Genomic DNA, 57,671 nt, shown 5'->3' with positions numbered 1-57,671 from the left:
GTATAGGTGAACACCGCTGTTCCCCTGAATGACCTCCACGAAGACCGCGGCAATTTCATCAGACAATACTGCCTTTTCAAAATCTTGAACACTCTTAGGAATGAACCGAACGTCGGGAAGTAGCGGTTCAAAGGGTTTCCGAAGCCTTTCGCTATGAGTTAGCGACAACGCGCCCATCGTTCTTCCGTGGAAGTTCCCCTCGAACGAAATCAGCTTGCCCTTTTTTAGCCTTCTTACAGCTTTTATAGCGGCCTCTGTGGCTTCCGTCCCGGAATTAGCGAAGTAAACTTCGCCTTCGGAATTTGAGAAGTCGAGGATAAATTTGCTGAGGGAAATCGCGTCTTCGTCGAGGAAGTAATTCGAAGTGTGGGAGAACCGCTGAACCTTTGAAGTAACGGCATCGACGGTCTTTCTATCCGTGTGCCCGAAAGCAAGAACCCCTATTCCGGCAAAGGTATCGAGAAACTCACCATTATCCGTCTCGATTCTGATACCGTGGGCACTGCGGATCTTCAATGGAAATGGCGAATAAACGTTTGACAGCATCTCATCATCTCACAGTTCGAATTCGTCGAGCAGGGCCTTCAAGGCCTTGCTTGCCTGAGATTTTGGAACTAACACAGAGATCTTTATTTCGGAGGTTGTCGTTGCTATTATTTTCGCGCCGGCCTTCTGAAGGGCTAAAAAGAACCGAGCAGCGACTCCTGCACTCGACCTCATGCCTACTCCCACGGTGGAAATCTTCGCAACGTCCTCATCTATAGTAAGTTCCCAGTTGTCTACATCGACCAGGACGCTTTCTATCGTCTTCTTTATTGCAGCGGGACTTGCTGAAAGCACAGTGAAGGCCAGATGAATATACCCATTATCGTTTACTATCGAGATCATGTCTACGTTGAAACTCGATCCAGCAACCGCCTGGAAGATCTTGCTTACGATGTCCGTATTTCCGGGAAGTTTGTTGATCGCGATCTTCAACTGGTTTGTGTCAATAGTCGCTCCAGTTACTACAGGCTGTTCAAGCCATTCCGGTAGCCTGTTCACCACTCTCGTACCTCCTTCTTCGCTGAATGAAGACAAACACAGGATTTCAACGTCATATTTCTTTGCTATTTCCACAGACCTTGAATGGAGGACTTTAGCCCCAAGGGCTGCCAGTTCAAGCATTTCGTCATATGTTATGTAGTCCAGTTTTTTCGCATCCTTGTGAAACTTCGGATCACAGGTGAAAATACCTGGGACATCGCTGAGTATTTCACATTGAACACCGGCTTTGGCCGCAATTGCAACTGCCGAAGTGTCTGAGCCGCCTCGCCCAAGCGTTGTTAAATTCCCTTCCGGATCTACACCCTGAAAACCAGTGACAACAATCACATCGTGCTTCTCAAGCTCGGCGTATATCTTATCGAGATTAAGATCGGCGATTCTCGCGTTATCGAAATCGCCAAACGTTGAGATCTCCAGCTGCATGGCGTTTTGCGAGATAGATCTAACTCCCATCTCTATTAGAGTCATCGAGAGTAGAGCAGCCGAAACCTGTTCCCCGGTAGAAAGAAGCATCGCCAGTTCTCTGCGATCGGGATTTTCGGTTACCGATTCGGCTAGAGATATTAGCTCATTTGTCGTCTTTCCCATCGCAGAGACGACAACGATCACTTTTTCTCCTGCGTCGACCTTCTTCTTTATTCTTCTTGCAACGTTTCTTATTCTTTCGGCATCGGCTACAGATGAACCTCCGTATTTTTGTACGATCATCTAGCTCTCCTGTATCTCACGCAGCTCTTTGACGAGATTCGTCTTGCTCGCCGTCTTCTCGTCGAACCGCTTCACTACCTTTGCAGGCATTCCCACCGCAACGGAATAGGGTGGAATATCCTTTGTGACAACGGCACCGGCAGCTATTACGGAATGATCGCCGACTCTTACGCCTTCAAGAATAACCGCGTTGGCACCGACAAGCACGTTGTCTTCAATAACAACGGGAGTGGCACTGGGCGGTTCGACCACTCCGGCAACAACGGCTCCAGCCCCTATATGGCAGTTGGCTCCGATAATCGCCCTTCCTCCGATTACGACGTTCATATCTATCATGGTGGCCTCACCGATTACAGCTCCGACATTCAGAACTGCGCCCATCATAATCACCGCGTTGTCGCCAATCTCTACGAGATCACGTATAATCGCTCCCGGTTCTATCCTTGCGTGGTATTTAGTCAGATCGGCCAGGGGAAGAGCGGAGTTCCGCGCTTTTACTTCGATGTAATGAGCCGAAATTCTCTCTGAATGTAACTCGAGGATAGCTTCTATCTCTTTCAGATCGCCGAAGAGAATCCCGAAATCCTTTCCGCCGACAAATCGGACATTCTCATGTTTCAGCCCTCTCAAATCGCCGGATAAGTAGCAGACCGCAGGGGTCTTCTTCTTCGCGTCTCTAATCATCTTTATGATCATTTCTGAGTCCATTTTATTACCTCCTCAAAGGAGTAAAAACCCTTCTCATGCTCCAGGCAGAATCGAGCCGCGGTCAGTGCGCCAATGGCGAAAACTTTTCTCGAGATCGCTCTGTGAGTTATCTCAATTACCTCACCTTCGTTTGCAAATACTATGGAATGATCCCCCGGAACTCCACCCACTCTCAGCGAATGAATGGGAAGATCCCTCCCGGTAGCGTCTTTCAGCATCAAGGCCGTTCCCGAAGGCGCGTCCTTCTTCCCGCTGTGGTGGGTTTCAATTACCTCTGCCTCAAAGCCTTCCAGAAGTGGCGAGAACTCTCTGAGAATCATCTTCAGTATATTAATCCCTGTGGAGAAGTTATAGCTCTGGACCACAGGCACCTTCTGCGAAAGTGTCTTGAGAGTTGCAAAGTCTGACTGACTAAGAGCGGTGGTACCGATCACCATACCTGCCCCGAACTGCGCGGCCAGTTCGATCGTAGTCTTAAGTACTTCGCGATTTGAAAAATCCACGATCACTTCCGGTTCGCCGTGCCGGAAGATCCCTGTATCATTAACTTCGAGAACAAGATCATGTCCTTTAAAGACCTCGATAATCTCTTTTCCCATACGGCCCGTGGAACCGATCAATCCGTATCTCACAAGACACCACTCTCCTGCAAAGCCTTCCGGACAACTTTTTGGTTTCCTCCTGAAAGCTCGTAAAGTGGCAGACGAAGTTCGTTTTGGCAGTAGTTCATAAGGCTGAGCGCGTATTTTACAGGAATAGGATTAGACTCCACGAACAGTGCCTTCATCAAAGGCAGAAGCTCCAGATGGAGCCCTCTAGCTATATGAAGATCGCCCTTTAGGATCGAATGAATCATGGCGGATGTCTTCATCGGCGCAACGTTGGAGATTACCGAGATCACTCCGTCACCCCCGCTGCAACAGAGATGGAAGGCCTGGTCGTCGTTTCCGGACCAGACTCTGAAGTCAGATTCCTTTGATCGCAAGGCGGAGATGAGGTAATCGACCTGATACTGGTCCCCGCTCGCCTCCTTTACACCAACGATGTTATTGAACTCTAGACATCTGATTACCGTGTCCGGCAGGATGTTTGCCCCTGTCCTCCCCGGTACGTTGTAGATGATAACTGGTCCCTGTACTCGCGTCGCTATCTCTCCAAAGTGTCTGTAAAGGCCCTCTTGTGTTGGTTTGTTGTAATAGGGTACAACTACAAGCACGCCGTCGGCACCTTCGTCAAAAGCCTTCAGCGAGCTCTTTATTGTCTTCTCCGTCGAATTCGTCCCGGTACCCACTATTACGGGCACTTTCCCGCCTGCCTCGTCCACTGCAATTCTTATCAGTTTGGTTCGTTCAGATTCATTTATAGTCGGTGATTCGCCGGTCGTGCCGAGAACTATCAATGCCTCTATTCCGTTCTCAAGCTGGAAACGAAGGAATCGCCTGAATGCGTCGAAATCAACGGCTCCGTCTTTAAAGGGCGTTATAACTGCAGTTCCAGTTCCTCTGAACATTTCTCCACACCTCCTCCAAGATAGGCGGATCCATCTCTGAATGACACGGTAAGGTCCCCGCCATTTGCCTGTAGAATGACTTTTTCACAGCCAGTTCTCCGCGAGTAGACCCAAGCTACCGAGGTGGCACCACTTCCGCAGGCACCGGTTTCGCCTTCAACACCCCGTTCGAATGTCCGTATCCTGAGACTTCCTTCTTTCTTAACGGTGAATACGTTTATATTTGCATCGTAAAGATGTCTCAGAGGCAAAAGAGCGTTCCAATCTACTTTATCTGTGTCTCCTTCGATAACTAGATGCGGGACGCCTACGACGACTATCTCTCCAGAATAATCTTCCTCTTCAAAGGTACCGAGAAACCTGGGAGACGGCATTCGTACGCTGACTAGATCGTCCACTTTACCCAAAACGTTGCCCGCGTGAGAGGAGAATTCTACCAAATTGCGCTTCTCTTTCTCGTGAATGAAATAAACGTAGGTCCTCGCCCCATTCCCGCAAAAAGCGGCTCTGTTTCCATCGCAGTTGTAGTAGTCCATGAAATCTCTTTCGACGAAGATAGCTCCGTCTCTTCCGTCTACATACTTCAGCACAAGAAGGCGTTTCTCCATATCGCTCAGTTTTCTCTCTCTAGAGTCGACTACAAGAAAGGTGTTTCCCGTTGCGGTGTAGTATGCTCCTTTCATCATTAAGCACCTCCCATATGGGCTTTCATAATTCTGACCGCGTTTGTTGCGGCACCAACGCGGATGTTGTCCGCTATGTTCCAGAAAAGGAATCTGCTGGAATCGAAGGTCCTGAGTCGTGATACATAGACGAGATCAGAACCGGCAACTTCGAGGGGGGTCAAATGATCTTCGCTGTAAACAACGTTCTGAGAGTGCTCAATTTCGCTTTTCAGGCCGTCAAGCGTAAAGGGCTCGATCGTTTCGACGAATATGGATTCCGAGTGGCCGTGCGCAACGGGAACCCGGACAGTCGTAGGCCAGACGGAAATTGAATCGTCGCCGAAAATCTTTCGCGTTTCATTGACCATCTTCATCTCTTCGGTTGAAAAACCGGTCTCAAGTAAATCGCCTATTACAGGTACGACGTTTCTATATATCTGTCTGATGAAGACGGTTGGGACAATCTCGCCGGCCTCCTGCTTTTCGAGTTCGGCGACTCCTTTGTTGCCTGCACCCGATACCGCCTGATAAGTAGAGACGACTATCGTCTTGACTCCGTATCTCCTGTATATGCCACTTAAAGAAAGGACCATTTGTATAGTAGAGCAGTTCGGGTTTGCAATGATTCCTTTGTATCCCTTAACGAGAAAACCGTTGATTTCAGGCACAACGAGAGGAATCTCCGCATCGCTTCTGAAAGCCGACGAATTGTCGATCACCAGAGCCCCTTTTTCTGCAGCTATTGGCGAATAATGCCTCGAGATCGACGCCCCTGCCGAGAAGAGCACGTAGTCGTAGCCTTTGTCAAAAGAGTCTTCGCGAAGCTCGGCGACCTCTAAAGTTTTGTCTTTGAAGGTGAACTTCTTCCCCACACTTCTGCTGGAAGCGTAGAGATCGATCACTTCTGCTGGAATGTTCTCTTCTTCGAGTTTTTTTAACATCATTCGGCCAACTTCCCCGGTTGCGCCGACTATTGCAATTCTCACTAAACCACCTCCTGAATAACGAAAAAGTGTTCCCGAAGAAAACGGGAACACTTCAATGGTTTGAAATAATCTCTTATTCCAACCCACCGGCTCTCCACGCATTCTTCGTGACAGTCATACAGGTATTTCCCGTATGCCCAGAAGTCGGTCGCTGGGGCTTCCGCCTTCTTCGGCACCCTCGCCTTTCGATCCGTCCCGATTCCCTGATGGACGTCTACTCATCTCGGATGCTCCTCCGTTGGGTAGCTTTCGATTGATTATATCACGCTGGTCTGGTGCTCAACTCCCGTAATGAAAACATATCGTTAAGTGATCGTCTCATTTAAGTGCGATGCGGCATCAAAAATCGCAATATGCTTAGCCTTGATCTCAAGAAGCGGAGACTGCTAGAAGCCTCCAGTACCGCCTCCGCCTCCGCCACCGCCGGAGCCTCCACCACTGAATCCTCCACCGCCTCCGGAGCCTTTGCTCGAGGCGGAATAGGCTGCTCTGGTAACACCCGTAAAAGAGCTTACAGCATAGGCAGTAACGGGATAATACATGTATGGATGTCTGCTCTGCTCGTTCCAGACATCTTCCGGAACAATCTTGTTCAGGTTCTTTCTAACGGTGTCCGCTATTCCAAGAGCGGTTGCATAGACGAGATACTCCTCCCAGAGGATGATCGACTCAGGCGGCTTTTCATTGAGCAGAGAGTAGTCTTCGAGATAGTTCTTAAGCCCGAGCCACTTCAGATAGAAGAGCCTTCCCTCCCTTGTCCATCGACCAAATACATCCTTCGGCAGGACCATCATTATCCAGCTGAGGACCCAGATTGCACCGAAGAAGATAAGAGAGAAGATTCTCAAAGGCGCAAGATCGGCGCCTGAATAGAAGGCGAGGAGGATCACACAGACTACGAACATAACGATGGAATAACCTTTGACGATTGCGTTTCCCTTCAGATCAATAAGATGCATCCCCTTGACTGTGTCTTGTACTTTGTTCTTGTACTTTGAGAAATCGCTTGTGAAGATCCTTGCTTCCGATTGCTTCTTAGTAACCGTCTTCTTCACTGCAGAGAAATCAAATACGTTTCCTGTGTCATACTTATCTAGAAACTCTAGGAATGCAGCTTCTGTAGGCCTAAGCTTTGAAACGTCGCGGCTCTTTATCACAATTCCCTCAACCTTGTCGCCTTTGCCCTTCTCGAAATCGATGTACTCCCTCCGATAAAGCTCCATTATTGTAGATCCTATCCCGTCGTTGTCTACCATACCGGCAAGGTTCTTGACCGCTGCGTTTATGACATCGGGCGCGTGTTGTGTAGGCAGGTCTCGTTCATATTCCGCGTAATATCCAACGTCCATTTCCCTGCCAAGCTTTCTGTGAGCAAAAATGAGAACAAAGGGTGTCAGCAAACCGATCGCGATCGGGATTATCCATTTTCCAAAGAGGATCTTTCGCCTGACTTCGCTCTCGACCCCGTCTATGTAATTCTTGTCAAAGGCTCCGCCCAAAGCAACATTTCTCATATTCATGGCCATCGCTTGATCTTTAGGAATCACTGCTCTAAACTCGACATATGTCAGTGGAGGCACATTTGTGGCTTCTAGCTCATATGTATTTCCTTCTCTATCCACTTCAACAACGGGATGGGTATAGAATTCAAGGATCTCAAGATTCTCAGGAAAGACGATTGTAGCTGTGATTTCTTTGACCCAGCTTGCAGTATCTTCGCCCCATATCTTCCTGAAAATCTGCGCTATATCTGTACCGACTTCTACAGCCCTTCTTACCGTGTATTTGTAAGTAATGCTTACTCTTTCTTCTCCCTTCACAGGAGAGACGGCACCCGTGTTATACGGGACAAACCAAATCCTTACAGATCGAGCGTCCTGAGAACCAAACGACTCGATGTATTTGATCTCTTTTCCAACTGCAGTTACTTCTATCTCGCTGTATTGACTTCCGGCCCTGTCGGCAGGCAGCTCTCTATAAATACCTCTATATGGTTTCTTGAAAACGTAGTCGATCGTCTCCGTGACCGTCAGAAGACCATTTTCATCTATTTCCATGAGCACATCTGCCTTCTCTATTGAAGTGATTGATGAGAAAGTATCTGAAATACCACCGCTGAAAACGATGACAACGATCCCCCACGTGATCAACCCAATAATTAAACCAATAATCACTCTTGTAACAATCTTCTTCACGAAAGGCCACCTCCCTTGGTTGGATTGTACACTATCACACAGAAAATCATGTGCAAGTTATGTAGACTCCGTCAGGAAGTTAGGAAAAAAAGATGTAAGAGGCAAGAGGGAAGAGGTAGTAAGAGCGATAAGATAGTGAGAGGACTAGATGAACAAGATGCGAGACGCGAAAATCGAGGACAGGCGTCAGGAGCCCGTCAGTCACCATTTTCGCCAGAACGGGATGCCCTACGTGAACTCTACGGGATAACGGCGCGGGAATATCGCGAGATGATACAACACTTTTCTGGGCAGACACTCTTTCTTCAGGTCATCCTGACAATGCTCCTGGTCAGGACCCCTGTCCCTCGCGAAAACGGGACTGCATTTTTCACGAAAGAGCGAGAAGAGGAGAGAGAAGAAGAGTGAAAGAGAGAGAAAGAAAGGGAGAGAAGAGAGAGAAAGAGAGGACGAGACTGAAGAGACGAGATCCCGTATAGGAGCACTACGGGATGACAGTGTGGCGAAATTAGGGAATGACCCTGAACAGAAAACCACAAGCAGGAGCCCTGAACAGGAGCGCTTCAGAGCAGGCTCATTGGAGCATGCTTTTCCTTCACGTCATCCTGACAATACTCCTGGTCAGGATCTCGCTTTTCCGCGAGGCATTTTCACGCAATAATGCTGATAAAGTTATCCAGCTAACGCCTTCAGCAGCTTCCACACACTGTCATCCCGAACTCGTTTCGGGATCCGGTTTTGATCCTGTCGGAGGACGGTGGACCGTTGACGGACAACCTAGCCCTCTGCAGCGATCAGCGTTTTTTAGCAAGCGTCCAGCGGTTCGTAGATCGGGATGCTGAAACAAGTTCAGACGCGAAGGGCAGGGTATCGATTAAGGGGTATGGGGTCTCGTGAACAGAACCGGCAATCAATTCAGTTTTCAGTGCAACTGAGAAAGTTGTCCCGACATCGGCTTTTGGAATTCCCTCACTCTGTCATCCCGAACTTGTTTCGGGATCTTTGTTTTGCTCCTCTCGGAAAACGGTGGACCGTCGACGGACAACGAAGCCTTCGGCAGCGTTCAGCGGGTTTTCGTTTTTTAGCGTATAGCGGTTCTTAGTGCGAGATCCCGTACAGGAGCACTACGGGATGACAATTTCAGACGATTATGCAGTTCTCTTGTAGGGGCGAACGGCCGTTCGCCCGAAGGAGGTCTTGGTTGGAATCTCTGCCTTTTACGCGAAAAAGGGACAGACCATAGGAGCCGGTCAGTCCCTATTTTCGCTCTCGTCTTCTCGTGAGCGCAGCGAACGTCTCAAATGTGTTCTTTCTCAGCTTTTCCAAGCGTCCAGCGGTTCTTCCTTAGGTTAGACAATGACTGACAAGGACCTTCCAGAGTCTTCAAAGAAAAATGAGCGGATCATTTCGAACATGAGGTAAAATACAGAGTATAGGCTAGGGGTGAGGTATTTGGAATTTAGAAAGATGAGGAGATCGGAGAAGGAGGTTCCCGAAAACGAGGCTCGAGAAATGCTCAAAAAGGGTTCGTTTGGGGTTCTTTCGACTGCCGATATGAATGGAATGCCTTACGGGGTGCCGGTAAATTATGTGTACGAAGACGGTAGGATTTTCATTCACTGTGCTTCTTCCGGGCACAAACTCGATAACATTTTTCAAAACAGCCATGTTTCCTTTTGTGTGGTCGAATACGCGAAGGTGATTCCTGAGCGTTTCTCTACGAACTTCCGCAGCGCAATTGCTTTCGGAAAGGCTTCAATTGTTGTTAATGATGAAGAGAAGATCGAAGCCCTGCTGAAGCTGGTTTCAAAGTACTCGTCCGACTATGTACATGAAGCAATCAACGAAATTAATAACTCTCTGGAAGCCACTTCCATTATCAGAATAGATGTTCTTCATTTGACGGGAAAGTCCGCAAATGGATAGTTTTTCTATTAAGGATTAGCAAGATAGCTTCTGGATGAAATTATGTTCGGTAAATTCGAGAACTGCTAGTTGGGGATTTGATCGGATTACGCAGTTTCGAGTATTTCGATTCTTCTGACTAAAGAAGCCATCTTCTTGTTATAATTCCGATGAATGATCTCTCTGGAGGCGATGGATGATGAACAGGGACACAATTATTAGAATAATAATTGGGGCAATAATGGTTCTTCTCGGTATTCTCACAATATTCGTAAAATCCTTCACTTTGAATCTCTGGCTTTTACTCATATGGATTCCCGCAGTATTCATGGAGTACAGAGCCTTCTCTGGAAGGGACAGGAATCTCTTCGTCCCTGCGGGAGTACTGATTACGATAGCGGTAATTCTAAGTCTAAATGTTATCTTCCCGGGTTTCATTACCGAAGGCGGTTGGGCACTGTTTATCGCCGCACCTGCTGTGGGTCTTTTTCAATCTTACTTCGGAACAGAAGAGAAAGACAAAGGTGTTCTGACGGCAGCTTCTTTCTTGTCTGCTTTGTCAATACTGTTCCTGCTTATATCGGTTGCACCCACAGTGCTGGGAATTTTCATTGGGATAGTGTTGCTCGGAGTCGGAGGTTTGGTAGTTTATAAGAATCTGAGAACAATCAAAAGATAGGAGGAACATACATGAAGGCCATGATTTTAGCAGCCGGGGCCGGAACGAGATTGAGACCGTTGACAAACAGGCTACCGAAACCGATGCTCCCGATCATTGAGAAACCGGTTATCGAATTCATATTAGAACTCCTTTCGAAGTATGACGTAAAGGAGATCATGATAAATGTCTCGCACCTTGCAAGCGTTCTTCAGAATTACGTGAGGAGTGGATATAGATTCGGGGTGAGGGTCGGCTATTCCTTCGAAGGTTACTTTGAAAAGGGACTGCTCGTCCCTGAGCCGGTAGGATCTGCAGGTGGGCTGAAAAAGATCCAGGAAGAGTCGGGTTTTTTCGATGAGACGTTCGTGGTACTCTGCGGTGACGCGATAGTCGACTTCGATCTGGCCGAAGCCTTCGAGTTTCATAAGGCCAGCAGATCAGTTGCCACAATTATCTCTAAAGAGGTTCAGATAGACAAGGTTTCTAACTACGGGATAATCGTATCTGACTCTTCTGGCCGAGTCGAGTCCTTTCAGGAGAAACCACCCGCAGAGAAAGCAAAATCCAACCTTGCAAATACGGGGATATATATCTTTGAGCCTGAGGTTTTAGCGTACATTCCAAAGAATCAGTTCTTCGACATAGGGGGAGAGTTGCTGCCACTTCTCGTCCAGAAAAAGGAAAGGGTTTTCTCTCTCCATACAAAGATAGACTGGTACGATATCGGGCGCAATTCAGATTATCTCGAAATACTCGCGAAGGCGCTTGGGGGAGAAATCAAGGGATTCAAACCGTCTGGAAAAGAAGTGACCGAGGGCCTGTGGAGAGGTACAGGATCGCTCCTCGAAAAAACGACGAAGATAATAACTCCGGTTTATATTGGGCCGGGATCTGTAGTAGAAAAGAACGTGAAACTGGAAGGTCCGGTAATGATCGGCGCAAATTGCAGGATCCATGAGGATGTTGAACTAAGCAATGTCTTCCTTGGGGATTACGTCAGGATAAAGCCGGGTTTCAAGGCGAAAAATCTTCTTATTACACCGGAGTATTATGTTGGGTCCGATGGAAAGGGTGGAATGATTGCCGACTCCAATCTGAAGCGCTATGTCTCTGACGTTAGAACTATGGAGGCCAGTCCCGCTGACAAGTAGAGAGGTTTCTCATGCTACAATTGTCCATACGTTTTTTTGAGGAGTAGCCACATGTTGAAGATTGTCAGAGTCACTAGCCGGCAGGATAGGAAAGAATTCACTGATCTGCCAGAGAGATTGTACAGAGATTATCCGCTCTGGGTCCCGCCTTTTAGCCATGAAATCAAGGCCATACTGAGAAGCAGGGGTTCACAGCTTCTCGCAAATGGTCCTCATGATTTTTTCATCGCGAAGAATGATAACGAAGTTAAGGGAAGAATCGCCGTTGGTATAGAACAAGTAATGAACAACGAAAAGTCAGTAAAACATGCTTACTTCACATTATTCGAATCGGTAGACGACAGGGAGGTTGCCGAGGCGCTTTTGAGGACTGCCGAAAGTTGGGCGAGGAACAAAGGAATGAACTTTCTCAAGGGACCCGTTTCTCCAACGAACGGAGATGACTACAGGGGACTCTTGGTAGACAACTTCGATGACCCTCCTGCCGTATTGATGCCATACAATCCTCCTTATTACGCAAGCTTCTTCGACAGTTTCGAGATCTATCTGAAGTATCTTGCCTTCAAGTATGACCTCGCAAACGTTATCTCAGAGCGAGAGATAAAGTTCACAGAGATCGCCATGGATCGCTATAAGTATCGAGTGGAAGAGGCAAATTTCAGTAGAATAAGAGAAGTTTCAGCCGATCTTCAGAAGATTATGAAGGAATCGATTCCAAACTGGGAGGAAGACATACTGCCCCCTACATACGACGAGCTATATGACATGGCAAAGACGCTTAAGCTGGTGGCCGATCGAAGAATGGTGGTTATTGCAAGGTCAGGAGAGAGACCGATCGGCTTCTTCGTTGCGCTTCCAGATTTCAGCCCGATTATTAGAGAGATCGAAGGAAGACTCCTCCCATTTGGCTGGTACAAATTTCTCAGGCTGCGGAAGTCACTGGAACGAGCGAGGGCAGCCATCCTCTTCGTAGTTCCCGATTTCAGAAACAAGGGAGTACCTTCGGCGATGTTTTTGAGGGCTTATAGAAACATACAGAACATGGGTTTCAAGGAGATAGAAGGTTCTTCAATCAGTTCAATGAATTCCACCATGATTGCCAATGCGAGGCGCGCCGGCGGAAAGGAATACAAGCATTACATCGTTTACGGAAAGAGTCTGTTGAAGAGACCCCTTTCTCTCAGTGAGATATATGGCCCCGCGGCGAGTAGGTATGTTCCAAAAGGCCAACGGAACTCTGAAAGAGTTCTTGAAAGGATCTGAACTCAGCGGAACTCTGCGCTTCAAAAGGCTTCTGCCAATGAAGATACTCAAGGAAAACGAGAAGCCTCTTGTAAATAGTGAGGTAGTTCAGATCTCGCTCATCTCGAAAGTCACCGGCTCTGTATGCTGCCAGGACCGCCCCCAGAAGACCCGAAGGCGAGTAGGCGATCAGTCTTTCGACTTCGAGAAAGTCAGCCATCTCTTCGAGAACCGATGAGACTAGCTCGCTTGTTCTCATGTATGGCCTTTTCAACGTACTCTCCAGCCAGGGAATGAATTGTCGGTAGTAATGGTACTCGGCGCACTCGCCTTTTACTCCGTCAAGTCCCAGTAGTTTCAGGGCTTCGATTCGAGACTCACTGTCAAGGGACAGGAAATGGTCCCGCAACGGATCGTCATCCCCGAATATGAAGTATTTTTCGCCCCGTAAGACTTCATAAGCCTTCATCGTATCGAGATAACCACAAATAAGATAATTCTTCGAGACTTCGGAATCGAACGTCATGACTGTTCCAAACTGTTCGGAAGGTTGAATGAGCGTCACATCCATTCCGTCGGTAAACATATTTACGTAAGCTAGAGAGTCTCCGAAGTACATGCCAATAAGGTCAACGGCTACGACATTCCTGTGACCCCTTTCTTTCGCCATGAAGAGCGGAAAATTCGAGTAAACACCGCCGTCTATGAAGACCTCTCCATCTATCTCTTCTCTTGTGAAGGCAGGGAAGTTTGCGCTTGCCAGAACAAAGTCAACAAGCTTTCCTTCTGGTATGGAGGCTTTGTAAAGAGCATAGGACTTCATTTCACTCAGTGAGTAGAGGACTATTCCAAGTTCAATCTCGCTCTCTCTTACCTCTTCCTCAGCAATGAGCTCCTTCATCTTGTTTCTCAACGGTTCTATATCAATGCCATTGTTCGAAGTAAGAGCCCTCATTGCAGATGCCAGTTCAAGAGTGTCAAGCTGCGCAATATTCCCCTGAATCAGTTCATATAGTTGCGGAGAGGCATTCATGAGCTCCAAGTAATCCATACTGCACCACAAGTCCCTGGCCGCCTCAAATCCTTCGCTTATCAATCCGGCGGCATTCAAGGCCCCGACAGAGGCCCCATAGATCCCCTCGATATCCTGTCCTAGGTCCAGCAGAGCTCCATAAACCCCGACCTCGTACGCCCCTCTACCTCCGCCACCTGAAAAGACGACTGCAACGGGCATGGCAGTACTTGCAACGGCAAACAAGAGCATAATGGCAACAATCTTTCTCATAATCCTTCTCCGGTGTTGGTTTGGATTCGGAAAAGCTGAATTGATGATATTATTATACATTGGAGAGGAAAGACTCTTGAAATGCTTTTCGGAAATTCATCGCACTTTCCCCTGAAATGTTGTATGATATTAAGTTAGTTTAGCGGACTAGAGAGGCGATTGTTTTGATAAGAGACTTCTTGAAACACAACTGGCCAAGGTACCTCTATGGTTCAATCTTTCTTATTCTTGTCGATCTGCTCATGTTGGTTACTCCAAGAGTGATAGGAATGATTGTAGATGAGATCAGGGGTGGCGCCCAAGATCTTAACCTCGTCGGGCTATTGATACTGGCCGTGATAGGCGTAGCTTTTGGGCTGTTCATAACTAGATTGCTCTGGCGCATATTCATAATGGGAGCGGCTCGGAGATTCGAATACTATACTCGGAAGACCCTTTTCGAGAAACTTCTTACGCTTTCACCGACGTTCTACGACAAGACTAGAGTAGGCGACCTGATGGCCAGGTTCACGAACGATGTCAACGCCGTTCGAATGGCTATGGGCCCGGCCATTGTAATGATCATAGATGCTGTCTTTCTAGTTACAGTCACAATCATCGCCATGGGACTATTTACGAACTGGAGTTTGACATGGATCTCGATTGCCCCTCTCCCAGCTCTCGCAGTTGTTTCTACGTTTTTCGGAAAGATGATCCATAAAAGATTCAAATTGGTTCAAGCTTCCTTTTCCGATCTAACCGATACGATAGAGGAATCGATTTCGGGTGTTCGCCTGATAAAGAGCTACGGTATAGAAGACCTGAGAAACGAGACTCTCACGGAAAAGTCGAATCTCTACGTAGACAAGAATATGAATCTAGTCAAAGTCTGGGGAATGTTCTTCCCTTTGACTCAGACCCTCTCGATGCTGGGCTCTGTACTGGCCACGCTGTTTGGTGGACGAATGGTAATACTCGGGCAGATAACTCTGGGAGAGTACATAACATTCACATCATATCTTGGAATGCTTGTCTGGCCTATGACCGCGTTTGGATGGGTTATAAACATTATCCAGAGAGGAAGGGCCTCCTACAGAAGGCTTATGGAAGTCCTTGAAGAAGAGAACAATATTACTACGAACGATCCAATCGAAGTCGTGAGCTTTGAGGGCCACGTCGTGATGAAGAACCTGACCTTCACCTATCCCACTGGTACAAGACCGGCGCTGGAAAACATTGATTTCGAAGTTAAACCGGACTCCAAGATAGCCATAGTAGGAACGACGGGATCCGGCAAATCGACAATGGCAAAGCTTATAGCCAGGCTGTATCCCGTTGAAGAGGGGATGCTTTTTATCGACGGTGTAGATATCAACAATCTTAGACCCGAAGCGATTAGAGACAACGTTGCGTATGTTCCACAGGAGACATTCCTCTTTTCAGAGACAGTAGGAAACAACATTCGATTCGGAAATATGGAGATCTCGGATGAAGAGGTCGAAAGGTACGCTAAGGTTGCCTCGATTCATGAAGATATTGAAGGTTTTAGCAAGGGATACAAAACCATTGTCGGAGAGAGAGGCGTAACGCTTTCCGGAGGTCAAAAACAGAGAATCTCTATAGCAAGAGCACTGATTAAGGAGGCGCCTCTAGTAATTCTTGACGACTGTCTTTCCGCCGTAGATACCGAGACAGAGGCTGAGATTCTGAAGTCCCTTAAAGAATCCGAAATCAACAGGTCGATAATCGTTATTTCCCACAGGCTGAAGGCTGTTGTGGATTCCGACGAGATATATGTTCTCCATGACGGAAGAATCGTGGAAAAGGGAGCCCACGCGGATCTCGTAGAGGCCGGAGGGTTGTATCAGAGGATGTACGAGAGACAGATGCTCGAAGAAAAGCTCGAGGAGGAATAGTCGTGGCAGAAAACGTTTATAGCGAAATAGAAGAAAAACTCAAAGTTGAAGACTGGCGGGTAGTCTTTAGACTTTGGAAGTACACAAAGCCATACGTTCCTATTCTTATTCTCGCATTGGTTTTGATCGCTGCCTCGACGGCTCTCGACCTACTGCCTCCACTGCTTATGAGAAAGGCAATAGACGATTACATGGACAATCAGTATTCTCTCGTCGTTGTCGAGGAGGGCGATTCATACAGTTTTGTCCAGTCGGAAGAGGGTACCTTTTATCTTCAACAGGACGAGTCCGGAATGTATAGCGTTACCGATGGGACGACCACTTATCCAATTACCGAAAAGCAGCTGACCGAACTAAGAGTTGAGGATCTCAATGGGATAGGACAGATCGCAATTTTCATGAGTCTCATTCTCTTTTCGCTTTTCTTCGTCAATTATGGACAGGTCTACGCGACATCTTACATGGGGCAGAAGATCACACACGGAATTAGAGTCGATCTCTTTCGACACCTGATCAGAGTCCCTATGAGATTCTTCGATACCAACCCCAGCGGAAGGCTTGCCACAAGGGTGGCAAACGATACAGAGAACCTTGCCGAGTTCTTTACCAGTGTTATAACATCTATGGTGAAGGATGTTCTTTTACTCGGCGGAATAATCATAATAATGCTCAACCTCTCGACGTATCTCGGCTTGATAACGGTGGCAATTCTCCCGGTGATTGCCGGCGCGATCTTTATCTTCAGATACTTCGATAGGGTAGCGTATAGAAAGGTGAGAACCCGGCTCGCAATAATCAATGCATTCCTCGCCGAACACATCTCCGGGATGTCCATAACGCAGCTTTTCAATCAAGAAGAGAGGAAGAAGAAGGAGTTCGACACCGTCAATAAGAGCCATTTCAAGAGCCTGATGGAGCAGCTATGGGTCTTCGCCATTTTCAGACCGCTGCTTGACCTCCTCTACTACGTAACGATAGCGATTGTTATTTGGTTCGGGGTGAAGAGCATTATTGGAAATACTCTCGCCTTCGGAGTACTGGTAGCCTTCATCTCATATATCGACATGTTCTTTCGGCCACTTCAAGACATCGCAGAGAAGTACGACATCGTGCAGAATGCAATGGCCTCTGCAGAGAAGATCTTCAAGTTGATGGACGAAGAGGAAGAGAAATATAATTCGAACGAGTCAGGAGTCAAATCACTCGAAGGCGCGGTAGAGTTTGAAAATGTAACTTTCGCATACGACGGGGAGCACAAAGTTTTGAAGGATATAAGCTTTTCGGTTCGTCCAAAAGAAAAGATCGCCTTCGTCGGAGAAACCGGCGCAGGAAAGACTTCAATAATAAGTATCCTCACAGGGCTTTACAAGATTCAGTCGGGGAAGATAAAGATAGATGGCAGGAACATCTACGATTACAACCTTCAGAGTTTTCGAAAGAAAGTCGGCGTTGTTCTCCAGGATGTGTTCCTCTTTTCCGGGAGTATTCTCGACAACATACGCCTCTTCGATAAGACCGTCAGCAGGGAAAAAGTGATCGAAGCGGCGAAGTACGTTTATGCACACCATTTCATAGAGCGTTTGCAAGACAAGTACGACACAGTTATTCTGGAGAGAGGCGGAACGCTCTCCGCTGGCGAAAGACAGCTGATAGCCCTTGCAAGGGCTGTAGTTTTCAATGCTGATATTCTTGTTCTCGATGAAGCCACTGCAAACGTCGACACGGAAACCGAGGCGCTCATTCAGAAGGCTATGGAGAGGATATCAAAGGAAAAGACAATGATCACGATTGCCCACAGACTTTCGACGATCAGAAATGCGGACAGAATCATGGTGATTCACAAGGGCATGCTTGTAGAGTCGGGAACACACGAGGAGCTGCTTTCAAAGGGCGGAATATACTCGGATCTTTACAGGCTTCAGTATGAGCTGGGTGATATCGCCTAGGAGTCAGAGCGTTCTTCGTGATCGCTGTCATCTGTTGTCTTTTCAGGTTCTATCCCTTCAATATCGCTGAGGTCAATCATTGAGCTGGGCAGGTCGAGTCTCAAAGGCTCGGCTTCTTCTCTCTTCTTCCTCGATCTCAGTTGAAGGACCGGGAACTCGTAGGGCCTGGTGGCCATTCTTCTGCCTACCGTAGACATCGAGTTGAAGAAGACCTGAGTAACGGTCTTGATCTTAGGTGTCTGTACACGCCTAAGAAGAAGAAAAGACAAGAACCTAAACGATGCACCGACCAAAAAGATAACCTGGATACCAAAGAACTCCATTCCAAAAATCGTAATGCTCTTGCCCTTAAGATAAGAGGCTATGAATCCTCCCAGCAGGGAACCACCGAGAGCACCTATGCCGTTGAGAAAAGCCTGTACTGCAACGTACGACTCAACGGAGTAACCTCTAATCATTCCCATCATCATCGTGAAGAGACAGAGGTTTATTGCGCTCCAGACAACTCCAGTTACGATGGCATCTACCGGTAAGAGAAAGACCGCTGTTTGTGGAGTCACAAACACCCACATCAGTGCTAGACAAGTCGCCCCGAGAATCCCAAATTCCGCTACCGACTGATGACCTATTTGATCGGATATCTTTCCCCACAATACGTACATCAGCATGGAAGTGAGAGAGGCGACTATGCTCAAAATGCTCAGATACGAGTAACTGACTTTAAGATTGACCAACTGATGGTATGCGTAGAATGGGCCAGAAATAGTTATCGCAAAATTCCAGACAAAGGCAAATTTGAGGTACTGCCTGAACTTGAGATTCGAAAATACCTCCTTGAACATTCGTCCACGGCCAAAGGTCTTTACGGGCGGTGCGTAGTGCATTTTCAAAAGGAATATTGTTGTTATCGCAAAGGCAGTAGCCATAGACGTCACAATAATGAATCCGAGAGAGCCTTCGTAACGGTCGAGGATCAATGAATACACAGGTGTGATCAGCATTGTGCTGAGTGAGAGAATCAGGTTCCTCCTACCGTAATACTTTCCCGTCGTTTCCGGATCAATCACGTCGCCCATTATAGATGCCCAGAACGTCCCCACGAGTGAGTTGCCAAAGGCAACTAAGCCAAGAAGAACAAGGAGTAGTGACTGAGCTCTTATCCCTAAAGCAAGGGTAACTGGAATAAATGCAATAGGGATTCTACCGAGGAGCGCACTGAAAAGCAAAGCCTTCTTTCTGTCTTTAAACAGCTTCAAGACAAGAGGCGCGGCCAGCTGAACAAGCTGCGCCAGCGTTGGCAGAACGCCGATTATCGCTATTAGCATCTCCGACGCGCCGTATTCGAGAGCAAGTCCGGTAACGATGAAGCCCTGAGTTACAAGAAATGCGAGATTGAAGAAGGAGCCTTCAATAATCGCGAGTTTTCTTGTTCTTCTGTATTCGTGTTTGTTGTAGCCCAGGTAGTCGTCCATTATTGCTCCCGTCGAAAACAAAATGAAGTAGATTCATTTGAGAGTTTAACACCGAAAGAATCGTCCGTGTCGCTTTATCGAAACTGTTGCGTTTCATTTTTTAGAAGTGTCCAAAAAACCTCGAAGCAACTGCGTTCAAGAAATGAAGCTATTACGAAAGGAAGAGCAGGGTAACGATTATAGGGTCTCGTGTTCGGTGAGATGATGATCTGCTAAGCAGAGGAAAGCGAGGTTAGTACCAAGAGGTCAGAAATACGAAGATCGAGATGCTGAACCAAGTTCAGATGACGTGAAGAGCGAGGTATCGATAACAGGGTATGGGGTCTCGTGAAGAGAACCGGCAATCAGCTCAGGGTTTCAATGCAACTGAGAAAGTCATCCCGACATCGGCTTTTGGAAGTTCCTCACTCTGTCATCCCGAACTTGTTTCGGGATCTTTGTTTTGATCCTCTCAGAGGACGGTGGACCGTTGACGGACAACGCAGCCTTCAGCAGCGATCAGCGTATTTAAGCAAGCGTCCAGCGGTTCTTAGATCGGGATGCTGAAACAAGTTCAGCATGACTGAATGCGGCGTTTCCGAAATGACCACACATTGTCATCCCGAACTCGTTTCGGGATCTAGGTGTTGATCTTATCCAAGGACGGGTCCTTGATCTTGGACGGGCGACGAAGGACGGGTCTTGTCAGCGCTCAGCGGTTCTTAGATCGAGATTCTGAACCAAGTTCGGCATGACGCGAAGGGTAGGGTATCGATTACAGGGTATGGGGTCTGGGGTGGTGAAAAGAACGATCGACTCTGCAATTATCCTTTGCAGCCTGCGCTTATGAGCATCTCTTAGGTCATCCCGTTGAGCCTGCCCTGAAAAGACTCTGTTCAGGCAAAATGCACGGGATCTCGCATCTCTAAGAACCGCTCTTCGCTGGTCGCTGAACGCTAGGAAGAGCCATTACTGGCCGTGACTGAGCAAAAATAGGGACTGACGATCCTCTTTACGTCTTGCCCGGTTTCGCGTGTTATGCGTCTGCCCCTCTCCTCTTCTTGCTCTTCCGAAGGACGGGTTCATGGTCTTGGACGAAGGACCAAGGACGGCTCTTCCGCTCCTTAACTAACCAAGAGTCTGGACGCAAAGCGTCGGAACGAATAACCGTTCTTTTCTCACGGTCTTGCTTTTGAAGGACTAGGAACGTTTTTCATGGGGCGTGCTATATGATCATGATCCATGGTCTGTGGACCCTGAAGCTTTCGAGTCTGACTTTTACTTTCGGGAAGTCTTCTCCAAGCGTTAGAAATTCCGCCGTTCCGTCTGAATTGAGCAAAACGGTATCTTCGCTTAAAAGGCCCCCAATAAGTGGGTTCAGTACATAAGTGGCGGGATGTTTCATCGTGATCTGTGAATCGGGAGCGAAAAGAAAGGTGTTCTTTGTGTAACCGTTTGTGCCTCCCGGACTGTAATACGCTACCTCATCGGCAGCATTGAGAGAAGCATAAGCGTTTTTTATCTCCTCAAAGACCTCACCCATAGTTCTTGCTCTCATTATCGCTACAGCTCCTTTTGCCGCAATTCCAGAAGCCCTCTCGTGTCCTTGTTCAAGCTCTTGTGGGACTGCTCCGAAGTGGAAATATCTGCTCAAAGAAACTGAAAGCCCCTGCTTCCTGATCGTTGCTCTCAGCATGAGATATCTACTGATCTTCTTTGCAGTGGAGACTGGATAAGGCGATTTGGAGATTCTTTCGTCCGATGCTATGCAAAGAGTCGGTACTTCAAGTCCCGACTCGATAAATATCGCTCTAAGGACTTTCTCGACTTCCAGTTCGGTCATTCCCGGCTGGAGTTCAGGAGCAAATTCGCAGATGATGTTTTCAGTAAGTTTCCCTGTGACTCGCAGGCGCAGGATCTCTCTTTCACTAAGAAGTTGGGTTTTCTCATAGAAGCTCCTGCCAATTGGAACATAGTTCGAAGAGGAGAAGAAGAGATCACTATCGACGGCAACTTTCGAGAACTTACTGCAGATACTCCCAACAGATTCTACGGAATTAGAAAATCCATCAAAGCCCATAATCTCCACGTCTTTGGGAAGGACTTCGTCTCTGATTCTATCTATATCATATCTTGGGCACAGAGCAATTACCATTGAGTTTGTCACCAAAAGCCAGAAAGCAGCGAGTTCAGTGGAGATGTCAACTCTTGGGTCTACCTCACCTTCGAAGAACCACTGTATATTGGAATTTCTCGTGAACAATACTGCTTCAGCAGAGGCTTCATCGATATATGCTTTGACTATGTCATGTCTCGCCAAACAAACCCCTCCAGCGTTCTCTAAACCTATTCTATCAGAGGTAATGGGAAATCTATAGAAGAAGTCAAATTTCGCAGGCATTTTTGAGGTAAGGATAAACATTACTCCTAGAGGTTTTGGAAAGATTACGAAAGACTTCAATTATTAGCGATATGGTATAATTACTGTAATTTCTGTACGTGTTGTTCAGAGCAGCTCTGCAGTGATTGTTCTTTTTGTGTTCAGCTTTAGATAAAGGAGGGGATTTAATGGCAATTGGCGAGTATGTGAAGAGTGCTGACTGGAAAAGCGAGAAACATGTGCCGGTAATTGAGATTCCCGATTTGGTCAAGCCTGGAGAGGCATTTAATGTACAGATAACGGTTGGTAAGGAGATTTCACACCCAAATACTATCGAGCATCACATCAAGTGGTTTGATCTGTACGTAATGTACGATGATGGCCAGTTCTTGACTCATCTTGGCCACATCGAGTTCACTCCAGTTGCAACGCAGCCCACGGCAGTATTCAATGTGAAACTGGAGAAGTCAGGTTCGTTGATCGCTACCTCTTACTGCAACATTCACGGTCTCTGGGAAAGCAGTAAGAGAGTTGAGTTCTGATTAAGGAGGGGCGGCAAGATGAAGTACAGATGCACTATATGTGGCTATATTTATGATCCGGAAGTTGGAGACCCTGACAACGGTGTAGATCCCGGGACCACCTTTGAGGATGTCCCAGAGGATTGGGTTTGTCCCCTATGTGGAGCTAGTAAAGACGATTTCGAACCAATCGACTGAAATGAGGCGGGAGAATCACTCCCGCCTTTCTTTACCTCGACGGAGGTGTTAATGTGGGAGATTATGTAATAGCCCTTTCCGGTGAAGCCGGTCAAGGCCTGAATACTATTGGGGATATGCTTGCGCTAAGTCTCTTCAGAAATGGGTATTGTATCTTCACCGACAAGAGTTATCATTCAAGGATCAGAGGCGGCGAGTATGTGTACCGAATTCGAATTTCTGACTCTCCTCTGTATTCGATGAGACAAGAGTTCGATCTTATCGTCTCTCTAAGTAAAAGTACTACTATCTCACAGCTTCAGTACTTTCACGATGGGACGACATTGATATACGATTCCGATTCCGACCACGTGAATTCTAAGGACTTTGATTTCGAAGTCAAAGCAATGGGATTTCCTTTCAAGTCGATAGCCAAAGAAGCGGGAGAGCCGAGAGCCCAGAACGTCGTAGCCCTGGGTGGGATTCTCGGTCTTTTCAATGTCAAGAGGGAGATACCCTCGATGATGATAGAACAGACCTTTTCCGGAAAAGAGGAGATAATTAAGGCCAATCTCGAAGCTCTGAAGAGAGGTTACGATCTTTCATTGCCAATCGAGACTCCCCGGCTCGATGCACAGGAACATAATTACTACCTAATGAATGGAACAGAGGGAACCGGCCTCGGCGCAATCGCCGCGGGATGTAAATTTCTGGCAGCCTATCCGATGACCCCCGGAACCGGTGTTATGACCTTCCTTGCGTCTAACTCCGAAAAACATGGAATAGTAGTTGAACAGGCAGAAGACGAGATCGCCGCAGTGAATATGGTTATAGGAGGAGCTTTTGCAGGTGTACGTTCTCTTGTAACAACATCTGGAGGCGGTTTCGCATTGATGCAGGAGGGTGTATCTCTCGCCGCAATGACCGAGACTCCCCTGGTCATGGTAGACGGTCAGCGTCCCGCACCGGCGACCGGCCTTCCCACGAGAACGGCGCAGGAAGATCTTCTTTTTGTAGTAAATGCAGGTCATGGAGAGTTTCCAAAATATGTGGTCTCGCCGCGGACACCTAAAGAGGCATTCGAGCTTACGGAAAAGGCTTTCTATATTGCCGATAAATATCAGATTCCTTCGATTATTCTTCTCACTGAATCGCTAGTAGATTCCTCGGCCACAATAGAGGCTCCCATTCACAAAGAGGAGTTCCTCCAGAGATTTATCACAGAAGGAAATGAGGAGTACCGCAGATACGAAATTACGGAGAACGGCGTTTCTCCAAGAGCAATACCCGGAGGGAAGGCAACTGCAAGAGTCGATTCCGACGAACACGATGAGGCGGGATACATAACTGAAGATCTAGAGATCAGAAGGAAAATGGTCGATAAGAGGATGAAAAAGATGGAGGGATTGCTCGGCGAGTTGTCCGCACCCGCGAAGTTCAACCTGGATGCTCCTCTGATTCTAGTTGGCTGGGGAGACAGCTGGGGCGCAATAGACGAGTTCGCCATGTCCAGAAAGGATATCGGATACGTACATTACTCCGAGGTCTTTCCTATCGACCCCTCAATAAAAGAAGAACTGGCAGGCAAAAATCTCTGCTCGATCGAAGGAAATTTTACAGGCCAGTTTGCGACTCTACTCAGATCGGTGACCGGTCTGCAGATCGAGCATGTAGGTCGATACGACGGTCGTCCTATAAGCGCAAACTGGATAGAGAGATCTTTGAAGAAGGAGGGGATGATATGAGTTATCTAAGAGAAGTTGAACCTGCATGGTGTCCAGGATGCGGGAACTTTCCCCTCAGAATGAATCTCGCCAGTACCCTGGAGGAGATGGGAGTCGAAAAATCTCACTTCATTATGGTAACCGGCATCGGGCAGGCGGCTAAGATGCCTCACTATCTGGAGATCAACTTTTTCAACGGTCTCCATGGTAGAAGTCTTCCGGCCGCTTTCGCGATAAAGGCTGTCAATCCCGAACTCACTGTTATTGCGGAATCCGGTGATGGTGACATGTACGGAGAGGGTGGAAATCATTTTATCCACGGCATTAGAAGGAATTTTGATGTTACCGTTTTGATTCACGATAATCAGATTTATGGGCTTACTAAAGGCCAGGGATCTCCTACAACGAGAAAGGGTCAGAAGACGAGTTCTCAGCTGCAGGGAGTGATAAACGAACCGCTGAATCCCCTTGCGCTGGCTATTGCTATGGATGCTGCCTTCGTTGGAAGGACCTTCATTGGAGACAAGGAGCACTTTCGAAAGGTTGTTTCGGCTGCGATAAAACACAAAGGCTTCTCAGTCGTCGATATAATGCAGCCATGCGTTACATTCAACAAGGTGAACACTTTCAAGTACTACAAAGACAGGCTCTACGATGTCCATGAAAAAGACGCCAGCTATGATCCTACGAACAAAGTCAAGGCCTTCGAAAAGGCGCTTGAATGGGACGACAAGATCCCCATGGGGATCCTGTACATTAACGAGAAGCCAACATATCATGAGCTTCATCCCGTATTGAAGAAGGGAGTTATCCTTTCAAAAGATAGATCGTCTATCGATGTTCCTACTGAGCTAGAGGCCTTCAGGTAAAGAGAAGAGAGACCCAGGTTAGAACAGGTGAGAGGATCAGGGCCGGGAGAAAGTTGCCGACCCTGATTTCTTTTATCTCAAGTAGTCTGATTCCCAGTGCTAGAAGCATGAGACCGCCGACTCCGGAGAAGTCTCCTAGATACAACGGATCCTGGAGGAAGGAAAGTACTCCCGCAAGAGAGACTAGACCTCCCTGCACGAGATACACGGCTGCCGCCGAAAGAAGTACGCCCTTACCTAGAGCTGCCGATAGCATCATAGAAGAGATTCCGTCCATCAACGACTTTATGAATATAAGTTCATTTTCACCGGAAAGGCCGGCCTTTAGAGATCCAATTACGGTCATGGGTCCCGCTACGAAGAGGACGGATGCCGTGATGAAGCCCTTTACGAAATTCTCGTCATCGTGCTTGTTTCCGGCAAGCCTGCCGATCTTTTCCTCTATATCCAGAGCTTCTCCCAATGCCCCGCCGATAATCAGACTCCCAAGAACGACGAGAACACTGTTAGTATCTAGAAACATCTCTATTCCTAGACCCATTGTGAGAATTCCAATCACGTTGAAGAAGACCTTTCTATAACGGTCCTTCAGAAGTCTTCCTCCGAGCAATCCAAGTATCGAACCTATGATTACAGCAACCGTGTTTACAATGACAGATATATTCAGCATTTCTTTTCTCTCCTGACGAATTCGATCAGCTCTTCATCATTCTCGGGAAAAGCCTTGAAGCGTTTGTAGTAGTCTATCAGATACTTCTCCTTCTCTTCAAGCTGCCTATTATGAAGATTACTGTTGACATAGTCTTCTACTGTAACTAAATATTCAAGGCTGCCGTCTCTCAGATTCATTACATGAGTCGCCATATCCATGAACTCTGCCGGCCAGTGTGTAGAGACAACTATTGTCTTTCCTAACCGGTACTCGGACAGAAGAAGGTTTCTTACTCTTTGAACGGCTCTGTCATCCAGCCCCGATGTCGGTTCATCGAGGAGAAGAATCGCTTTGTCAAGCACGACCATCGATGCAATGGCAAGAAGCCTCTGCTCGCCCCCTGAAAGTGAAAAGGGAGTTCTAGAACTGAATTTCTCAAGGTCGAAGCCAATCACTTCGGTAATCGCCTTCAGTTTCTCAGAACCTTTCTTTCCGGCAGTCTTAAGGCCGAACTCCAACTCTTCCATAACCGTGGGATTGAAGAAACAATCCTCGGGGTATTGGAAGATCATTGAGCTCTTCGAAAAGAGATCTCCGTCTTCGCAGTGAATCTCGCCACCGTCGGGTTCAATCAATCCGCAAAGAAGCTGAAGGAGGGTAGATTTACCGGACCCGGTCCTTCCCGTCAATATGACAAAGGAACCATCTGCAATATCAAAAGTGACCCTCTTCAAGGCGGAAACGTGAGTCCCCTTTCCATGACCTTTGTAGGTGAAGGAAACTTCTCTAACAGTCAGCATGAGACAGCAATCTCGAAGGGGATCGACATCCCCGACTCCTCGAACACGGTAAAGGAATTCCTGAGCTCTCCATAACTCCCATCGAAGAGTTTTCCCTTTCTTCCCAGAATTATGAATCTTTCACAGTTCAGCACTTCGGAAAACCTGTTAGTCGCAAAGAGCATCGATGTCCTCTGCGGAATAACCTCTTCAAGAGTCCGTAGAATCATGTCTCTATCATGCCTGTCGAGCATCGATAACGGTTCATCCAGCAGGAGAAGAGACGGCTCAGATATGAGAGCGGCCGCAAGCGAAACCATTTGACGCTGTCCTCCGGAGAGCGTCAGTATGTCCCTATCTACGATATTTGAGAAGCCAAATTCAGTGACGAAGAGCTCTATCCTTCTACGCGACTCTTCCATAGAAATTGAAAGAGAGCGAAGAGGAAAGAAGAGATTTTCCCGAACAGTAGTACCGAAGAGCACGGTGTCGGGATTCTGAAAGACCATTCCAATTCTTCCGTTTATCATTCTTCTTCCCGATTCAAGTTTTTTCAAACCGGCTACAACCCTTAGCAAAGTAGTCTTTCCGGAGCCGTTCTTGCCGAGCAGAGCTATGCGTTCGCCCGGCCCAACCTCGAGGCTGAACCTCGAGAGTATCTCGTCGTCGCCCACTTTGACAGTTAAGTTTTCCAGAAGGAGAATGGCATCAGAGCTTTCTGGAGACATAGACCCTAACACCGCCAGATTTTGTCGTGGTTATAACGTTTCCAAATGTCTCTCTCATAATTCCTTCAAGTCTTGAACCACCCTTGTTGTGGTACGCCACTATCTGAAGTGAGCCTCCTTCATTTAGAAACTCAGGAGCCTCTCTTATCATCCTTTGCCATACTGCCTTACCGGCAGCTATCGGGGGATTTGAAAGAATGGAATCAAAGCTTGTCCCTTCCCACGGAGAGAAGAGGTCGCCTTTGCGAATGTCCGCTAGGATATTGTGATCTCTCGCATTGATTTTTGAAAAGGTCAAGGCTCTGGTATTGACATCGCTCATGTGGAGGTTCAGATCTGGCTGTTCCAGCTTGAGTGTGATGCCTACCACGCCGTAACCGCAACCCAGATCGAGAATGCTCTCCTGACCTTCAAGAATGCAGTTCTCTATTAGCAGGAGTGAGGCCCTATCTGCCTTACCAAAAGCAAATACTCCCTCGGGACTCCTGAATGTATAAGAATGGCCGTTTCTAAGGCGAAGATAAACGGGCCGGATGCTCTTCGGCGGCTCGGTCTGATCTGTGTAGTAGTGTTGAAAGTCTTCCTTCATCCAAGCCTTCCCAGCTTTCTTCCTCCGAGTATGTGGAAGTGAAGATGTTCTACTTCCTGTCCGGAATCACTGCCCTGGTTAACGATCAACCTGTAGCCACTTGATTTTATGCCCTTCAGTTCAACTATCTGTTCTACGAGTTCAAAAAAGCTTTTCATGCAATCAATATCATACTGTGCCAGCTCTTCAAGGCTCTTCACATGTTTGCGAGGCACTACCAGAACATGAGTGGGAGCAACGGGATTAATGTCGTCAAAGGCAACGAACCAGTCATTTTCCCCCACGAAATTACTCTTGATTTCTCCACTGGCAATCTTGCAGAATATGCAGTCCACCTTTCTCACTCCCTGTCTATATAGTGATTCTTCATTATTTCGACGAGTAGTTCAGATGACCTTCCCGCAAGTTCAGGGAAATGCCTGTCGAAATCCCTCTTCGAATTCTCATCTGCCATATCTAGAATTGTTTTTATTACAAGATAATTACATTTATTCTCGTAAGCGGTCTTTGCAAACGGCGCAGAATCCATATCGAGGGCTACTCCTCCGTACGAAGAGCGTATTTCATCTCTCGCCGAGGTATTGGCGACCACCGCATCACCCGAAAGGATCTTACCGAATTTTCCTGCCTTGAAGTAGATCTTGAGGAACCTCATGAGAAGCGTGTCGGGAGCTTTCATAACCATTTTGCCTTCACTAAGAGGGAAGATTGTGTCGTATTCCTCGAACTCGGTACCTACAACAACATCGCCTATCTGCACTGATTCATCGATTCCGGCCGCGCATGAAGAGAGAACGGCCAACCTTGGATTGAAGCGATCAATCAGTCTCTGAGTGAGCATAGAAGACTCTACCTTACCCACGAAACCACCACAGGCTACAACTTCATTGTTACCAATGACTCCTCTACAAAAGTGTCTTCCAAGTATCTCTCCTGACTCAAGCACAAGCATACTATCCATTAAAGGTTTCACTTCCGGAAGAAAGACGCCGAGAGCAAGAATCATGTCAACACCTCCATAGAGGATTATAACAAAAAGGGGACCTCAGGTCCCCTATTCTTCTTCCTCGTCATCCTCTGCTATCATCTCTTCGACGAGTTTGTTCCAGGCTTTGGAAACCTCTTCAAACTCCTCGTCTTCGACGGAGTAAAGGTAAGGGTTTTCGTCCTCGTCGTACTCGACCCTGAAAACTATGTAACCTTCCTCTTCTTCATCTTCGGAAGCGTCATCTTCCTCTTCATCGGCTTCCTCGTCGTCCTCCTCGAAAAACTCCTCAACTACCCAGTAAGTATTGTCGTTGTTCTCGAATTCGGCTATTACAGTGAAGTGGTGTTCGCTTCCGTCTTCGTCCGTGACTGTAAATCTGTCTACATCACTAACTAGATCGTGGTCGTGATCGCAGTTTGGATCGTTGCATTCTTCAGAAACGTGAAATTCGAGTTCCTTTTTCTCTTCCATCATAAACCTCCGTTTGTCACTATTCGGTACATACTAACACAGGACCGAAGAAGTCGCAACTTGCCGACGTGAATGTATTGATATACACTGTATCTGGAGTGTGAGGGCATTGCTCGAAATCGAAAGGAAGTTTCTCTTCAAAACAAAGATTCCGGAAGAGGTGATAGAAGAGGCCACAAGGCATCTGCTGATTGTTCAGTGGTACCTCAAACCTCCTGATAGGCGTCGGGTAAGGATCAGTGTCGATGAATCAGATATTTATGTGGTTCAGACCTTGAAATCGGGAGCGGGCCTCATCAGGGAAGAGATCGAGAAAAGAGTCGATCTTTCACTGATAATCAAGATGAGAAAGGAACTGAAGGTCTCAAGGGCCGTTATGAAATCTAGGCATGTTTACAAGAGAAATGGAATTGAAGGTGTTGTCGACTGGTACCTTCTACCGCGTATCGGTTACGTTCTCGAAGTTGAAACCTCTGATCCGGAAGCAGTGCTGCCCAATCCCTGGAACTACTGGCCGCTTCCCCGTGACTCTTTTGAAGAAGTTACCGAAAATCGGTCATATACTGCGAGATCAATCTCTGTATCGATCAACAGCATAGCGGGAATTATCCCGGAGAGAATCGAATCGATCTCCGATCACCAGATCAGCGAGTTCCGTAGACTTCTTCAGCTGATTTATGGCGATTCAGGCGGAATCGATTCTTAGCGCCGTCGTAAGCTGCTCCAGATAGCTCTTATCGCTGTTCATAGTACGGACCGACATATCGACCACAAAGACACCGTGCACGGAAACCTTCTTACCTTTCGAATCCCGATAACCCGCCCCATCATGAATCGCAAAGAAGCGCCCATTCTCCTCCCCGAGGTAAATTAAAGTATGTCCAGGCATGTACAAAGGATTACCTGGTTTCAAAGAGGACAGCTGAGACCTTCTGTGTCCAACATCACCCTCGAAAATTATCCTGTTGCTTGATCCAAACCGTTCCTGCGCCCAGGTATCTCGCGGTAAAAAGATTCCGAAGCTTGCATAGATGTCCCGAACGAACCTCGAACAATCCCTCCTGTTATAGAGGTCACCCCAGCCATATCTCTCTCCGAGCATTTTGAAGGCCTGATCCAGGATTGCTCTTCCTGTTAAATCGAGATCGCCAATTCGGACGTCTTCGCTCATTCTAACGAGTGCTTTCCTGAAGCCGAGCAAACCGAGCCTATCTCTGTACGGAACTGAAACAGTGAAACAGGAGAATGGACCCTGAGCATGAAGGTTTTCGTTCTCCGCAGGCTTCTCAAGAGGCAGCCTGTCGCCCATCTGCAGGATGAGCCCGAGAGAGTTTATAGCAAAGGGATCTGGTTCGATCTCCACCCTGTTGCCCGTTGCGAGGAGAAATGGAGAAGCTTTCATAAAGGACAGAACAGCTCCTCTTTTCTTGGCTACTGCTGTATCGTTTGTCTTGATCCATCCCCTGTAAAAGGGAGTTTGAACAAAAATCCATGACATATCCCTGCTTCGGGCAAGGAGCGCAAATGGGGTCCCGATACTCACGGCCGTTAACTGGAGCATATCGTTATCTATGTACTCATCACATGATATAAGATCGGTAGGAAGAACTCTGAGATCAGTTCTTCGAGTTACCAAACCAAATCCCACTGCCATATCCTGATTTAGGATAGCGGTTGCATTGTCAACGACATCGTTTCGAATCTCGGCCGGAACCTTGTCTCCTTCCGACGTGAGAAGAGATCTTTGAAAGAAGGTTTCGGGAATGGAATCGTTAATCAATTTCCTCACTTCTTCGAAAGGAACCGAAGATGGATAGTCTTCCAAACTGCAAGCAAATTCTGTTTTCCCGGCTTCTCTAGCTCGTAGGATTATTGCGCTGTTGAAGGATTCTATCTCGTCCTTCAACATCCAAATTGCGTCCGGATTTTCCATTCTTCTCCACCAGTAATCAGACTCTTGCTTTTCTTGTAACACTCCTTCAGGTGTCGCAATATACTTTTCCATAACCCACTCCTTCACTTTATCGCTCCTACCGTTATCCCTTTCAAGAAATACTTTTGGAAGGCAAGGAAAACTATGATCATCGGTATGGCCGAGTATGTAGCGCTTGCCATAAGGTATGAATACTGCATCGGTACCTGTTCCTGGAGAAGAGAAAGACCGGCCTGAAGGGTTCGCATCTCGGAGGTGTTCGTAACTATAAGTGGCCACAAGAAGCTGTTCCACTGTCCCATGAATGTGAATATTCCTAGAACAGCCATAGCCGGTTTAGAAATCGGAACAATGATCTTCGCAAAGGTTTTGAACTCGCTCGCACCGTCAATTCTTGCCGCTTCGATGATCTCTGTGGGTACAGATACCATGAACTGTCTCATAAGGAACACTCCAAAGGGGGCGGCAATAGCGGGCAGAATCAGCGCTTGATAAGTGTCCACCATTCCCATTTTCGAGATCAGGATGTACAGGGGCACAAGGGTTACCTGGGTCGGTATCATCATCGATGCGATATATATCGAGAATATCACCTTGCTTCCAGGGAATTTCTTCTTCGCGAGAGCGTAGCCTGCCATTGCACAGACGAAAATCTGAGCAAGAGTAACAGTTCCGGCAACAATAAAACTGTTTAGAGTCCATCTAAAAATTATCTTTCTCTCGAAGAGATCCTTGAAATTCTGAAGAGTTGGATTCTTAGGGATGATATCTGGTGGAAACTTCATAGTCAATGAAGGTTGCGTAAAAGCCGTTGCAACCATCCAGTAAAGGGGGATAAAGGCAAGTGATGCAAGCACCGCCAAAATAACCAGCGAAATTATCTTTTTTATGTTAGTCTTAGTCTTCGCTTTCACAGCCAATCACCTCAATACTCCACATTTGAGCCGAGCCACTTGAACTGAATTATTCCAAGAACTACCAGTATCGCAAACATAACCATCGACATTGCAGAAGCAAGGCCGAGATTATAGTTCTTAAAGGCGGTCTCATAGATCAAATAGGCAACGGTCGTGGTGGAGAATTCCGGTCCGCCACTCGTCATAATGTATATGTTCGAGAAGGTCTGGAAATTCGCTATTGTACCCATTACGAGAGAGTAGAGAATAGTCGGCTTCAAGAGAGGTAGGGTAATCTTTCTGAAGATCGCCCAAGAACTGGCCCCTTCAAGCGTTGCAGCTTCGAAATAATACTCCGGTATCGATGCCATGGCCGCAGAGAGGAGCACTATTGTCGAACCCCCGCCCATGATAACCTGCATCATTATTAGAGATGGCATTGCCGTCAAGGACCTTCCAAGCCACACTACTGGTTCCAAACCGAGCAAAGACATAAAATAGTTGAGAAGTCCGAAGTTAGGATTGAAAACCCAAAGCCAGATCATGGAAACAATGACCGTAGAAGTGACGTGGGGCAGATAAAAGGCCGCTTTGAAAAATGTTTGGATGCCCTTTCTAAACGGGTAAATGAGAACCGTGACAAGCAAGGCCTTTCCTAACCACAGTGGAACCACTCCAAAAGTGTATATAAAGGTGTTTTTCAGGGATTTTAGAAACAGCCAGTCGCTGAGAATACGTTTGTAGTTGTCGAACCAGACAAATGTCTGAGAAAAGACATTGTACTTAAACATACTCAGGTACATCCCCCAACCAACCGGTACAAGGAAGAATATCGCAAAGAGGGCAAAATGCGGAAGAATGAAGAGATATCCCGATCTGCCCTTCCACACGTCTTTCAACGTAGTCTTTCGTTTTATTGGTTTAACTGGAATCTGCTCCAAATCGACCACCCCCATTAAATGGGAACAGCCCCGGGCCCTTGGGGCAGAGGCTGTTCCCTTCAACTCATTTGATTAGAATCAATAGTAAGAGAGTGCTCGGTTGGCCTCGGTTACAAAGCCATCGAGGGCCTCCTGCGCTGTCTTAGTCTTTCCGAAAGCCCCCTGCATTGCGCTGGTGAAGAACTTGGATATCTCAGACCACGGGAAGCTCTGTGATCCAAAGAACTCCATTCCAGTCTCGTCCATTATCCTTGCGAATGTCTGAGCCTGCTCGTTCAAGTAAGCATCATTCTGGAAGAGCATGGCATTTACAGACTTTCTTGCAGTGAGATATATAAGGCTTTCCAAAAGAGCAGTGTTTTCCTTGTTCGTCAGGAATCTGGCGAACTCCATAACGGCTTCCTTCTTTGCCTCATCCTTCTGTTTGAAGACGACAAATCCACTGGCCGATGCATAAGATACGCCCTTTTGTCCTTCGAGATGAGGGAACGGAGCAATCACCGGGTAGAAGGCTTCGGCAAGCTGACCGGATTTTACATAACGTGTGATTCTTCCAATTTCGTAAGGACCGCCAAAACCTATACTGGTTCTGTGAGAGTGAAAGTTTCCAATTACGTCGTAGACGCCCATAGCCTCGACTCCGCTTGGTGCAACTCCGTGAACTTCGACCAGATCGAGAAGGAACTGAAGTCCGGCGACTGCCTCTGGTGAGTTGAAGATGACCTTACTTTCATCTTCGTTGATAAGCTTTGCACCATGTGCGTAGATGAAATTCATGAGGTTGTGGGTATCCTGTGCTCCAAAGCTGATCGCATAGTGATCGATCTTTCCATCTCCATCGGAGTCCCATGTCAGCTTCTTCGCAATCTCCACAAACTCCTCCATAGTCCAGCCTTCTTCAACGATCTTCCGCCAATCGACCCCGGCCTTTTCGAAGTCTGGAGTGTAGAGAAGCATGCTCGTTCCCATACCGTTTGTTCCGAGATTCCACGGCCAGATGTAATGCTTGCCATCGACATAACCCGCATCAAGAGCGAGTTCATAGAAGTCTGCAAGGTCTTCTTCGGTAAGATAGTCGTCGATAGGTTCCAGAAGTCCCGCTTCGACCCATCTGGTATCCCAAACGGGGCCCTTGAAGATGTCAGGCTGGGTCCCAGTCGCAATGGCCGCAGCCATTTTCTGAGAGTATTCGGTGTTTCCGACAACGACATACTTGACTTCGACGTCTGGATGAAGTCTCATGAACTCCTCAGCGGCCCACCTTGGGAAGTCTTCCTCCGTTGGGGCCTTATCGGACGGAAAGCCTGGAGGTGCGATTCTCCAAGGGTTGATCCACCAGGTGATGGTCGTCTTTCCAAGCGCAGAAATAGGTACCGCGAGCATTAGCAGTACTAGAAGAATTACGCCAAGCCTTTTCATAGTAACACCCCTTTCGATGTGAAGTTACTCAAAGGTATTCTCTGAGTCTTTTTTCTAAAGCTGTTGAATCAGTAAAGTGATAAGAAACAATTCCTACTTCGGCAGCGGCCTTAACGTTTTTTCTCGAGTCATCCGTGAAGAAAGCTTCTTCTGCGCAGCAATTCTCTTCACGAAGGATATGACTGTAAAATGCCTTATCTGGTTTTGCATATCCGATCAAATGTGATGCATATACCCTGTCGAAGACTTCGTAGTCGCCCCGCGACCTGTGTATTTCGTAATGCGACTCGATTGTATTTGTACCGGCAACCACCCTGTATTTCCTTCGAAGTTTCTCGATTATTCTGACGGTCTCCTTGATTGGAGCTGGCTTGAAAAACATGTCCCAGATATTCCCCGGGACCGGTCTACCGAGCTTTCGAGAGAAAACGTAAACGAATTCATCTACTGTGATTCTTCCCGTCTGCAAAGCAAGGAGATTCTCCATTTCCGCAATCTCCACAAACTCCTCTTCCGAGATACCGAGAAAGCCGCTTATCGACGGAACCACACTTGTATTTTCTGCAACAACCCCACCCACATCGAATATGAAAAGTCTCAAGATTGCCTCCATTATGTCTTTACAAGAGTACAAGCAGCGGACTCAAAAGCTTGTGATAAGCTAAAATGCTGACCCGCAACAACTCCAAAAAGAAGATATCAAAGTATACTGAAAATATCATACAATTTTAAGGATGCTAAAATCAAGCGCTTAAGACTTGCACTGCTGGAAAACAACAAATCGAACAGCAAAAAACAGCTAATCTGGTTATAATCAAAATGAATCGACCTTTCACGGGGGTGGCTTTTGAATCCTTTAATTTTCAATCTGGGAAGATGCACCTTGTTCGGAGGGATAAAAGTCGGCGAGCTTGAAAGGATCTTCGGAAGTGTAAAGCACAGGATCAGTTTCTTCCTGCCCGGAGAACTTGTCGAAAAACAGAATGCCATCTGTGATGAAATGCTTGTCCTTCTTCAAGGAAAGACAAAAGCGCAAATGCAGGATTTCTCCGGCAGGGTCATGACAATTGAAACAATGGAGGCTCCATCTATACTAGCTTCCGGCTTTCTCTTTGCTACAGAGAATCGTCTTCCTGTAGATATTGTCTCAACTGCGAAAAGTGCGATTCTTTACATCGAAAGAGATGGGATTCTCTGGCTTTGTAAGGAGTATGAGGTATTTTTGAGAAACCTACTTAGGGATATGGGAGACAGACTGACTACTCTGGCAGAAAAGGTGTGGATGCTCTCTTTGAACACTCTGAATCAAAGGTTGGCAAACTTTCTTCTCAGACAAAGTGATGATCTGGGAGATGAGTTCGAACTGAAGACTACGAAGGAAGAGCTTGCTGACGCTCTTGGAGTGGCCAGACCCTCCCTGTCAAGGGTCTTCTCTGAGTTTGTTGCGCAGGGGCTAATCAAGCAGGACGGAAGACAGATAAGGATTCTGGACAGAGCCGCCCTGAAGAGGATAAGCGGTCACACAGTGTAGCCCCTTTTTTCAATTCCAAGCAACGTTTGAGGAGTGTTCTAATTTCACTACGGCGTTCTGCAGTGAATCTATTTCATGGGTGAAGAGACTTTACAGGACCCTTACCTTCCCTCACTTGTTTTAATCTGGCTTCCCATTGCAGTCCCTATTCTGATAATATAGATTTGTCAAAAGGAGGCGTTGTTATGGAGATAGGCATCTTTGGTCTACCGTTGAGCGGGAAAAGTACGCTGTTCACCCTCCTAACTGGTGTCGAACCCCATTCCAGCCACAAGAACGAGGCTCATACGGCCGTTGCAACAGTACACGACAGAAGAGTAGATGAACTTTCGAAGATCTTCAATCCAAAAAAAACAGTATATGCAACAGTGTCATTCACCGATATTCCCGGTTACGATCTTGCGGCAAATCAGAAGGAGAAGAATCGTATTCTCCAGTTTATTCAGAATTCAGAGGCGGTTATGGCGGTGGTTAGAGCCTTCAAAGATACAACAGTTCCTTGGCCTACCGGAGCCTACACTCCCGTCAAGCAATTGGAGACGATTGAGACCGAGCTTCTCGTAAGAGACATGGAAGTAGTAGAGGGCAGACTCTTAAGACTTGAAGAAGCGAAGAAGAAACGAAAGCTATCTGCCGACGAAGAAAGGGAGACTGAGCTTCTCCACCTCATCGAGAAGGGCTTCGACGAGAACAGTTTCGCATCGCAACTTGAACTTGCTGAGGATGATTTGAAACTCCTCGGTTCGCTCGCGCTCTTCACGGCGAAGCCGATAATCGTCGCCATCAACCTTGATGAGGATCAGTTCTCCGCTAATGATTACCCCGAACGTGAGATGGTTCTTCAAAGGATAAGTGAAAGAAACTTCGCGCACATTGAACTTTCAGGAAAGATAGAGTCCGAACTCATGGAACTATCCGAGGAGGACAGGGAGATTTTCATGCAAGAGCTTGGAATCTCCGAAAGTGGCATTGAGAGATTGTCGAGAGTGGTCTATGAACATATGGGTCTGATTTCCTTCTTGACCGTCGGCGAAGATGAAGTTAGGGCATGGACAATAAAGAAAAATACTCCGGCCAAGGCTGCTGCGGGGAAGATACACACGGATCTGGAGAGGAGCTTCATCAGGGCAGAAGTGATACCATACGATGAGTTCATGACGGTAAGGAGCATGCAGGAGGCAAAGGCAAAAGGCATGGTGAAGATCGTAGGTAAGGAGGAGATCGTGAAGGATGGTGACATCTTTCATGTCAGAGCCAACGCCTGATTTCTCCTCACTGAAGCTTGTCGACACTCACGCACACATCTCCTTTCCCCAGTTTGATTCAGATAGAGAGAGAATAATCAGGCAAATTGAAGATGACACGATATCTCTTCTTGTTGAGATCGGGACAAATGCAGAGGACTCCGAAAGGGCCTTCAGAACTGTGAAAGGACTGCGAAATGCTTTCTTCTCGGCCGGAGTTCATCCTCATGACAGCAGCGGGCTAGATAAAGAGGGTCTTCTCAAATTAGAATCTTTGCTTTTTAGTGATAAAGCCGTTGCTGTTGGCGAGATAGGACTTGATTTCTTCAGGAATCTTTCTCCTGTTGAAGACCAGATAAGAGCCTTCAAAGAACAGCTTGAACTGGCGGCCAGGCTGGATCTTCCTGTCGTGGTGCACGTTCGGGAGGCCTACTCCGAAGCTTACAAGATACTCAAAGAATTCGGGCACTTCAAGGGAGTAATTCACGCCTTTTCCGCTGATTTAGAATATGCGAGAATGTTCGTGGAGCTGGGGTTCTTCCTCGGAATCGGCGGGCCATTGACATATAAGAAGAATGATGAGCTCAGGGAGGTCGTAAGGGAAGTCTCTCTTGATAGACTCGTTTGCGAAACCGACTGTCCTTATCTTCCGCCAGTTCCATTCAGAGGTAAACGGAACGAGCCCTACTACGTCGGCTATGTCATCGAGGAAATTGCGAATCAGAAAGGGATTTCGCCGATCAGTTGCTCAGAAAGCCTCTTGAACAACGCAATGAGACTATTCTCTATCTCACTTTAGGAGGAAAAATGGGAAGACTTGAAGATTTCAGAAGTTTTCGAGAAAGGATGAACCATAGAATCCTTGAAACTGGTAACATAGATACGAAGCGTTTCTTCTCGCTGGACGGTGCTGTTTACGAGGATGGGGCGCTGGATTCGAAAACTAAAGAGTTGATGGGTCTTGTGGCTTCGGCAGTTCTCAGGTGTGATGATTGCATCGCTTATCACATAATTCAATGCAAGGCAACGGGGTCCAGTAGAGAAGAGATCATGGAAGCGCTCAACATAGCACTGATAGTTGGGGGGTCGATAGTTATTCCTCACTTTAGGAGGGCTGTTGAGCTACTCGACGAACTGGAGGCAGAGTAATGCCCGGAAAACTGTTTCTCTTTGATGGAACTGCAATCTTCTACCGTGGTTACTACGGGATAGATGTAACACTCACTAATTCCAAGGGTGAACCAACAAACGCTCTCTTTGGAACGGCGAGGATGTTGTCGAAATTCACTCGAGAGAGAATGAAGAATGGTGACTATGCTATCTTCGCTTTTGACCGAAAGGAAGCTACGAAGCGTCATGAGGCGTACGAATCATACAAGGCAACTCGTGAGGCTATGCCAGATGCCCTTGTAGCACAACTCAAGGACATTCCTGAACTAGTCGAGGCCTTCGGCATAAAGTTTCTTTCGATAGCCGGAATCGAAGCCGACGATATCGTTGCAACGGCTGCGAAGAAGTACCGTGATAAAGTAGACGAAGTGCTTATAGTAACCGGCGACAAGGATCTTCTTCAACTGGTGGACGATAAGGTTCACATTTTGCGTTTCGTTACGGGTCTTACCGATCTCGATGTATACGACAGAGAGAAGGTTTTGTCCAGGTATGAACTGGAACCGGAAAGGCTTCATGCTCTTCTTTCTCTCGCAGGTGATCCGTCGGATAACATACCCGGTGTTCCAGGAATCGGAATAAAGACCGCCCAGAAGCTTCTGAAAGAATACGGTGACATCGAAGGAATCTATGCAAACATCAGGAAACTCAGCCCTGGACTGAGGAAGAAATTGATAGACGGCAGAAGCTCGCTTGAACTTTCGATGGAGCTTGTAAAGCTACTTGACAATGAGGATCTGAACATAGAGCTAGACGACATAAAGTATGAGGGTTTCAGAAAGAACGATTTGCGAAAGATCTTCCTAAAACTTGAATTCTCTTCTATGATGAATGAATTCAACCTAACCGATAAGGCCGATGATTCTTTTGCAGAGATAGATGGATACAGACTAGTCAAGAGCGAAAATGAACTCGAGAGGCTTTTCGAGAAGCTGGTTTCCAACCCAATATTCGCAATAGATCTCGAGACTTCCTCTCTCGATCCTCATTGCGCGAAGATCGTAGGAGTCTCGATTTCCATCGATGAGGGGTCCGGTTACTACATTCCGATTGCACACGAGTCTGACGGGTGGCAGGCAGACCGAGACTATGTCCTGAAAAAGCTTAAGAAGCTTCTTGAAGAAAGGTCAACTAAGATAATCGGGCAGAATTTGAAATTCGATTATTCTGTCTTAGCAGTCAACGGTATCCATCCAGTTGTTCCCGACTTTGACACGATGCTGGCTGCATATCTCCTTTCTCCAGATGCAAAGAGGTTCAATCTCGATGAGCTAGCCATGAAATTTCTCGGGTACAAAACGATAAAATTCGAAGATCTAATGAAGAAAAATCAACTGGGCGATGATTTCACTAAGGTACCTCTAGAAGAGGCGGCCCGCTATTCGGTGGAGGACGCGGATATTTCACTCAGGCTTTCTTCGGTTCTTAGAAAAAAGATATATGAACAGGAACTTGAAGAGATATTCAGAAAGGTTGAACTGGCACTAATTCCGGTGCTTGCCGACCTCGAACTCAATGGTGTTTACTTCGACGTTTCTTCGCTCAAAAACCTTTCAGAGAAGTACGGAAAGGTTCTCGATAAAATCCTCGAGGAGTTGTTTGACCTTACGGGAGAGCAGTTCAATCCCAACTCCCCTTCACAGGTCGGGACGGTTCTCTTTGAAAGACTTGGCCTTACACCTTCAAAAAAAACGAAGGGTGGCTCCTACTCGACGAGCGCCGACGCTTTAGAAGAAATCGCAGATGAACATCCTGCGGTGCAGAAGCTCCTCGATTACAGGAAGTACCAGAAGCTGAAATCGACTTACCTGGACTCGCTTCCCGGGCTCGTCAACAAAGTGACAGGAAGAATTCATACTAGCTATCACCAGACGGGAACGGGGACGGGAAGGTTATCTAGCAGCAACCCAAATATGCAGAATCTACCTATTAGAGACGAAGAGGGAAAAGAAATCAGGAAATGCGTCATTCCTCAGAAGAAGGGCTGGAAGATTGTGAGCGCAGATTACTCCCAGATCGAACTTAGGATTCTCGCACACCTAAGCCAGGACAAGCAGCTTCTTGACGCATTTAAAAACGACAAAGATGTACACAGTTTAACGGCATCAAATCTTTACGGCGTTAAAGAAAACGAAGTAAGTGAAGAGCAAAGAAGAATAGGGAAGATGATAAACTTCTCGATAATATACGGAATCTCTTCCTACGGACTGGCAAGCAGACTAAGGATTCCCACAAATGTTGCCGAAGAGATGATTTCGAATTATTTCAAAGCCTTTCCTGAGGTAAGGGCCTTCATTAAGGACACAATTTCTGAAGCCAAAGACAAGTGCTTTGTGAGGACTATGTTTGGCAGAAAGCGGGAGATCCCTCAGTTTAAGACTAAGAATAGAAACGTGATCCAGGAAGGCGAGAGGATAGCAATCAATACGCCCATTCAGGGAACGGCTGCTGACATAATGAAGATGGCTATGATAAAGATCTATAACCTGCTGAAAGAAAAAGAAATGGAAAGCTTTGCTATTCTCCAGGTTCACGATGAAATGGTCTATGAAGCTCCAGAGAAGGAGATTGAAAAGCTGAAAGAGATTCTTAAGGAGGGAATGTCTGAAGTTGTAGAACTGAGCGTTCCCCTGGATATTGAAATCTCTGTAGGTGATTACTGGTGCTGAAAGAGAGACGTAACCCCTTTGAATGAGAAAAACAAGATAAACTGGACGGCGCTGTCAACGCTTTATCAGTTTGCAGTTATTGTGATCGCGAACATAATGGTTTCGGGGGGTATAGGATACCTGCTGTATAAGTTCCTCGGAATGGGTAAGGTATGGATTTCTTTTTTCCTACTTTTCGGAGCCTTCTCGGGCATATATAATGGAATAAGATATCTATTGAAAGAGGCAGAACGATATGATAGAGACAAGGACAATGATGATAAAAACAGCGACAATACTGGCAGCCCTGGCAATGGTTGAAAGCGGCATTTTTGCCTTTATACCGCTTCCCGGTTCTGAGCTGGGTGTCTTTTACGGAACTGCATTTTCCTTGCTAGCTCTACTGCTGATAAACTACGATGCACATATCATGATAACCGAAAAGAAGAGAGCCCCGACCGGGTTTCTCGTGAGATATACCTTCTATGGCATTTGTTTCGGTACTGCATCCACAGTTTCACCCGGGTTCTTCTTAGGGAGTTTTCTCGGAATCATGAATCTTAAAATCGCAACGATAGCCTTTGGGAGGTGGCTCTGTGAATCTTAATCTCACTAAATCCGACAAGATATTCCTCGGAGTTATTTCTGGAGGATATATCGCCGTGCTCATATATATGGTTGTCACAGGCTACAAGTTCCAGCTTGAGGGCGTTGGTCAGCGATGGATCTATCAGCTTCCCTTTGGAGAAGGCCCTCTCAGCAGGGTAAACCCCTTAACGATAATCATGACCTGGGTAGTAATGGGTCTGATAATATTTATGGCAACAAGAGTGAAGGTCTTCAAGATTATCCCGGGGAAGAAACAGAGTCTTCTCGAGTCTCTCCTCGATTACGTTTACGATCTTGTGAAGGATTCAGTGACTAGAAAGGAGTACATCAGGCCGATCTTCGACATTGCGGCCTCACTTTTCCTTTTCATTCTGGTCTCGAATATCATCGGCAGCTTCCCCGGCATAAATGCCTTCCCTACGGAAAACGGAGGGGTCACATTCACGATCCTCGCCGATACGTGGTATGCTCCTACATCGGACCTCAACATGAATCTCATGCTTGCTTTATTCGTGTTCGTCATGAGTCATGTGTACGCTATAAGAGTCAAGGGTCTGAAGAGCTGGGTCAAAAGTTTCTTCGAACCCATTTGGTGGATGTTTCCGATTAACATAATCGGTGAAATCGCAAAACCGATTTCTCATGCGCTCAGGCTCTTCGGGAACATAATGGGAGGGGCAATTCTAGTACTGATTCTTGGTTACCTTGTCAAATACTTTGTTTTGCCGGCAGCTCTGTGGGGAATATTCGGGCTTTTCTTCGGGGCGATACAGGCGTTGATATTTACGATACTCGCAATAGCATATATTAGCTCATTAATAGAGTAAGGAGGTTTTACTGTGGATATTGGAGAAGGCTTGATGTTGATGGGAAAGTTTATCGGTGCCGGACTTGCCATGGGAATAGGTGCAATTGGAGCCGGTATCGGTGAAGGTAGAATCGGCGCGAGTGCGATGGAAGCAATGGCAAGGCAGCCGGAGATGATAGGAACCCTGACAACCAGAATGATCTTGGCAGACGCAATTGCAGAAACTACCGGTATTTATTCTCTTGTTATTGCATTCATGATTCTTCTGGTAGTCTGAATCTTTTCCCCTGAGCAGAGGAGGGGTGATAACTTGATTGAACTTAATCTGACAGCCATACTGTCGATACTGAATTTTCTGCTGCTCTTTTTTGTGCTGAAGAAACTGCTTTTCGACAAGTTCTTCGATATCATGAAGCAGCGCAAAGAGAAAATCAGCGGTGAAATTGCCGAGGCTGAAAAGCTGAGAACTGAAGCCAACGACCTCAAGAGAGAATACGAGGCGAAGATTCAAGAGGCGCGATCATCCTCCAATGAGATAATCTCACAGGCCGAGAGACAGGCGGAGGAAATCGTAAGAAACGCGAGAGAAGATGCCCAACAGGAGATACAGAGAATGTACAAGTCTGCCGAGCTTCAGATTCAGCGTGAACGCGAAGAAGCTGCAGGCGAAGTCAAGGGCGCGATTGTAACCGCAGCCGTTGCAATGGTGGGGAGATTCCTTCAGAAGGAGATGGACGATACTGCCAAGAAACAGTATGCGAAGAGGATTCTTGAGAGCATGGGTGACAAGGAGTGAAGAGAATTCTTTCGCTGGCTTCGAAGTATGCTAACGCTCTTTTCGATAGTCTGGCTTCAGAAAACCGTGAGATAGCTCTTTCTCAACTTCAGCAACTCTCTCAAAGCATCTCGAATGAGGAGCTCTCGAGATTTCTTTTCGATCCCACAGTTCAGGGTGGAAAAAAGGCGGGAATACTCCTGAGTTTCGTTGAAGGACCTCTCAAGCAGATCGAAAGATTGGTAGCGCTTCTGGTTTCGATGAAGAGGCTTGAGCTTCTTCCAGACATCGAGAACGCTTTTTTCGCAAGGCTCCTAATTGAAAGCAGAATGATAAATGTTGAGGTCGATTCTGCAGTTGAACTTACTTCAGAAGAGGAAGAGGCCATACTGGAGAAGGTAAGAGAAAAAACAGGGATGCAGGGTTTGTTGAAAGTTACTGTGGATCCTTCATTGATTGCGGGATACGTAATTAGATTCAGTGATGAGGTTATCGACACTAGTCTCAGTGGTCGTTTAAAAAGAGTGAGCCAGGAGCTGCGCTCGGGCCCTCGGGAGGTGATTGAGTGAAGATCAGTCCATCTGAGATCACGAAAGTAATACAGAATCAGCTAGAGAAGACTGACATAGAGTTTGATTATTTTGAAGCCGGAAAGGTAATTCAGATCGGCGATGGCATAGCGAGAGCCTATGGTCTGAAAGGGGTTATGGCAAACGAACTTGTCAAGTTCGATAACGGTGTCTACGGTCTTGCACTGAACCTTGAAGAGGACAATGTAGGAATAGTTATTCTTGGGGAATATGAGGAGATAAAGGAAGGCGATCTCGTCAGACGAACTGGAAGGATCATGGAAGTCCCCACAGGACCGGAGCTTCTGGGAAGAGTCGTGAATCCTCTCGGAATTTCCCTCGATGGAAAGGGACCGATCAAAACAAAGAGTTATAGACCGGTTGAAGTCAAGGCAACTGGGGTAGTAATGAGAAAACCGGTCGACACTCCTCTACAGACCGGAATAAAGGCAATAGATGCAACAATCCCCATTGGAAGAGGGCAGAGAGAGTTGATAATTGGGGATAGGCAGACCGGGAAGACTGCCATAGCGATCGACGCGATAATAAACCAGAAGGGACAGGGCGTCAAGTGCATCTACGTTGCAATAGGGCAGAAAACGGCAGCCCTTGCGAGGATTATCGACAAGCTTAATCAGTTTGGAGCAATGGAATATACAACGATAGTCTTCGCTTCAGCTTCAGACCCTGCCGCGCTTTCCTATCTGGCACCCTATGCAGGAGCTGCGATGGGCGAACACTTCATGTTTGAAGGGCAGGATTCGCTCGTGATCTATGACGATCTTTCAAAGCATGCATCTGCTTACAGAGAACTATCTCTACTGCTCAGAAGGCCGCCTGGAAGAGAAGCCTATCCCGGAGATGTCTTTTATCTGCATTCAAGATTGCTTGAGAGAGCTGCCAGACTCAACGAGAATTTCGGCGGTGGCTCGTTGACTGCCCTGCCGATAATTGAGACACAGGCAAATGACGTTTCTGCATACATACCGACAAACGTCATATCAATTACCGATGGGCAGATCTACCTGGATCCCAACCTCTTCTATGCTGGTAATAGGCCCGCAATAAACGTTGGATTGTCGGTTTCGAGGGTAGGGGGCGCTGCGCAGATCAAAGCCATGAAGAAGATCGCCGGCAGTTTGAGAATCGAGCTGGCTCAGTATAGAGACTTGCTTTCCTTTGCACAGTTCGCTACGGAACTCGACAAGGCAACCAGAGACCAGTTGACTAGGGGAGAAAAGCTAACCGAGCTTCTCAAGCAAGACCAGTACGTGCCGATGCCGGTAGAAGAGCAAGTAGTCGTTCTGTATGCCGGCACGAAAGGTTACCTTGACGACCTTGATACTTCCAAGGTATCGACATTCGAGACTGCTCTTTTGAAAACCTTGCGAGCTTCCTATTCGAATGTTTTGGCTTCCATAAGAGAGAAGAAGGTCATCGAAGAAGAGACGGAGAAGCTTTTGAAGAAGGCTATCGAGGAAACCTTGAAACTCTTTGCAGAGCGAGGATGATTGAGCGTGAGCAAGGGTAAACTGCGTGCGATAAAGAAACGCATCGAGTCAACAAACTCGACGATGCAGATTACCCGCGCCATGGAGATGGTCGCGCGGGCAAAGATCAACAAGATTCATAAGGGACTGAAATTTGTGAGGCTCTACGAAAGGGCTATTGAGAGAGCCTTAGTCAGAGCTTACTTTGGTGATACAAATCACCCGAAGATTGAGGGCGAAGGAGAGATTCTTCTGGTAGTCAGTTCGGATATGGGTCTTGCGGGCGCTTTCAATGCCGAAATAATGAAAGCCGCCGAACGGGAGATAATGAACTCAGATATCAGGCACATTGTGACGGTAGGCATCAAGGCCGAAAGCTTTTTCAGGAAGGGTGACATACCTATCAGTTCTTTCAGTCATTTTTACGACACTCCCGATCTGGACGAAGCGGCCATAATAGTAGATGATGCTCTTGACATTATGGAGAGCGAGCACGCTGGGGGTCTAAGGATGGTCTACAGCAGTTTCAAGAACCCTCTGGCGCAAATACCGAAAGCTGTGAAGCTTCTTCCCCTTGATGAATTCAGCAGGCCCGACAACGATTTCTTTGACTTTGAGCCAGAGATCGATGTATTGTTCAAGGACGTTTTGAATTCCTGGCTGGTTGCAAAAGTCCTTCATGGCATGTATGAAACAAAGGTCGGAGAGCTTTTCTCCAGACAAACCGCAATGAAGAATGCAACTGAAAATGCGAAAAGTATGATAGAACAGTTGACTCTGGTTAGAAATAAACTGCGCCAGTCGAATATTACTCAAGAGATAATTGAGGTCGTTAACGGCGCTGAAGCACTAAACGGTTAATTGATTTTGGAGGTGTGAGTGTGCCCGACAAAAATAAACAGAACATTGGTAAGGTCATTGCAATAACCGGACCTGTCGTGGACATATCGTTCGAGGGAGCAATGCTACCCGACATTCTTAATGCTCTGAAAGTGAAGAACGAATTCTTAAATAAAGAGATAGTCCTTGAAGTTGCCCAGTTGATTGGTGACAACAGCGTAAGGGCGATAGCAATGGACAGTACCGATGGATTGGTAAGGGGGCAGGATGTCATTGATACAGGAATGCAGGTGACGGTTCCTGTGGGAGAGGAGATTCTTGGTAGAATGTTCAATCTACTCGGTGAACCGATAGACGAGCTCGGTGAAGTGAAGTTTTCCGATCACTGGGAAATACACAGAGCTGCTCCGTCGGTCACCGATCAGCAGACCGAAGTCGAGATACTTGAAACGGGAATAAAGGTCATCGATCTTCTCGCGCCATTCAGCAAGGGGGGAAAGATAGGCTTCTCCGGGGGTGCCGGGGTCGGAAAGACCGTTCTAGTCATGGAACTCATAAGAAACTTCGCGATCGAGCAGAAGGGGCTTTCAGTCTTTGCCGGGGTCGGTGAAAGAACTAGAGAGGGAAACGACCTATGGCTCGATATGCAGGAAGCCGGTGTCATCGAGAACACCGCCCTTGTATTCGGGCAGATGAATGAACCACCCGGAGCGAGATTCAGGGTAGGTCTCTCCGCCATAACGATGGCAGAGTATTTCAGAGATGTACAGAAGAAGGACGTACTTGTATTCATAGACAATATTTTCCGATTTGTTCAGGCCGGTTCTGAAGTCTCGGCACTTCTTGGAAGAATGCCGTCTGCCGTCGGTTACCAGCCGACACTCGCGACAGAAATGGGAAACCTTCAGGAGAGAATTACCTCGACAAGATCGGGTTCTATCACTTCGGTTCAGGCAATTTACGTTCCGGCCGATGATTTCACGGATCCGGCACCAGCCACTACATTCAGTCATCTCGACGCCACGGTAAACCTTTCTCGTTCGATAGCCGAACAGGGGCTTTATCCGGCCGTAGATCCGCTCGACTCCACCTCGAAGAATCTCGATCCAGTCGTTGTAGGTCAAGAACATTATCAGGTTGCAAGAAGGGTCCAGGAGGTTCTTCAGAGATATAAGGACCTTCAAGACATAATAGCGATTCTCGGAATGGAAGAACTCTCCGAGGAAGACCAGCTTACTGTCCAAAGAGCGAGAAAGATCCAGAGATTCCTGACCCAGCCGTTCTTTGTTGCTGAAAAATTCAGTAACATGGAGGGCAAGTACGTGCCGATATCGGAAACGATAAGAGGATTTGAAGAGATACTCGAGGGCAAACACGATTCCCTGCCTGAACAGGCATTCATGATGGTTGGGACGATCGACGAGGCAAAAGAAAAGGCAAAGAATCTTACGAAGGATGAGTGAAGTGGCCTTAAAAATCAGAATTATAACTCCCTACGGAATAGAATGGGAGGGCGATGCAGATTTTATCTCGTTCCGGTCGACAGAAGGTGAGATAGGTTATCTGCCCGAGAGGGCCCCTGCATTGATGAAACTGACTGTTGATGTAATGAAAGTACGGTCCGGCTCTAGCACTCTTCAGTTTGCCGTTCACGGTGGCTATGTCCTTCAGGAACGAGAAGGACTTACAATTGTGACAGATGCTGCGGAAACTCCGGAAGAAATCAGTGTTGAGCGTGCCAAGCAGCGACTGAAAAGGGCAGAGGAGTTGCTCCAGGTAAGCAAGTCAAGGCGCGAACGCGCCAGAAACGAGGCCAAACTTCAGAGGCACATGCTGAGAATCAAGATTGGTTCGAGGGAATAAATAAGTTGCCCGTCTTAGATTGTGAACCCGTCCTTCGAAAGAGCAGTTGCAAGTTCTTTGTTCCAAGTTGCAAGTCAAAGAATAAAAAAACGTCAAATGCCGCCTGAACTCGTTTCAGCATCTCGATCTAAGAACCGCTGGACGCTTGGAAAAGCCGAGAAAGAACACATTTGAGACGTTCGCTGTGCTCACGAGAAGACGAGAGCGAAAATAGGGACTGACCGGCTCCTAATGTCCCAATTTTTGCTAGAGAACTCCACATCTCGTCATTCTGAACTTGGTTCAGAATCTTTCTTCGAAAGCTATTTCGAGCCTGTTACCTGCTATGCATACCCACGGTTTCTCGAAGCACTAGATCCCGAAACAAGTTCGGGATGACAGAGTGAGGGACTTCCAAAAGCCGATGTCGGGATAACTTCCTCAGTTGCATTGAAACCCTGAATTGATTGCTGGTTCTCTTTACGAGACCCGATACCCTGTAATCGATACCCTGCCCTTCGCGTCATGCTGAACTTGTTTCAGCATCTAGTTTCTCCAAAAAGATAACGGAGAAAATGCATTGTCGAGAGTCCGCCACGCTTATCGAGATAACGAGATGACAAACATAGTTGGTGGGATAAATAACGAGATCCTGAAATAAATTCAGGATGACCAAGTGAGAGACACCCGAGAAGGCGAGACGGACTCGGCAGCGCTTGCTGATTCTGAAAGCGTAGTAATTCGTCATCTGAACTCGTTTCAGCATCCAGGTCATGGTTTTTGCCCTTAATCAAGAACGAAAAACAAATCCTCGCTCTGGAACCAAGAACAAGCTCTCTTCGACAAACGAAGAACCGCTCTTAATGCTCTTCCCAAGGACGGGCTCATACTCTGGGATGGACGAAAACGGTTTTTCAGCAGCGATCTGCAATCCACAGCAATCGTCTTGCGAATTCTTTGCCTACGAAGTCGGAAATGGCCTTAGCGAAGCACGGACTGGCCGCACTTAGCGCGTATGACGACCACGGGCAGCTTTTCACAGATGCATCCAGGAAACTGCCTAACGATTTTTCATCTCGTTGCGTTTCCGCTTGAAGGCAGCGATGAGATCGGTTTTTCTTTCCTCACCTCTAAAGAGAGCCACAACGTTTTTCCTGTGTCTGAAGAGTGAGAGTCCGAAGAAGGCCAGCATCCATAGGCCAACCGCATACCCCTCTGTGAGAAAGAGTATTCCGGAGAGGGTAGCCAGAGCCAAGAGTGATCCAAGAGAAACGTATTGGGTAACGAGAACAATGGGAATCCAGATGCCAAAAAAGACTGCCACGTACCATGGAAGAGTTCCGGAAAGCGTTCCCACGGTACAGGCCACAGCCTTACCGCCTCTGAACTTCAGAAATATCGAGTAGCTGTGACCAACTGCTGCGAAGAAACCTATCATCATTCCTTCTGGCAGAGAGACTCCAAAGACCGCCCGAGCTATCAGTACGGGAACAAAAGCCTTCACTCCATCGAGAATCATTGCGACGGCCCCGGCATACCCGCCCATGCTCCTAAGTACATTCGTTCCACCTACGTTTCCGCTTCCAACCTTTGTGATGTTCACACCTTTGACAAGCGGAACAATGAAGCTGAATGGAATCGAGCCCATGACATATCCGACCAAGGCAAATAGAAGATACCTCATCTCTTCCTCCTGAGTTTCAAGAAGATCGGAGTCCCTTCGAATGGATCGAAATTCAAACGAATCGTATTCCTTATACCTCGAAGATAAGGCTCGGTAAAAAGTGAAGGATCGTTCACATTTAGCATGATTATTGGGGGTCTACTGGCGATCTGCGACCCATAATAAATCTTGCCCCGTTTTTTTCCCTTACCTGGGGCAGGGGTCCCTTCAGAGTATCTTTGAAGAATGGTGTTAAGAAGTCCGGTAGGTAATCTAAGGTCGATCTTCTTGCTTACCAGCTTTATGCTGTCGATTAGCTCGTCCATTCCTTCGCCGGTCAGTGTAGAGGTAAAGATCACCGGGCTGTAATCTATGAAATAGAGATCCTGCTTGAAGGTTCTTAGCAGTGCCTTTCTTCTTCTTTCATCTGCAAGATCACACTTGTTGAAAACCGCAATTGTCGCCTTGCCATTCTTTTCTGCCAGGCCAGCGATTCGCTGATCCTGATTTCCTACCCCGTCCGCCGAATCCATCACCATCACGATGATATCCGATCTCTCGAGTGCATCGATTGCCCTCATGACACTGTAGTACTCTACGTTCATCACTTTTACTTTGGATTTCTTCCTAATTCCTGCGGTGTCTATAAATGTGATTGGAATGCCATCAACCTCTACAGTCTCGTCAACAGTATCACGAGTTGTGCCGGGCACTTCCGTCACTAGACTCCTTGGGCTTCCGACAATCCAGTTGAAGATCGAGGATTTTCCAGCGTTGGGCTTCCCAACAATCGCAATCTTGAGCTCAGATTCGTCATTGCTTTCTAGATAGACAGAGTGGCCCAATGTTTCCAGCCTCTCAAAAATCTCGTCGAGAAGTAAATCGATATTGAGGCCGTGAGCGGCAGAAATCTTGATCGGATCTCCGAAACCAAGTGAAAAGATCTCGTTTCCCATATTTGAATAGAAAGACTCTGGATTCTCCACCTTATTTGCAACGAAGATTACTTCGATTCTCTGCTTTCTCAAGTAGTCCGCCAGCACTTGATCAGCACTAGTGAGGCCAAATCTTCCATCAACAACGAACAGAATAAGGTCACCCTCGCTCAATAGTTCGAGGGTGACCTCTTTCATCTTTTCTTCAACTATATTCTCGGGATTTTCGAAAAGGCCACAGGTATCGACAAGCTGAAATGTTCGCTGCTGCCAGTTTACTCTACCCACAGTGAAATCACGCGTCACACCGGGAATATCATCAACTATGGCCCTTCTACCACCAACAAGCCTATTGAAGAGAGTTGACTTTCCAACATTTGGTCGTCCAATTATCAGGACGGTAGCCACTAGAGGCTTTCTCCTTCTTCCTCGAGCTGGTTCTTTATCATTTCTCCCAAACTGTTGGAGTTAACCGATCCATTTCCGTTCAGATCCTTGAGGGCCTTATCAGTCTCGGCAGCCTCTTTGTCCTTTATGAGCTGTCTTATGGAAACTACCATGTTTCTTGTGTCGTTGTCGGGATCGTAGACAAGCCTGATTATTTTGAACTGGTCATGTCTGCCAACCTGTACGGAATCTTCGATATTCTCTGTCCTTTCTAGAGAAACCTGAGAGACAGGAAGGAAGGCTTCAACTCCGTAAGAGTCAATCAAGACTATCGCGCCGGACTTTGTGAGCCTTGTGACAGTTCCAGTCACGTGATCACCGACCGATAGTTCAGTCGAAACCTTTTCCCAGGGGTCAGAATAGGCCTGTTTTATACTCAGTCTCATTCTTCTGTTTACGGTGTCTATTGAAAGGATCTTGACTTCTATCTCGTCTCCTTCTTTTACAACATCTTCGATTCTGTCGACAAAGTTCCAGGAGACTTCGGAAACCGGTACAAATCCTGAGACGTACTCTTCAAGCTCGAGAATGACGCCGGTAGGAAGTACCTTTGCAGTCTTCGCCTTGAGGATGTCACCTTCCTTGTACTTGTCGCCTATGTTCTGCCAGGGATCTCCCATAGCTTCTCTGTAAGAAAGAGAGAGAGTTCTCTTTTCCTCATTGATTTCCTTGATGGTTACTTTGACTTCGTCTCCCACTTCCACAACGCTCTTGAGATCCTTCTTAATGTTTCCCCAGAAGACTTCTGAGATGTGAACCAAACCCTCCACTCCGGGTTCGAGCGAAACAAAGAATCCGAATGGAGTGATATTCTTAACGGTTCCCACTACTGTAGAGTCAACCTCATACCTGTCTTTCAGTGTGGACCAGGGGTCTTCAGTCATCTGCTTGAGAGAAAGGGAGATTTTCTTCTCAGCTTCATCGACCCCGATTACTTTGGTCCTGACCGTCTGCCCAGGCTTGAGAAGATCGCTGATTCTTACACTGGGATCCCAACTCATCTCTGAGGCTGGGATAAGAGCGGTCACGTTGTCGTTGAGCTTGACAAAGGCGCCGAAGTTCTTGATGGATTCAACCGTTCCTTCAAGCTCCTGACCGATTTCGATCGTCTCGAAGTAAGCCTTGATAGCTTCTTCCTGGAATGCCCTCAGAGAAACAACAACGTTTATGCCGTTCCGCTGTCTCTTGAACCTTATTACCTTGAATTTCAACGTTCCCTCCGGAGCGGGATCTCCCTTTCTGATACCCGACTCGGATCCGGGTAGGAAGGCCGGAACCGTCTTAACTAATCTGACGTTATATCCTGCCTTTGTTTCTGAAACGATCTTTCCATCAATCGCTTTACCTTCTCTGTAGGCCTTCTCAACCTTGCTTACTGCTTGTCTAGCATGGACCCTCTTCTCGGAGACAGTACTTCTTCCCTCTTCTTCGTTAGTCTTAATGACCATGACTTCTATCTTATCTCCAACGTTGTACTCTTCCAGTTCATTTACCAGCTGATCCGCGGGTACGAACCCGTCTAGCTTTCCGTCCATGATCACCATCAAGCCGTCTGGCTGAATGGAGAAAACCTCTGCATCCTTTCTACTTCCCTTCCTTGCTGAGGAAACATCCATCTGTTCAAATATCTCCTCCATGCTCAGGTTTTCATCTTGCCGATTCATTTTCTCTTCCATTGTTGGTTACCTCCCTCTTATTGTCTATGTAATCCAGTATCTTCTGGATTTGCTCGTACGGAGTTGATGTGCCGCTAATTATGGCAACCTTCCCCATATCACCTTGAGGAAGATCAGTCAGGTCTGTTACATGTAGTGCCCTCTTACCGAGTCTTTGGACTATTTTTACCAGTTTCTTTGTGTTTGAGCTGTTCCTTCCACCTATGACAATTACCGTATCGGAAATCTTTGCCAGACGTTCGGCCTCAGATTCACGCTGTATTGTAACCTTGCAAATCGTATTATAAACAGTGACACGTTCTCCAAGACGAGATTTTACGAACCCTGAGAAGTTCTCAAATTCCAGACTGCTCATTGTCGTTTGAGAGACAATTGCAATTTGGTCAAGTCCTTCTAGTTTTTTTAGAACTTCCTCGTAGTTCTCTCCGGGTTCAACTATGAGATACCTATTCAGTCTACCTGAAAGAGCAGTTACTTCGGCATGGTTCTTCTTTCCATATACCACAATAAAACTGCCTTGCCGCTGAAGATCTACAGCCAGGCTAAATACATTGTACACTATAGGGCAGGTCAGATCTATTACTTCATCGAAAACACGCCGTAATTTCTCTTCCGAAGCAGGGTCGATTCCATGAGCCCTGATTATTGCGACACCTTCATGTTTTCCAGATAAAATGCTGTCATCTATTACTTCTAGACCCAGCTGCTTTAGATCCTCCATCACTTTCTCGTTATGAACGATTTCTCCTGTTGCATATACCTTCTTTCCCGACTTAAGCAGTTTCACAGCCTCACTGACAGCCCTGTCGACTCCGTAGCAGAAGCCTACTGACCTTGCAAGGTGGACTCTCTGTCGCTTCTCCGCCAGTGATACGATTCTTGAAACAACTTCTTCAATACTCATATCTGTAGTGTCCAGAATTATGGCGTCCGAGGCCGCCTTTAGTGGGGCAACGGATCTCGTCGAGTCGTTAAGATCCCTTCTTTCTATTTCAGCAAGAATCTCATCGTAAGTGGCTTCCAAACCACTTGATTTCAGTTGTTTCACTCTCCTTCTTGCTCTTTCGCCGGCAGATGCAGTAAGAAATATTTTAAGCTCAGCTTCGGGAATAACAACAGTACCGATGTCTCGCCCTTCCATAACAACGTTTCCCTGCTTTGAAAGCGTCCTCTGCTGCTCAGTCAAAAAATCTCTTACATAAGAATATTTTGCGATATCTGAGGAAAGGAGCGAAACCTCTCTGGTTCTTATCTCGTCACCAAGCGGGTTTCCGTCTAGGATGATACCGGAATCCGAAAGCGAGAAATACGTATGGCTCATCAGTTCAGCCATTTCATCGGCGTTGGAAAAGGAAATTCCGGCTTTCTTGGCCTTCAGAGCGAGCGCTCTGTACATTGCACCCGTGTCAATATAAACAAAATCCAGTTTCTCAGCGACCAGCCTTGCAACAGTAGATTTTCCCGATGCCGCCGGCCCGTCGATGGCGATCCTCAACTTCAGTTCTCCGTATCTTTCAACTGTAGTTTAAGCAAATCAAGCTGCTTCTTCGAAACCTCGGAAGGTGCGGAGGTCATCAAATCTGCGCCGCTGGCGACCTTCGGAAATGCTATTACTTCCCTTATAGACTGAGCGCCGACGATGATTGCGATGATTCTATCTAGACCGGGAGCAATTCCTGCGTGAGGAGGTGGACCGTATTTGAAGGCTTCTAGCAGATAGCCGAATTTCTCCGTCGCCTCTTCCCGTGAAAGCCCAATTAGATCAAATACCCTGCTCTGAATATCTCTCCGGTGAATCCTGACTGAACCGCTCGCTATTTCGTAACCGTTGAGAACTAGATCATAGGCTTTCGATCTAACTTTCAAAGGATCACTTTCTCCATATTTCTCAAGATCTTCCAGATCCGGCATAGTAAAGGGATGATGCTCGGCCTCTATCCTTTGCTCTTCTTCGTTGTAGGAAAACATGGGAAAATCCGTTACCCAAAGAAACTCAAATCCCTCTACCGAGAACTCTTCCTCTTTAATAATCTTGTTCCTTATCTGTCCTAGAGCCTTCGAAAGCGAAAGCCCCTCTCCTAGGGTGAATAGAATCAGGTCGTTTTCATTCGCAGCGAAAAGAGAGACCAATGACGAGAGCTCTTCTGGACAGTGCTTAAGTATAGATGACTTCAGACCGTCACCCTCAACTTTCGCCCACATCAAACCTCCAAGACCGTTCTCTTTTGCAAATGCGGTGTATTCGTCGAGCTTTTTTCTTGAAAATCTATCGGCCTTGCCTTCTAAGAGAAAGCCCTTGACTTTCTCGCCCTTGTCTATAGAATCAGAGATAACTTTGAAAGCCGTTTTTTCGAAGGTCGAAGTAATATCGTGAATCTTCATTCCATATCTAGTATCGGGTTTGTCGCTGCCATATAACTCAACAACCTCCTGATACGTGAATCTCCTGAACGGTGTATTGATATCGGCGGAAGCTGCTTTCTCAAACGCATACTTCATCAAGCCCTCGGTCATCGAAAAGACATCTTCCTCATCTGCAAAGGACATTTCCAAGTCGATCTGCGTGAACTCCGGCTGCCTGTCGGCCCTGAAGTCCTCGTCTCTGAAGCATTTGGCAATCTGATAGTATCTATCGAAACCGGAAACCATGAGCAGCTGTTTGAATATCTGAGGAGATTGTGGAAGAGCATAGAACTTGCCTGCCTTTAGGCGAGAGGGCACGAGGAAATCTCTTGCCCCTTCTGGGGTGGATTTTCCCAGGATCGGTGTTTCCACATCTACGAAGCCGTTATTGTTAAGGTACTCTCTAACGGCTTGAACAAATCTATGTCGGGTAAGAATGTTTCTTTGCATCTTTGGCCGTCTTAGATCAAGGTATCTATGACGAAGATGCATCTCTTCGGCCGACTCTTCATCGATATTTATGTAAATCGGCGGGACTTCTGCATCTGAAAGTATTTCAATCTCCGAGGCCACAATCTCTATCTCCCCAGTGGGAAGCCTAAGATTGATTGCATCATCGGGTCTTTTCCTAACGGAGCCAGTTACGGAAATGCAGAACTCGTTCCCCAACTTCAACGCCATGTTGTAAAGCTCATTATCTTGAGGATCAAAGACCACCTGTGTGAAACCATATCTATCTCTCACCTGAACAAATTTGATTCCGCCGAGGTCTCTTATACGATCGACCCAGCCGTTCAATGTAACTACTTTCCCCGTGTCGGAAGCCCTCAATTCCCCACAGGTGTGCGTTCTTTTCTTCAACTCCAACACCTCCCACAGAGATAATATTACCACGCCAGTTTCTAGGATGGAATCTAGATTTGTGGTAGAATCATTTAGAATATTTCCTTCGGGGAGGTGTAGAAATTGAAAATGAAAGTTTTACTTGCCTCACTGCTTATTCTCGGTCTGGCATTTACTTCAGCATTCGCTGCGGTCAATTACGTTGATGTTAGTTCAAATCACTGGGCTTACGATGCCGTGATGAAGCTCTCTGACCTCGGTATTCTAACCGGGATTGTGCAGGCCGACGGCAAAACTTATTTCAATGGAAACGATGCTCTGACAAGGTATCAGACGGCTGTCATGTTAAAGAAGACGCTCGATTACGTTGAACTGAACTTCGCCAGGCAGGGTACCGTCCCTCAGAACGGAGCGGTAGACGGTACGATTATGTCAAGACTTGAAGCTTTGGAACTGGCGCTGACGGATTCCACCGGAAGGCTTATAGACACAATGGATCTCCAGCTGAGAATAACCGCTCTCGAAAACAGAATAAGCTCTCTGGGAATCTCTACAAATGGAAGCGTATCTCAGAGCACTGTCGAATCACTCAGACAGCAAATCATGAAATTCGTTGAAGATCTTTCCTTGACCACCAAAAAGCTGGACATGCTTGCTCTTGATGTGCAGAATGTACAGAACAGCACGTCTAATCTCACGGTTATGGAATCAAAGGTTAACGATGCCGTTAGAAGAGTTGACACACTGAGTGGCAACGTAAGTATGATACAAAGCAGTATTTCTTCAAACGAAAGGGCTATTTCGGCTCTTGATTCAACCGTAAGATCATTGTCCTCTTCTTTAAGTGACTATGATGCCAAACTCAGCACAATAACCAACAGGGCATCTGCAAATGCAATTGAGATTGCATCGATCAAGGAATCCATGACGACACTTTCTGGCGATGTGCTGAGCGTGAGAGATCTCCAGAACAAGATCTCTTCTCTTGAAGATCAGATTGCTAATGTGAAGCTTCCTACCGAGGCGACTGACAAGCTTGATTATCTTTCGGCAAGAGTGAACGCGATTTCTTCAGATTACGCAAAAATCGGAGATCTCCAGAACTACGTAACCAAGACCGACCTTAAGGCAAACTTGAATCTCTATGCGGGGATCGATGAGCTTGCACAGGTTAAGAACTCCAGCGAAGTGCTGTATAAGGATCTCCAAACCCTGAGAGACGACTTCGCTTCTGAAACCGGAATCATCAAGAGTGATATCGGAAATCTCCAAAGAAGCATCAACGCGATAAACGAAATCGTTACGATCCATGAAAACGAACTTGCTTCCTTAAAGTCTTCGGTTAGCACTGTATCCTCTCTCAGGAGCGATCTTAACGCTCTGAATTCCAAGTTCAACGCTCTAACCGATCAACAGTCGAAGAACTTTGCTGCAACACAGGCTAGCATCGGTGATCTCGAGGCAAAGATTAACGAGAATATGGATATGCTTAACGTGACTGTTGATGCGAGTCTTTCCAGAATCTCTCTGGGAATGGATACGGTTAACACACAGTTAGGAAAGAACGAGAGCGAGATCAAGGCACTTAAGACCAGAGCGGATTCACTAGAATCTAGGCTAAACACAACGGTAGTCAACCTTGAAAGATACCTCAAGATTAGTGACCTTGAGACTCAACCTGTTATTGTGAATCTCTCGGAAAGAGTAGCCGAGATCAACAAGGCCACTGTTGACGCCGCCACAAAACAGGACGTTG

At 46.9% G+C, this 57,671-nt stretch carries 55 protein-coding genes and 1 riboswitch (2 of these 56 only partly in view); of the genes, 27 read left to right on the top strand and 28 right to left on the bottom strand.

Features of this window, described 5'->3' with window-relative positions; all coding sequences use genetic code 11:
* The 8 genes from V513_RS07870 to V513_RS07835 all read right to left on the bottom strand — a co-directional run.
* Positions 1-546, bottom strand: the 5' end (the start) of a protein-coding gene (locus V513_RS07870) for an aspartate aminotransferase family protein (RefSeq protein ID WP_099772269.1). Its footprint begins 561 nt before the window's first position; 546 of the gene's 1,107 nt are visible here — the first part of the coding sequence; it begins with the start codon at positions 544-546; its stop codon lies off the left edge, out of view.
* Between the two features lie 9 nt (positions 547-555).
* Positions 556-1,755, bottom strand: coding sequence for an aspartate kinase (locus V513_RS07865; RefSeq protein WP_006492854.1), 1,200 nt, complete (start codon positions 1,753-1,755; stop codon positions 556-558).
* Positions 1,756-2,463, bottom strand: coding sequence for a 2,3,4,5-tetrahydropyridine-2,6-dicarboxylate N-acetyltransferase (dapD, locus tag V513_RS07860; protein WP_006492853.1), 708 nt, complete (start codon positions 2,461-2,463; stop codon positions 1,756-1,758).
* Complete coding sequence (locus V513_RS07855; RefSeq protein WP_099772268.1) at positions 2,448-3,095, bottom strand: 4-hydroxy-tetrahydrodipicolinate reductase; 648 nt, start codon at positions 3,093-3,095, stop codon at positions 2,448-2,450. The genes dapD and V513_RS07855 overlap by 16 nt, the downstream gene beginning before the upstream one ends.
* Positions 3,092-3,973, bottom strand: coding sequence for a 4-hydroxy-tetrahydrodipicolinate synthase (dapA, locus tag V513_RS07850; protein ID WP_006492851.1), 882 nt, complete (start codon positions 3,971-3,973; stop codon positions 3,092-3,094). Before dapA ends, V513_RS07855 begins: the two co-directional genes overlap by 4 nt.
* Positions 3,943-4,659 (bottom strand): diaminopimelate epimerase, encoded by a 717-nt coding sequence (dapF, locus tag V513_RS07845; RefSeq protein ID WP_006492850.1) that lies wholly within the window; start codon positions 4,657-4,659, stop codon positions 3,943-3,945. The genes dapA and dapF overlap by 31 nt, the downstream gene beginning before the upstream one ends.
* Positions 4,659-5,624: an aspartate-semialdehyde dehydrogenase gene (locus V513_RS07840; protein ID WP_099772267.1), complete on the bottom strand. Its 966-nt coding sequence runs from the start codon at positions 5,622-5,624 to the stop codon at positions 4,659-4,661. Before V513_RS07840 ends, dapF begins: the two co-directional genes overlap by 1 nt.
* A 79-nt stretch (positions 5,625-5,703) precedes the next feature.
* Positions 5,704-5,870: riboswitch (Lysine riboswitch) on the bottom strand.
* A 140-nt stretch (positions 5,871-6,010) separates the two neighbouring features.
* Positions 6,011-7,819 (bottom strand): DUF2207 domain-containing protein, encoded by a 1,809-nt coding sequence (locus V513_RS07835; RefSeq protein WP_099772266.1) that lies wholly within the window; start codon positions 7,817-7,819, stop codon positions 6,011-6,013.
* A gap of 1,452 nt (positions 7,820-9,271) precedes the next feature.
* Here V513_RS07835 and V513_RS07825 point away from each other — a divergent pair.
* The 4 genes from V513_RS07825 to V513_RS07810 all read left to right on the top strand — a co-directional run bounded on the left by V513_RS07825 (position 9,272) and on the right by V513_RS07810 (position 12,799).
* A complete protein-coding gene (locus V513_RS07825) occupies positions 9,272-9,745 on the top strand; it encodes a pyridoxamine 5'-phosphate oxidase family protein (protein ID WP_099772264.1) in 474 nt (157 codons plus the stop codon).
* A gap of 175 nt (positions 9,746-9,920) precedes the next feature.
* Complete coding sequence (locus tag V513_RS07820; protein ID WP_099772263.1) at positions 9,921-10,403, top strand: hypothetical protein; 483 nt, start codon at positions 9,921-9,923, stop codon at positions 10,401-10,403.
* Between the two features lie 11 nt (positions 10,404-10,414).
* Entirely contained in the window at positions 10,415-11,536 is a 1,122-nt protein-coding gene (locus V513_RS07815) for a sugar phosphate nucleotidyltransferase (protein WP_099772262.1), read from the top strand.
* Between the two features lie 51 nt (positions 11,537-11,587).
* Entirely contained in the window at positions 11,588-12,799 is a 1,212-nt protein-coding gene (locus tag V513_RS07810; protein ID WP_099772261.1) for a hypothetical protein, read from the top strand.
* Here V513_RS07810 and V513_RS07805 read toward each other — a convergent pair.
* Positions 12,717-14,063 carry a patatin-like phospholipase family protein gene (locus V513_RS07805; protein ID WP_099772260.1) on the bottom strand — a complete coding sequence of 449 codons (1,347 nt, stop codon included), beginning with the start codon at positions 14,061-14,063 and terminating at the stop codon, positions 12,717-12,719. The two genes, V513_RS07810 and V513_RS07805, sit on opposite strands and share 83 nt — an antisense overlap.
* Positions 14,064-14,227: 164 nt before the next feature.
* Between V513_RS07805 and V513_RS07800 the strand changes: the two genes are divergently transcribed.
* Positions 14,228-15,958: an ABC transporter ATP-binding protein gene (locus V513_RS07800; RefSeq protein WP_014730796.1), complete on the top strand. Its 1,731-nt coding sequence runs from the start codon at positions 14,228-14,230 to the stop codon at positions 15,956-15,958.
* A gap of 2 nt (positions 15,959-15,960) precedes the next feature.
* On the top strand, positions 15,961-17,904 hold the full coding sequence (locus tag V513_RS07795) for an ABC transporter ATP-binding protein (protein WP_099772259.1): 1,944 nt from the start codon (positions 15,961-15,963) through the stop codon (positions 17,902-17,904).
* Here the strand turns inward: V513_RS07795 and V513_RS07790 are convergent.
* Both V513_RS07790 and V513_RS07780 read right to left on the bottom strand, forming a co-directional pair.
* The gene (locus V513_RS07790; RefSeq protein ID WP_099772258.1) at positions 17,901-19,376 is read right to left on the bottom strand and encodes an MFS transporter; all 1,476 of its coding nucleotides are present in this window, start codon (positions 19,374-19,376) and stop codon (positions 17,901-17,903) included. The two genes, V513_RS07795 and V513_RS07790, sit on opposite strands and share 4 nt — an antisense overlap.
* 1,204 nt (positions 19,377-20,580) lie before the next feature.
* A complete protein-coding gene (locus V513_RS07780; RefSeq protein ID WP_099772257.1) occupies positions 20,581-21,675 on the bottom strand; it encodes a M24 family metallopeptidase in 1,095 nt (364 codons plus the stop codon).
* Positions 21,676-21,923: 248 nt separating this feature from the next.
* Here V513_RS07780 and V513_RS07775 point away from each other — a divergent pair, with 248 nt between their 5' ends.
* The 4 genes from V513_RS07775 to V513_RS07760 are packed head-to-tail and all read left to right on the top strand — an operon-like array spanning position 21,924 to position 25,026.
* Positions 21,924-22,277 (top strand): class II SORL domain-containing protein, encoded by a 354-nt coding sequence (locus tag V513_RS07775; RefSeq protein ID WP_099772256.1) that lies wholly within the window; start codon positions 21,924-21,926, stop codon positions 22,275-22,277.
* 18 nt (positions 22,278-22,295) lie between these two features.
* Positions 22,296-22,454: a rubredoxin gene (rd, locus tag V513_RS07770; protein ID WP_006492825.1), complete on the top strand. Its 159-nt coding sequence runs from the start codon at positions 22,296-22,298 to the stop codon at positions 22,452-22,454.
* A 53-nt stretch (positions 22,455-22,507) separates the two neighbouring features.
* Positions 22,508-24,178, top strand: coding sequence for a 2-oxoacid:acceptor oxidoreductase subunit alpha (locus tag V513_RS07765; RefSeq protein ID WP_099772255.1), 1,671 nt, complete (start codon positions 22,508-22,510; stop codon positions 24,176-24,178).
* Positions 24,175-25,026 carry a thiamine pyrophosphate-dependent enzyme gene (locus V513_RS07760; protein WP_099772254.1) on the top strand — a complete coding sequence of 284 codons (852 nt, stop codon included), beginning with the start codon at positions 24,175-24,177 and terminating at the stop codon, positions 25,024-25,026. Before V513_RS07765 ends, V513_RS07760 begins: the two co-directional genes overlap by 4 nt.
* On the opposite strand, the gene V513_RS07755 is transcribed toward V513_RS07760, so the two are convergent.
* Genes V513_RS07755 through V513_RS07725 form a run of 7 tightly spaced genes read right to left on the bottom strand, consistent with a single transcriptional unit; the run spans position 25,019 to position 29,233 of the window.
* On the bottom strand, positions 25,019-25,696 hold the full coding sequence (locus V513_RS07755) for a DUF554 domain-containing protein (protein ID WP_099772253.1): 678 nt from the start codon (positions 25,694-25,696) through the stop codon (positions 25,019-25,021). The genes V513_RS07760 and V513_RS07755 overlap by 8 nt on opposite strands.
* Entirely contained in the window at positions 25,690-26,478 is a 789-nt protein-coding gene (locus tag V513_RS07750; RefSeq protein ID WP_099772252.1) for an energy-coupling factor ABC transporter ATP-binding protein, read from the bottom strand. The genes V513_RS07755 and V513_RS07750 overlap by 7 nt, the downstream gene beginning before the upstream one ends.
* Positions 26,472-27,185, bottom strand: coding sequence for an ABC transporter ATP-binding protein (locus V513_RS07745; protein WP_099772251.1), 714 nt, complete (start codon positions 27,183-27,185; stop codon positions 26,472-26,474). The genes V513_RS07750 and V513_RS07745 overlap by 7 nt, the downstream gene beginning before the upstream one ends.
* Positions 27,166-27,774: a class I SAM-dependent methyltransferase gene (locus tag V513_RS07740; protein ID WP_099772250.1), complete on the bottom strand. Its 609-nt coding sequence runs from the start codon at positions 27,772-27,774 to the stop codon at positions 27,166-27,168. The genes V513_RS07745 and V513_RS07740 overlap by 20 nt, the downstream gene beginning before the upstream one ends.
* Positions 27,771-28,109, bottom strand: a complete 339-nt coding sequence (locus tag V513_RS07735) for a histidine triad nucleotide-binding protein (RefSeq protein ID WP_099772249.1) — start codon at positions 28,107-28,109, stop codon at positions 27,771-27,773. The genes V513_RS07740 and V513_RS07735 overlap by 4 nt, the downstream gene beginning before the upstream one ends.
* A 5-nt stretch (positions 28,110-28,114) precedes the next feature.
* A complete protein-coding gene (locus V513_RS07730; RefSeq protein ID WP_099772248.1) occupies positions 28,115-28,780 on the bottom strand; it encodes a 5'-methylthioadenosine/S-adenosylhomocysteine nucleosidase in 666 nt (221 codons plus the stop codon).
* A 48-nt stretch (positions 28,781-28,828) separates the two neighbouring features.
* Positions 28,829-29,233, bottom strand: a complete 405-nt coding sequence (locus V513_RS07725) for a DUF1292 domain-containing protein (RefSeq protein WP_099772247.1) — start codon at positions 29,231-29,233, stop codon at positions 28,829-28,831.
* A gap of 109 nt (positions 29,234-29,342) precedes the next feature.
* On the opposite strand from V513_RS07725, the gene V513_RS07720 reads away from it, so the two are divergent.
* Positions 29,343-29,939 carry a hypothetical protein gene (locus V513_RS07720; protein WP_099772246.1) on the top strand — a complete coding sequence of 199 codons (597 nt, stop codon included), beginning with the start codon at positions 29,343-29,345 and terminating at the stop codon, positions 29,937-29,939.
* On the opposite strand, the gene V513_RS07715 is transcribed toward V513_RS07720, so the two are convergent.
* The 5 genes from V513_RS07715 to V513_RS07695 all read right to left on the bottom strand — a co-directional run bounded on the left by V513_RS07715 (position 29,919) and on the right by V513_RS07695 (position 35,023).
* Positions 29,919-31,238: an SH3 domain-containing protein gene (locus V513_RS07715; protein ID WP_099772301.1), complete on the bottom strand. Its 1,320-nt coding sequence runs from the start codon at positions 31,236-31,238 to the stop codon at positions 29,919-29,921. The two genes, V513_RS07720 and V513_RS07715, sit on opposite strands and share 21 nt — an antisense overlap.
* Positions 31,239-31,249: 11 nt before the next feature.
* Positions 31,250-32,080, bottom strand: a complete 831-nt coding sequence (locus V513_RS07710; RefSeq protein ID WP_014730768.1) for a carbohydrate ABC transporter permease — start codon at positions 32,078-32,080, stop codon at positions 31,250-31,252.
* Between the two features lie 11 nt (positions 32,081-32,091).
* Entirely contained in the window at positions 32,092-33,012 is a 921-nt protein-coding gene (locus V513_RS07705; protein WP_257212012.1) for a carbohydrate ABC transporter permease, read from the bottom strand.
* A gap of 69 nt (positions 33,013-33,081) precedes the next feature.
* Positions 33,082-34,422 carry an ABC transporter substrate-binding protein gene (locus V513_RS07700; protein WP_099772244.1) on the bottom strand — a complete coding sequence of 447 codons (1,341 nt, stop codon included), beginning with the start codon at positions 34,420-34,422 and terminating at the stop codon, positions 33,082-33,084.
* A 28-nt stretch (positions 34,423-34,450) separates the two neighbouring features.
* Complete coding sequence (locus V513_RS07695; protein ID WP_257211997.1) at positions 34,451-35,023, bottom strand: HAD family hydrolase; 573 nt, start codon at positions 35,021-35,023, stop codon at positions 34,451-34,453.
* 246 nt (positions 35,024-35,269) lie between these two features.
* Here V513_RS07695 and V513_RS07690 point away from each other — a divergent pair, with 246 nt between their 5' ends.
* The 15 genes from V513_RS07690 to V513_RS07620 all read left to right on the top strand — a co-directional run bounded on the left by V513_RS07690 (position 35,270) and on the right by V513_RS07620 (position 47,969).
* Positions 35,270-35,953: a Crp/Fnr family transcriptional regulator gene (locus V513_RS07690; RefSeq protein WP_099772243.1), complete on the top strand. Its 684-nt coding sequence runs from the start codon at positions 35,270-35,272 to the stop codon at positions 35,951-35,953.
* A gap of 185 nt (positions 35,954-36,138) precedes the next feature.
* Positions 36,139-37,218, top strand: coding sequence for a redox-regulated ATPase YchF (gene ychF / locus V513_RS07685; RefSeq protein WP_099772242.1), 1,080 nt, complete (start codon positions 36,139-36,141; stop codon positions 37,216-37,218).
* The gene (locus V513_RS07680) at positions 37,184-37,996 is read left to right on the top strand and encodes a TatD family hydrolase (RefSeq protein WP_180274842.1); all 813 of its coding nucleotides are present in this window, start codon (positions 37,184-37,186) and stop codon (positions 37,994-37,996) included. The genes ychF and V513_RS07680 overlap by 35 nt, the downstream gene beginning before the upstream one ends.
* A gap of 8 nt (positions 37,997-38,004) precedes the next feature.
* Positions 38,005-38,346: a carboxymuconolactone decarboxylase family protein gene (locus V513_RS07675; protein ID WP_099772241.1), complete on the top strand. Its 342-nt coding sequence runs from the start codon at positions 38,005-38,007 to the stop codon at positions 38,344-38,346.
* On the top strand, positions 38,346-41,036 hold the full coding sequence (gene polA / locus V513_RS07670; protein WP_099772240.1) for a DNA polymerase I: 2,691 nt from the start codon (positions 38,346-38,348) through the stop codon (positions 41,034-41,036). The genes V513_RS07675 and polA overlap by 1 nt, the downstream gene beginning before the upstream one ends.
* Positions 41,037-41,054: 18 nt before the next feature.
* A complete protein-coding gene (locus tag V513_RS07665) occupies positions 41,055-41,336 on the top strand; it encodes an AtpZ/AtpI family protein (protein WP_099772239.1) in 282 nt (93 codons plus the stop codon).
* Positions 41,290-41,622, top strand: a complete 333-nt coding sequence (locus V513_RS07660; RefSeq protein ID WP_257211996.1) for a hypothetical protein — start codon at positions 41,290-41,292, stop codon at positions 41,620-41,622. Before V513_RS07665 ends, V513_RS07660 begins: the two co-directional genes overlap by 47 nt.
* Entirely contained in the window at positions 41,612-42,451 is an 840-nt protein-coding gene (atpB, locus tag V513_RS07655; protein ID WP_099772237.1) for a F0F1 ATP synthase subunit A, read from the top strand. Before V513_RS07660 ends, atpB begins: the two co-directional genes overlap by 11 nt.
* A 12-nt stretch (positions 42,452-42,463) precedes the next feature.
* Positions 42,464-42,709, top strand: coding sequence for a F0F1 ATP synthase subunit C (locus tag V513_RS07650; protein WP_099772236.1), 246 nt, complete (start codon positions 42,464-42,466; stop codon positions 42,707-42,709).
* A gap of 33 nt (positions 42,710-42,742) precedes the next feature.
* Complete coding sequence (gene atpF / locus V513_RS07645) at positions 42,743-43,228, top strand: F0F1 ATP synthase subunit B (protein ID WP_099772235.1); 486 nt, start codon at positions 42,743-42,745, stop codon at positions 43,226-43,228.
* The gene (gene atpH / locus V513_RS07640; protein ID WP_099772234.1) at positions 43,225-43,776 is read left to right on the top strand and encodes an ATP synthase F1 subunit delta; all 552 of its coding nucleotides are present in this window, start codon (positions 43,225-43,227) and stop codon (positions 43,774-43,776) included. The genes atpF and atpH overlap by 4 nt, the downstream gene beginning before the upstream one ends.
* Complete coding sequence (atpA, locus tag V513_RS07635) at positions 43,773-45,287, top strand: F0F1 ATP synthase subunit alpha (RefSeq protein ID WP_099772233.1); 1,515 nt, start codon at positions 43,773-43,775, stop codon at positions 45,285-45,287. The genes atpH and atpA overlap by 4 nt, the downstream gene beginning before the upstream one ends.
* A 6-nt stretch (positions 45,288-45,293) precedes the next feature.
* Complete coding sequence (atpG, locus tag V513_RS07630; RefSeq protein ID WP_099772297.1) at positions 45,294-46,127, top strand: ATP synthase F1 subunit gamma; 834 nt, start codon at positions 45,294-45,296, stop codon at positions 46,125-46,127.
* A 44-nt stretch (positions 46,128-46,171) separates the two neighbouring features.
* A complete protein-coding gene (atpD, locus tag V513_RS07625) occupies positions 46,172-47,569 on the top strand; it encodes a F0F1 ATP synthase subunit beta (RefSeq protein ID WP_373561612.1) in 1,398 nt (465 codons plus the stop codon).
* Positions 47,562-47,969, top strand: a complete 408-nt coding sequence (locus V513_RS07620) for a F0F1 ATP synthase subunit epsilon (RefSeq protein ID WP_099772231.1) — start codon at positions 47,562-47,564, stop codon at positions 47,967-47,969. Before atpD ends, V513_RS07620 begins: the two co-directional genes overlap by 8 nt.
* Positions 47,970-49,008: 1,039 nt before the next feature.
* Here the strand turns inward: V513_RS07620 and plsY are convergent.
* The 5 genes from plsY to aspS are packed head-to-tail and all read right to left on the bottom strand — an operon-like array spanning position 49,009 to position 55,933.
* Positions 49,009-49,632: a glycerol-3-phosphate 1-O-acyltransferase PlsY gene (gene plsY, locus V513_RS07610; protein ID WP_099772229.1), complete on the bottom strand. Its 624-nt coding sequence runs from the start codon at positions 49,630-49,632 to the stop codon at positions 49,009-49,011.
* Positions 49,629-50,954: a ribosome biogenesis GTPase Der gene (gene der, locus V513_RS07605; protein ID WP_099772228.1), complete on the bottom strand. Its 1,326-nt coding sequence runs from the start codon at positions 50,952-50,954 to the stop codon at positions 49,629-49,631. The genes plsY and der overlap by 4 nt, the downstream gene beginning before the upstream one ends.
* Complete coding sequence (locus tag V513_RS07600; protein ID WP_099772227.1) at positions 50,954-52,669, bottom strand: S1 RNA-binding domain-containing protein; 1,716 nt, start codon at positions 52,667-52,669, stop codon at positions 50,954-50,956. Before V513_RS07600 ends, der begins: the two co-directional genes overlap by 1 nt.
* The gene (cmk, locus tag V513_RS07595) at positions 52,641-54,164 is read right to left on the bottom strand and encodes a (d)CMP kinase (protein WP_099772226.1); all 1,524 of its coding nucleotides are present in this window, start codon (positions 54,162-54,164) and stop codon (positions 52,641-52,643) included. Before cmk ends, V513_RS07600 begins: the two co-directional genes overlap by 29 nt.
* Positions 54,165-54,166: 2 nt before the next feature.
* Complete coding sequence (aspS, locus tag V513_RS07590) at positions 54,167-55,933, bottom strand: aspartate--tRNA ligase (protein WP_099772225.1); 1,767 nt, start codon at positions 55,931-55,933, stop codon at positions 54,167-54,169.
* 111 nt (positions 55,934-56,044) lie between these two features.
* Here aspS and V513_RS07585 point away from each other — a divergent pair, with 111 nt between their 5' ends.
* On the top strand, positions 56,045-57,671 hold the 5' portion of the coding sequence (locus tag V513_RS07585; protein WP_257212010.1) for an S-layer homology domain-containing protein. It continues 104 nt past the right edge of the window; the window shows 1,627 of its 1,731 coding nt (coding positions 1-1,627); the start codon lies at positions 56,045-56,047; its stop codon lies beyond the right edge, outside the window.

Source organism: Mesotoga sp. H07.pep.5.3 (assembly GCF_002752615.1).
Lineage (GTDB): Bacteria > Thermotogota > Thermotogae > Petrotogales > Kosmotogaceae > Mesotoga > Mesotoga prima.
The sequence above is the reverse complement of the archived record's forward strand: the minus strand, read 5'-3'. Positions and strand labels throughout refer to the sequence as shown.

Coding starts and splice junctions, on each gene's coding strand:
- V513_RS07865 (WP_006492854.1), bottom strand. CDS start 1,755: ATGATCGTACAAAAATACGGAGGTTCATCTGTAGCCGATGCCGAAAGA.
- dapD (WP_006492853.1), bottom strand. CDS start 2,463: ATGGACTCAGAAATGATCATAAAGATGATTAGAGACGCGAAGAAGAAG.
- dapA (WP_006492851.1), bottom strand. CDS start 3,973: ATGTTCAGAGGAACTGGAACTGCAGTTATAACGCCCTTTAAAGACGGA.
- dapF (WP_006492850.1), bottom strand. CDS start 4,659: ATGATGAAAGGAGCATACTACACCGCAACGGGAAACACCTTTCTTGTA.
- V513_RS07820 (WP_099772263.1), top strand. CDS start 9,921: ATGATGAACAGGGACACAATTATTAGAATAATAATTGGGGCAATAATG.
- V513_RS07815 (WP_099772262.1), top strand. CDS start 10,415: ATGAAGGCCATGATTTTAGCAGCCGGGGCCGGAACGAGATTGAGACCG.
- V513_RS07810 (WP_099772261.1), top strand. CDS start 11,588: ATGTTGAAGATTGTCAGAGTCACTAGCCGGCAGGATAGGAAAGAATTC.
- V513_RS07805 (WP_099772260.1), bottom strand. CDS start 14,063: ATGAGAAAGATTGTTGCCATTATGCTCTTGTTTGCCGTTGCAAGTACT.
- V513_RS07790 (WP_099772258.1), bottom strand. CDS start 19,376: ATGGACGACTACCTGGGCTACAACAAACACGAATACAGAAGAACAAGA.
- V513_RS07775 (WP_099772256.1), top strand. CDS start 21,924: ATGGCAATTGGCGAGTATGTGAAGAGTGCTGACTGGAAAAGCGAGAAA.
- rd (WP_006492825.1), top strand. CDS start 22,296: ATGAAGTACAGATGCACTATATGTGGCTATATTTATGATCCGGAAGTT.
- V513_RS07760 (WP_099772254.1), top strand. CDS start 24,175: ATGAGTTATCTAAGAGAAGTTGAACCTGCATGGTGTCCAGGATGCGGG.
- V513_RS07755 (WP_099772253.1), bottom strand. CDS start 25,696: ATGCTGAATATATCTGTCATTGTAAACACGGTTGCTGTAATCATAGGT.
- V513_RS07750 (WP_099772252.1), bottom strand. CDS start 26,478: ATGCTGACTGTTAGAGAAGTTTCCTTCACCTACAAAGGTCATGGAAAG.
- V513_RS07745 (WP_099772251.1), bottom strand. CDS start 27,185: ATGTCTCCAGAAAGCTCTGATGCCATTCTCCTTCTGGAAAACTTAACT.
- V513_RS07740 (WP_099772250.1), bottom strand. CDS start 27,774: ATGAAGGAAGACTTTCAACACTACTACACAGATCAGACCGAGCCGCCG.
- V513_RS07730 (WP_099772248.1), bottom strand. CDS start 28,780: ATGATTCTTGCTCTCGGCGTCTTTCTTCCGGAAGTGAAACCTTTAATG.
- V513_RS07725 (WP_099772247.1), bottom strand. CDS start 29,233: ATGGAAGAGAAAAAGGAACTCGAATTTCACGTTTCTGAAGAATGCAAC.
- V513_RS07715 (WP_099772301.1), bottom strand. CDS start 31,238: ATGGAAAAGTATATTGCGACACCTGAAGGAGTGTTACAAGAAAAGCAA.
- V513_RS07700 (WP_099772244.1), bottom strand. CDS start 34,422: ATGAAAAGGCTTGGCGTAATTCTTCTAGTACTGCTAATGCTCGCGGTA.
- ychF (WP_099772242.1), top strand. CDS start 36,139: ATGGAGATAGGCATCTTTGGTCTACCGTTGAGCGGGAAAAGTACGCTG.
- V513_RS07680 (WP_180274842.1), top strand. CDS start 37,184: ATGGTGACATCTTTCATGTCAGAGCCAACGCCTGATTTCTCCTCACTG.
- V513_RS07675 (WP_099772241.1), top strand. CDS start 38,005: ATGGGAAGACTTGAAGATTTCAGAAGTTTTCGAGAAAGGATGAACCAT.
- polA (WP_099772240.1), top strand. CDS start 38,346: ATGCCCGGAAAACTGTTTCTCTTTGATGGAACTGCAATCTTCTACCGT.
- V513_RS07660 (WP_257211996.1), top strand. CDS start 41,290: ATGATGATAAAAACAGCGACAATACTGGCAGCCCTGGCAATGGTTGAA.
- V513_RS07620 (WP_099772231.1), top strand. CDS start 47,562: ATGAGTGAAGTGGCCTTAAAAATCAGAATTATAACTCCCTACGGAATA.
- plsY (WP_099772229.1), bottom strand. CDS start 49,632: ATGAGGTATCTTCTATTTGCCTTGGTCGGATATGTCATGGGCTCGATT.
- V513_RS07600 (WP_099772227.1), bottom strand. CDS start 52,669: ATGGAAGAGAAAATGAATCGGCAAGATGAAAACCTGAGCATGGAGGAG.